This window comes from Mesorhizobium sp. B2-8-1, from assembly GCF_006440955.1.
Taxonomy (GTDB): domain Bacteria; phylum Pseudomonadota; class Alphaproteobacteria; order Rhizobiales; family Rhizobiaceae; genus Mesorhizobium.
Map to the genome: position 1 here is coordinate 1 of NZ_VFTX01000016.1, position 56,630 is coordinate 56,630.

At 63.8% G+C, this 56,630-nt stretch carries 52 protein-coding genes and 1 riboswitch (1 of these 53 running past the window's edge); of the genes, 22 read left to right on the plus strand and 30 right to left on the minus strand.

Features of this window, described 5'->3' with window-relative positions; genetic code table 11:
* Nucleotides 1–1,012 (plus strand): autotransporter outer membrane beta-barrel domain-containing protein (locus FJ428_RS28980; RefSeq protein ID WP_140880680.1); only part of this gene is annotated, 1,012 nt, incomplete at its 5' end.
* A 99-nt stretch (nucleotides 1,013–1,111) separates the two neighbouring features.
* Here FJ428_RS28980 and FJ428_RS28985 read toward each other — a convergent pair.
* Entirely contained in the window at nucleotides 1,112–1,735 is a 624-nt protein-coding gene (locus FJ428_RS28985; protein ID WP_140517779.1) for a LysE family translocator, read from the minus strand.
* A 389-nt stretch (nucleotides 1,736–2,124) separates the two neighbouring features.
* On the opposite strand from FJ428_RS28985, the gene FJ428_RS28990 reads away from it, so the two are divergent.
* The 6 genes from FJ428_RS28990 to FJ428_RS29015 all read left to right on the plus strand — a co-directional run bounded on the left by FJ428_RS28990 (nucleotide 2,125) and on the right by FJ428_RS29015 (nucleotide 7,491).
* Entirely contained in the window at nucleotides 2,125–2,892 is a 768-nt protein-coding gene (locus FJ428_RS28990; protein ID WP_140517780.1) for a L,D-transpeptidase, read from the plus strand.
* 110 nt (nucleotides 2,893–3,002) lie between these two features.
* The gene (locus FJ428_RS28995; protein ID WP_140558908.1) at nucleotides 3,003–4,169 is read left to right on the plus strand and encodes a diphosphate--fructose-6-phosphate 1-phosphotransferase; all 1,167 of its coding nucleotides are present in this window, start codon (nucleotides 3,003–3,005) and stop codon (nucleotides 4,167–4,169) included.
* Nucleotides 4,170–4,257: 88 nt separating this feature from the next.
* Nucleotides 4,258–4,977, plus strand: coding sequence for an MBL fold metallo-hydrolase (locus tag FJ428_RS29000; RefSeq protein ID WP_140501235.1), 720 nt, complete (start codon nucleotides 4,258–4,260; stop codon nucleotides 4,975–4,977).
* A gap of 197 nt (nucleotides 4,978–5,174) precedes the next feature.
* Complete coding sequence (locus FJ428_RS29005; RefSeq protein WP_140558907.1) at nucleotides 5,175–6,719, plus strand: DegQ family serine endoprotease; 1,545 nt, start codon at nucleotides 5,175–5,177, stop codon at nucleotides 6,717–6,719.
* A gap of 143 nt (nucleotides 6,720–6,862) precedes the next feature.
* Nucleotides 6,863–7,096 (plus strand): AbrB/MazE/SpoVT family DNA-binding domain-containing protein, encoded by a 234-nt coding sequence (locus FJ428_RS29010; protein WP_140517783.1) that lies wholly within the window; start codon nucleotides 6,863–6,865, stop codon nucleotides 7,094–7,096.
* On the plus strand, nucleotides 7,093–7,491 hold the full coding sequence (locus tag FJ428_RS29015) for a type II toxin-antitoxin system VapC family toxin (protein ID WP_140567877.1): 399 nt from the start codon (nucleotides 7,093–7,095) through the stop codon (nucleotides 7,489–7,491). The genes FJ428_RS29010 and FJ428_RS29015 overlap by 4 nt, the downstream gene beginning before the upstream one ends.
* A gap of 95 nt (nucleotides 7,492–7,586) precedes the next feature.
* Here FJ428_RS29015 and FJ428_RS29020 read toward each other — a convergent pair whose 3' ends face one another.
* The gene (locus FJ428_RS29020) at nucleotides 7,587–8,687 is read right to left on the minus strand and encodes a hybrid-cluster NAD(P)-dependent oxidoreductase (protein ID WP_140567874.1); all 1,101 of its coding nucleotides are present in this window, start codon (nucleotides 8,685–8,687) and stop codon (nucleotides 7,587–7,589) included.
* A gap of 19 nt (nucleotides 8,688–8,706) precedes the next feature.
* Nucleotides 8,707–9,954 carry an aromatic ring-hydroxylating dioxygenase subunit alpha gene (locus FJ428_RS29025; RefSeq protein ID WP_140880717.1) on the minus strand — a complete coding sequence of 416 codons (1,248 nt, stop codon included), beginning with the start codon at nucleotides 9,952–9,954 and terminating at the stop codon, nucleotides 8,707–8,709.
* Nucleotides 9,955–10,084: 130 nt separating this feature from the next.
* A riboswitch (cobalamin riboswitch) is annotated at nucleotides 10,085–10,287 on the minus strand.
* A gap of 479 nt (nucleotides 10,288–10,766) precedes the next feature.
* Between FJ428_RS29025 and FJ428_RS29030 the strand changes: the two genes are divergently transcribed.
* The 4 genes from FJ428_RS29030 to FJ428_RS29045 all read left to right on the plus strand — a co-directional run bounded on the left by FJ428_RS29030 (nucleotide 10,767) and on the right by FJ428_RS29045 (nucleotide 11,824).
* On the plus strand, nucleotides 10,767–10,964 hold the full coding sequence (locus tag FJ428_RS29030) for a DUF680 domain-containing protein (protein ID WP_140501224.1): 198 nt from the start codon (nucleotides 10,767–10,769) through the stop codon (nucleotides 10,962–10,964).
* Nucleotides 10,965–11,033: 69 nt separating this feature from the next.
* Nucleotides 11,034–11,240, plus strand: coding sequence for a DUF680 domain-containing protein (locus FJ428_RS29035; protein ID WP_140525616.1), 207 nt, complete (start codon nucleotides 11,034–11,036; stop codon nucleotides 11,238–11,240).
* Between the two features lie 69 nt (nucleotides 11,241–11,309).
* Complete coding sequence (locus FJ428_RS29040) at nucleotides 11,310–11,516, plus strand: DUF680 domain-containing protein (RefSeq protein WP_140880682.1); 207 nt, start codon at nucleotides 11,310–11,312, stop codon at nucleotides 11,514–11,516.
* A gap of 71 nt (nucleotides 11,517–11,587) precedes the next feature.
* Entirely contained in the window at nucleotides 11,588–11,824 is a 237-nt protein-coding gene (locus FJ428_RS29045; RefSeq protein WP_140501218.1) for a DUF680 domain-containing protein, read from the plus strand.
* An 87-nt stretch (nucleotides 11,825–11,911) separates the two neighbouring features.
* On the opposite strand, the gene ugpC is transcribed toward FJ428_RS29045, so the two are convergent.
* From ugpC to FJ428_RS29070, 5 genes are all read right to left on the minus strand, one after another.
* Nucleotides 11,912–13,024, minus strand: a complete 1,113-nt coding sequence (gene ugpC, locus FJ428_RS29050; protein ID WP_140501216.1) for a sn-glycerol-3-phosphate ABC transporter ATP-binding protein UgpC — start codon at nucleotides 13,022–13,024, stop codon at nucleotides 11,912–11,914.
* 25 nt (nucleotides 13,025–13,049) lie between these two features.
* Nucleotides 13,050–14,714, minus strand: coding sequence for an alpha-glucosidase (locus FJ428_RS29055; RefSeq protein WP_140880684.1), 1,665 nt, complete (start codon nucleotides 14,712–14,714; stop codon nucleotides 13,050–13,052).
* A 4-nt stretch (nucleotides 14,715–14,718) separates the two neighbouring features.
* A complete protein-coding gene (locus FJ428_RS29060) occupies nucleotides 14,719–15,873 on the minus strand; it encodes a carbohydrate ABC transporter permease (RefSeq protein ID WP_140501212.1) in 1,155 nt (384 codons plus the stop codon).
* Between the two features lies 1 nt (nucleotide 15,874).
* Nucleotides 15,875–16,888, minus strand: coding sequence for a sugar ABC transporter permease (locus FJ428_RS29065; RefSeq protein WP_140880686.1), 1,014 nt, complete (start codon nucleotides 16,886–16,888; stop codon nucleotides 15,875–15,877).
* Nucleotides 16,889–17,151: 263 nt separating this feature from the next.
* A complete protein-coding gene (locus tag FJ428_RS29070; RefSeq protein ID WP_140880688.1) occupies nucleotides 17,152–18,507 on the minus strand; it encodes an ABC transporter substrate-binding protein in 1,356 nt (451 codons plus the stop codon).
* Between the two features lie 143 nt (nucleotides 18,508–18,650).
* Between FJ428_RS29070 and FJ428_RS29075 the strand changes: the two genes are divergently transcribed.
* The 3 genes from FJ428_RS29075 (at nucleotide 18,651) to FJ428_RS29085 (ending at nucleotide 21,408) form a co-directional block, all read left to right on the plus strand.
* Nucleotides 18,651–18,854, plus strand: a complete 204-nt coding sequence (locus FJ428_RS29075) for a hypothetical protein (RefSeq protein WP_210242258.1) — start codon at nucleotides 18,651–18,653, stop codon at nucleotides 18,852–18,854.
* Between the two features lie 16 nt (nucleotides 18,855–18,870).
* Nucleotides 18,871–19,893, plus strand: a complete 1,023-nt coding sequence (locus FJ428_RS29080; protein ID WP_140880690.1) for a substrate-binding domain-containing protein — start codon at nucleotides 18,871–18,873, stop codon at nucleotides 19,891–19,893.
* A gap of 168 nt (nucleotides 19,894–20,061) precedes the next feature.
* A complete protein-coding gene (locus FJ428_RS29085; protein WP_140880692.1) occupies nucleotides 20,062–21,408 on the plus strand; it encodes an FAD-binding oxidoreductase in 1,347 nt (448 codons plus the stop codon).
* Between the two features lie 74 nt (nucleotides 21,409–21,482).
* Here FJ428_RS29085 and FJ428_RS29090 read toward each other — a convergent pair whose 3' ends face one another.
* The 14 genes from FJ428_RS29090 to puuE form a co-directional block, all read right to left on the minus strand.
* The gene (locus FJ428_RS29090; RefSeq protein ID WP_140880694.1) at nucleotides 21,483–22,910 is read right to left on the minus strand and encodes a S8 family serine peptidase; all 1,428 of its coding nucleotides are present in this window, start codon (nucleotides 22,908–22,910) and stop codon (nucleotides 21,483–21,485) included.
* Nucleotides 22,900–23,568: an anti-sigma factor gene (locus tag FJ428_RS29095; RefSeq protein ID WP_140880696.1), complete on the minus strand. Its 669-nt coding sequence runs from the start codon at nucleotides 23,566–23,568 to the stop codon at nucleotides 22,900–22,902. Before FJ428_RS29095 ends, FJ428_RS29090 begins: the two co-directional genes overlap by 11 nt.
* The gene (locus tag FJ428_RS29100; protein WP_140512795.1) at nucleotides 23,565–24,131 is read right to left on the minus strand and encodes a sigma-70 family RNA polymerase sigma factor; all 567 of its coding nucleotides are present in this window, start codon (nucleotides 24,129–24,131) and stop codon (nucleotides 23,565–23,567) included. The genes FJ428_RS29095 and FJ428_RS29100 overlap by 4 nt, the downstream gene beginning before the upstream one ends.
* Nucleotides 24,132–24,257: 126 nt before the next feature.
* Nucleotides 24,258–25,097 carry an alkaline phosphatase family protein gene (locus tag FJ428_RS29105; RefSeq protein ID WP_140567860.1) on the minus strand — a complete coding sequence of 280 codons (840 nt, stop codon included), beginning with the start codon at nucleotides 25,095–25,097 and terminating at the stop codon, nucleotides 24,258–24,260.
* A gap of 81 nt (nucleotides 25,098–25,178) precedes the next feature.
* On the minus strand, nucleotides 25,179–26,762 hold the full coding sequence (locus FJ428_RS29110) for an ABC transporter substrate-binding protein (RefSeq protein WP_140501192.1): 1,584 nt from the start codon (nucleotides 26,760–26,762) through the stop codon (nucleotides 25,179–25,181).
* A 114-nt stretch (nucleotides 26,763–26,876) separates the two neighbouring features.
* Nucleotides 26,877–28,532, minus strand: coding sequence for an ABC transporter ATP-binding protein (locus FJ428_RS29115; protein ID WP_140880719.1), 1,656 nt, complete (start codon nucleotides 28,530–28,532; stop codon nucleotides 26,877–26,879).
* Nucleotides 28,532–29,356, minus strand: coding sequence for an ABC transporter permease (locus FJ428_RS29120; protein ID WP_140501190.1), 825 nt, complete (start codon nucleotides 29,354–29,356; stop codon nucleotides 28,532–28,534). Before FJ428_RS29120 ends, FJ428_RS29115 begins: the two co-directional genes overlap by 1 nt.
* Nucleotides 29,357–29,367: 11 nt before the next feature.
* Nucleotides 29,368–30,327 carry an ABC transporter permease gene (locus tag FJ428_RS29125; protein ID WP_140512803.1) on the minus strand — a complete coding sequence of 320 codons (960 nt, stop codon included), beginning with the start codon at nucleotides 30,325–30,327 and terminating at the stop codon, nucleotides 29,368–29,370.
* 15 nt (nucleotides 30,328–30,342) lie between these two features.
* Nucleotides 30,343–31,929 carry an ABC transporter substrate-binding protein gene (locus tag FJ428_RS29130; RefSeq protein WP_140512805.1) on the minus strand — a complete coding sequence of 529 codons (1,587 nt, stop codon included), beginning with the start codon at nucleotides 31,927–31,929 and terminating at the stop codon, nucleotides 30,343–30,345.
* A gap of 153 nt (nucleotides 31,930–32,082) precedes the next feature.
* Nucleotides 32,083–34,068, minus strand: a complete 1,986-nt coding sequence (locus FJ428_RS29135; RefSeq protein WP_140650880.1) for a CocE/NonD family hydrolase — start codon at nucleotides 34,066–34,068, stop codon at nucleotides 32,083–32,085.
* Nucleotides 34,069–34,160: 92 nt separating this feature from the next.
* A complete protein-coding gene (locus tag FJ428_RS29140; RefSeq protein ID WP_140501182.1) occupies nucleotides 34,161–34,754 on the minus strand; it encodes a nucleoside deaminase in 594 nt (197 codons plus the stop codon).
* Nucleotides 34,754–35,257, minus strand: coding sequence for an ureidoglycolate lyase (locus tag FJ428_RS29145; RefSeq protein ID WP_140501180.1), 504 nt, complete (start codon nucleotides 35,255–35,257; stop codon nucleotides 34,754–34,756). Before FJ428_RS29145 ends, FJ428_RS29140 begins: the two co-directional genes overlap by 1 nt.
* Complete coding sequence (locus tag FJ428_RS29150; protein WP_140501178.1) at nucleotides 35,254–36,117, minus strand: bifunctional allantoicase/(S)-ureidoglycine aminohydrolase; 864 nt, start codon at nucleotides 36,115–36,117, stop codon at nucleotides 35,254–35,256. Before FJ428_RS29150 ends, FJ428_RS29145 begins: the two co-directional genes overlap by 4 nt.
* 10 nt (nucleotides 36,118–36,127) lie before the next feature.
* A complete protein-coding gene (puuE, locus tag FJ428_RS29155; protein ID WP_140512811.1) occupies nucleotides 36,128–37,552 on the minus strand; it encodes an allantoinase PuuE in 1,425 nt (474 codons plus the stop codon).
* 201 nt (nucleotides 37,553–37,753) lie between these two features.
* Between puuE and uraH the strand changes: the two genes are divergently transcribed.
* The 4 genes from uraH to xdhC all read left to right on the plus strand — a co-directional run bounded on the left by uraH (nucleotide 37,754) and on the right by xdhC (nucleotide 43,028).
* On the plus strand, nucleotides 37,754–38,128 hold the full coding sequence (gene uraH / locus FJ428_RS29160) for a hydroxyisourate hydrolase (protein WP_140501174.1): 375 nt from the start codon (nucleotides 37,754–37,756) through the stop codon (nucleotides 38,126–38,128).
* Between the two features lie 3 nt (nucleotides 38,129–38,131).
* On the plus strand, nucleotides 38,132–39,613 hold the full coding sequence (gene xdhA / locus FJ428_RS29165) for a xanthine dehydrogenase small subunit (RefSeq protein ID WP_140880698.1): 1,482 nt from the start codon (nucleotides 38,132–38,134) through the stop codon (nucleotides 39,611–39,613).
* Nucleotides 39,613–41,958, plus strand: a complete 2,346-nt coding sequence (gene xdhB, locus FJ428_RS29170) for a xanthine dehydrogenase molybdopterin binding subunit (RefSeq protein WP_140658494.1) — start codon at nucleotides 39,613–39,615, stop codon at nucleotides 41,956–41,958. Before xdhA ends, xdhB begins: the two co-directional genes overlap by 1 nt.
* Before the next feature lie 62 nt (nucleotides 41,959–42,020).
* A complete protein-coding gene (xdhC, locus tag FJ428_RS29175; protein WP_140664222.1) occupies nucleotides 42,021–43,028 on the plus strand; it encodes a xanthine dehydrogenase accessory protein XdhC in 1,008 nt (335 codons plus the stop codon).
* Between the two features lie 13 nt (nucleotides 43,029–43,041).
* Here xdhC and FJ428_RS29180 read toward each other — a convergent pair whose 3' ends face one another.
* The 3 genes from FJ428_RS29180 to FJ428_RS29190 form a co-directional block, all read right to left on the minus strand.
* Complete coding sequence (locus FJ428_RS29180) at nucleotides 43,042–44,298, minus strand: LLM class flavin-dependent oxidoreductase (protein ID WP_140880700.1); 1,257 nt, start codon at nucleotides 44,296–44,298, stop codon at nucleotides 43,042–43,044.
* On the minus strand, nucleotides 44,295–45,278 hold the full coding sequence (locus FJ428_RS29185) for an LLM class flavin-dependent oxidoreductase (RefSeq protein ID WP_140558762.1): 984 nt from the start codon (nucleotides 45,276–45,278) through the stop codon (nucleotides 44,295–44,297). Before FJ428_RS29185 ends, FJ428_RS29180 begins: the two co-directional genes overlap by 4 nt.
* A 108-nt stretch (nucleotides 45,279–45,386) precedes the next feature.
* On the minus strand, nucleotides 45,387–46,307 hold the full coding sequence (locus FJ428_RS29190) for a LysR family transcriptional regulator (protein WP_140558761.1): 921 nt from the start codon (nucleotides 46,305–46,307) through the stop codon (nucleotides 45,387–45,389).
* Between the two features lie 138 nt (nucleotides 46,308–46,445).
* Between FJ428_RS29190 and FJ428_RS29195 the strand changes: the two genes are divergently transcribed.
* The 4 genes from FJ428_RS29195 to FJ428_RS29210 all read left to right on the plus strand — a co-directional run bounded on the left by FJ428_RS29195 (nucleotide 46,446) and on the right by FJ428_RS29210 (nucleotide 51,025).
* Nucleotides 46,446–47,663: a urate hydroxylase PuuD gene (locus tag FJ428_RS29195; protein WP_140501161.1), complete on the plus strand. Its 1,218-nt coding sequence runs from the start codon at nucleotides 46,446–46,448 to the stop codon at nucleotides 47,661–47,663.
* Nucleotides 47,664–47,665: 2 nt separating this feature from the next.
* Nucleotides 47,666–48,979 (plus strand): guanine deaminase, encoded by a 1,314-nt coding sequence (guaD, locus tag FJ428_RS29200; RefSeq protein WP_140525601.1) that lies wholly within the window; start codon nucleotides 47,666–47,668, stop codon nucleotides 48,977–48,979.
* An 89-nt stretch (nucleotides 48,980–49,068) separates the two neighbouring features.
* Nucleotides 49,069–49,575 (plus strand): heme-degrading domain-containing protein, encoded by a 507-nt coding sequence (locus FJ428_RS29205; protein WP_140580611.1) that lies wholly within the window; start codon nucleotides 49,069–49,071, stop codon nucleotides 49,573–49,575.
* A gap of 184 nt (nucleotides 49,576–49,759) precedes the next feature.
* Nucleotides 49,760–51,025 carry a glycerate kinase gene (locus FJ428_RS29210; RefSeq protein WP_140525599.1) on the plus strand — a complete coding sequence of 422 codons (1,266 nt, stop codon included), beginning with the start codon at nucleotides 49,760–49,762 and terminating at the stop codon, nucleotides 51,023–51,025.
* A 9-nt stretch (nucleotides 51,026–51,034) separates the two neighbouring features.
* On the opposite strand, the gene FJ428_RS29215 is transcribed toward FJ428_RS29210, so the two are convergent.
* From FJ428_RS29215 to FJ428_RS29235, 5 genes are all read right to left on the minus strand, one after another.
* Nucleotides 51,035–51,622 (minus strand): UdgX family uracil-DNA binding protein, encoded by a 588-nt coding sequence (locus FJ428_RS29215; RefSeq protein WP_181167430.1) that lies wholly within the window; start codon nucleotides 51,620–51,622, stop codon nucleotides 51,035–51,037.
* 86 nt (nucleotides 51,623–51,708) lie between these two features.
* Entirely contained in the window at nucleotides 51,709–53,094 is a 1,386-nt protein-coding gene (locus FJ428_RS29220; RefSeq protein WP_140558777.1) for a glutamine synthetase family protein, read from the minus strand.
* Between the two features lie 47 nt (nucleotides 53,095–53,141).
* Nucleotides 53,142–54,515: an aspartate aminotransferase family protein gene (locus FJ428_RS29225; RefSeq protein WP_140819085.1), complete on the minus strand. Its 1,374-nt coding sequence runs from the start codon at nucleotides 54,513–54,515 to the stop codon at nucleotides 53,142–53,144.
* A 98-nt stretch (nucleotides 54,516–54,613) separates the two neighbouring features.
* Entirely contained in the window at nucleotides 54,614–55,588 is a 975-nt protein-coding gene (locus FJ428_RS29230) for a WD40 repeat domain-containing protein (protein ID WP_140525596.1), read from the minus strand.
* A gap of 128 nt (nucleotides 55,589–55,716) precedes the next feature.
* On the minus strand, nucleotides 55,717–56,630 hold the 3' portion of the coding sequence (locus tag FJ428_RS29235) for a GTP-binding protein (RefSeq protein ID WP_140501147.1). Its footprint extends 166 nt past the window's final position; the window shows 914 of its 1,080 coding nt (coding positions 167–1,080); its start codon lies off the right edge, out of view; the stop codon is at nucleotides 55,717–55,719.

A 56,630-nucleotide genomic window follows, 5' to 3' on the forward strand; every position in this document is an offset into this window, starting at 1 on the left:
GCCCCCGCCCGTCCCGACTGCGGTGCCCGATCTTCCGACGCCCGCGGCAGGGGAGGAGATCCTGCTCTACCGTGTCGAGGTCCCGGTCTATTCGGCGATTCCGCCGGTGGCCGAGCATCTGGCGATGACGACACTTGGCACTTTCCATGAACGGCGAGGCGAACAGAGCCTCTTGTCAAACACCGAACTCTCTCCGGTCTGGGGCCGTATCTTCGGCCAGGACGCGAAGATGGGCTGGTCGGGAACGGTTTCGCCGTCGTTCAACGGCACCTTGTTCGGGTTCCAGGGCGGCTTCGACGTGTTTGGCCAGGAAACCGCTTCAGGTGGCGTCGATCGTGCCGGCCTGTTCATCGCCTATGCCAGCATGAACGGCGATGTGCGCGGCCAGGCGCTGGGGCAGAACGATCTGGGCGTCGGCGACATCGATCTCGGCGGCACCAGCGTCGGCGGCTACTGGACCCGTATCGGTCCCGGGGGCTGGTACCTGGACGGGGTCGTCATGGCCACTTTTTTCAGCGGCGATGCGACCTCGACCCGCGACATCGGCATCGATGTCAAAGGAACCGGCGTCACCGCTTCGCTGGAAGGGGGCTACCCGATCGCGCTGGCGCAAGGCTGGACGCTCGAACCGCAGGCGCAACTGATTTGGCAGCATCTATCGCTCGACGATGCCGAGGATCGCTTCGCGTCGGTTTCCTTCGATCTCGACGACAACGTCACCGGGCGCCTCGGCCTGCGCCTGCAGGGCGAGACGACATTGAACGGCACCGCGCTGCAACCTTACCTCAAGGCCAATCTCTGGCACGGTTTCGGTGGCACGGATCACGTCAACTTCGACACCACCGACATCTCGACCGAAAGCCGCTCGACCTCGTTCGAATTCGGCGCCGGCGTCACCGCCAAGGTGACGGACAAGGTCAGCCTCTTCGCCACCGGCGACTACACCACCAATCTCGGCGGCGACAAGCGGCGCATCCTCGAGGGCAATCTCGGCGTCAGCATCAAGTGGTGAGACGCGCTGTTTTCGTGCGCAAAGTCGGCGCTGCCCCTCATCCGCCGGCAGGCAGGTGAGGGCAGCACTAACGCTGTGCGTTGAGCGAATCCGCCTTGTTCAATTCCCTGAACGCATCGCCACTGTGGCGATGCCGGCGCCGACCAGCAGCGTGCCGCCGGTGCGGTTGAAGACGCGGATCGCCCTGGGGTTGCGCACAAGGTTGCGCGCTCGCGACGCGATCAGCGCGTAGCCGAAGGCATTGGCGAAGGCGAGCGCCAGGAAGGTCGTCTCGAAGATCAGCATCTGCGTCCAGAAATCGGCGTGCCGGTCCAGAAACTGCGGCAGGAAAGCGACGAAGAAGGTGATGCTTTTCGGGTTGAGCGCGGTGACCAGCCAGGCATGCCCCATCATCCTGGCGGAGGACACGGCATCGGTGCGCGGCTCGGCCTTGAGCGCGCCGCCGGCCCGGAACAGTTTTACGCCGAGATAGACCAGATAGGCAGCGCCGATCAGCTTCAGGATCGTGAAGACGGTGGCCGAAGCTGCCAGCAGGGCGCCGATGCCCAGCATGGACAAGGTCATCGCCGTGAAGTCGCCCAGCGCCACGCCGACAGCCATCGGCAGTGCGGTGCGCCAGCCCTGGCCGAGGGCATAGGACACGACCAGAAGGATGGTCGGTCCCGGAATGACTAGAAGGATGGTCGACGCGGCAGCGAAGGCGGCCCAGTTTTCGAAGGACATGCTCGTCTCCTTTGAGCTCAAAGAAGAGGATAAATCCTTCGGTCCAGGAGAATGTAAAGCGGTTTGTTTCTACCCCCGCCAACGGCAGTTCGGCGTCAGTCGAGCCGCCCGACAGGTTCACGATCTCGGCGAGAAGCTCGAGGTTGATCTTTCAGGTCTTGCACATGGAGGCCCCCGCTTTTGACACGCTGGCGCCGGGATCATGACCCGCCCGAGGTGATTTCGTGCAGGGCACGCTGGTTGGCGATACCGGAGAGGGCGCAATGGCGCCCAGCCTGTTCGCAAATGCAGGCAGCGCAAGGCCTTCACGCTTTATCAACCATGAATGATGAAAATGCTCGTCATCCGGCCGGACCGTGCTTCCCGCCGACAGCGTAGGGTTTGGGTACATGCGTGAGTTGCCGCAAGGTCTGAGGCCGCCGCGAAACGGCGACGCAATCGAAACCGATAGTCTTGTCTCCCGCCGCGCCGTTTTATCCGGGGCAGGGGCGTTGGCCTTGCTTGGCGCCGCCGGCTGCTCGACTTCGGGCGGCGGCCTGCCGGCGCTTGAGCTCGACGACACGGTCACCGGCTCTGTGCGGCCGATCCGGCCGAGCATCAGCGTCGACAAGAACGTCACCAGCCCCGACCTGATGTACGCGTCCCTGAGCGACGGCGGCTTCAACGTGCCCGAGGTGCCCTACCTCAAGATCAAGCCGGAATTCCGCCGCCAGATCGTCGTCGACCAGACGGGCGAAGCGCCCGGCACCATCGTCGTTCATCTCAATGAGCGCATGCTCTACCTCGTCCAGCCGGGGGGCGACGCCATCCGCTACGGGGTCGGCATCGGCAAGGACGGCTTCCGCTGGTCCGGCCGCGCCAACATCCAGTACGGACGGGAATGGCCGACCTGGACCCCGCCGCCGGAAATGATCGCCCGCAAGCCGGAATTGGTAAAATGGCAGGGCGGCCAGCCCGGCGGCCTCACCAACCCGCTCGGGGCGCGCGCTCTCTACATCTATCAGGACGGCAAGGACACCGGCTACCGCATCCATGGCTCGCCCGAATGGTGGAGCATCGGCCAGGCCATGTCGTCGGGCTGTGTGCGCCTGATCAACCAGGACATCATCGACCTCTACAGCCGCGTTTCCAAGAAGAACCCGGTCGTCGTCGTCTAGCTCAAGCCTCACCTCGCGGCCGCTGGCGCGGCCGGTCGTTTCTGCCGTTGCGCGATGGCCAAAGACAGGCGAAGGTGCCTGAAATCCAATCGCCCGGGAGAATTTCACCAATGGCCGGAACTTTCGTCATCGCGCAGGGCGGCGGCCCGACGGCCGTCATCAACCAGACCGTGGTCGGGGCGACGCTGGAGATCCGCAAGCGGCATCCCGGCGCCAAGGTCCTGGGCTCCATCCACGGCGTGCGCGGTATCCGCGACGGCAATTATATCGACCTCTCCGCCGTCCCGGAAGACCGCCTGCGGCTGATCGCCGGAACGCCGAGCGCGGCCCTTGGCTCGACGCGCGACAAACCGGATGCAGCCTATTGCGAGGTCGTCCTCGACGGCCTGAAGAAGGCCGGCGCGGATGCCTTCATCTACATCGGCGGCAATGACACGTCGGGCACGCAGCAGATCCTGACCGATGCCGCCGGGGGCAAGATCGCGTTCGTGCATGCGCCCAAAACCATCGACAATGATCTCGAGGAGAACGACCACACGCCGGGTTTCATCTCGGCGGCCGAGTTCGTCGCCGGCGCTTTCCTGTCCGTCGATCTCGATTTCCGCGCTCTGCCCGGCATCTATGTCGGCATCGTCATGGGCCGGCACGCCGGCTTCCTCACGGCCGCGGCCGCGGCTTGGCAGCTCGATCCCGACAGTGGTCCGCATCTCGTCTACGTGCCGGAGCGGCCGTTCTCGGCCACAGCCTTCATCGAGGACGTGCGCGCCACGCTCGACCGCCACAAGCGCTGCATCGTCGCCGTTTCGGAAGGGGTGAGCACCGCCGACGGCAAGGCGCTGGTTGAAAGCCTGGTCCCGCCCGAGAAGCTGGAGCGCGACCAGCATGGCAATGTCAAGCTATCGGGCAGCGACCTGCCGGCGGCACTCGAGCGGGCGCTCGCCGAAGGGCTGCCGGGCAAGCGCGCCCGCGTCGATGCGCTGGGCTACATGCCGCGCGGCTATGTCGGCGCCATCAGCGCCGTCGACGCGCAGGAGGCGTTCGACGCGGGAGCGTTCGCGGTCACCGTGGCCGAACAGGGCGGCGGCTCCGTGGCGCTGCAATATGACGGCACCAAAACCGTGCTGAAGAAGGTGCCGCTGAAGAACGTGGCCGGCAAGACCCGTCACATGCCCGAGAACTTCATGAAGCCGGACGCCAACCATCTGTCCGACGCCGGCATGGCTTACCTGAAGCGGCTGGTGCCGGAAAAATACAAGGTCGGAAAGCCCTTCGTCTGATGTCGGGACCATACTTGATTCCAGGATCACACCTGATGCGAGGCTCACACCTGATGCCGGGCTCACGCTTGATGCCGGGCCGCTTCTGATGGAGAACTGGTTCAGCAGGAGCATCGTCGACGAGAAGACGACGATGCTGACCGAGCCGTTCGTGCATGACTATGTGCGCGCCAACATCTGGCATCTCACCGGCCGCGACGCCGACCTTTTGGTCGATACCGGCATGGGCATCTGCCCGCTGGCGCCGGAGATCGAAACCCGGGCCGGCAAACCGCTCATCGTCGTCGCCACCCACATCCATCTCGATCATGTCGGCTCGCTGCATGAATTCGCGCTGCGCGCGGGACCCAGGGTGAGTGCCGCGCAGTTCGAGAACATGGATGAGGCGGCGACCTACGCCTACATGTTCCACGACCTCGACGGCGCCGTCTCGCGACTGCCGGCACCGGGCTGGAAGGCTGCGGATTACAAGATCCCGCCAGCGCCGCTGACGCGCACCCTCGACGAGGGTGATGTCGTCGATCTCGGCGACCGCCGCTTCCGCGTGCTGCATCTGCCCGGGCATTCGCCGGATTCGATCGCGCTGTTCGACGAAGCAGACGGCCTGTTCTTCAGCGGCGACGCCATCTATGACGACCGGCTGATCGACGACCTGCCAGACTCCGACAAGTCGGCCTATTGCCTCACCATGCGGCGTCTGCTCGACCTGCCGATCCGCATCGGCCATGGCGGTCACGGCCCGAGTTTCGACGGCGAGCGCATGCGCGAGATCGCCTCGGCCTATCTCAGCCGAGCGGCTGGTCCATAAGCCGGCTCTAAAATTAAATCTTCGTAAGGTCGCCCGAAAACCCTAAATCGGGCCAATCCGCGCCCTAGATGCTGGTTTGTCGATCCGGCCGGCTGCCATGCGCGGCGAGACAGGCAATCCGGCTGTCGACAGCCGACGGGTGTTTTCCCCCGAACCATCCGCGGCCCAGGTTCAACTCTCGCCCGGACAGAACGACCATGTCACCCATAAGCATTCTTCGTAGACATCGCGTCGCGGCCCTGCTGGGCGCTGCGCTGATCATCTCTCCCATCGTGGCCTCCTTCGCCGAAAGCCCGAACGAGGTCCACAACGCCGTCGGTACGACACAGACCCCCGTAGCCGGCGTAGCGGCCCCGAACGGCTCCTTTGCCCCCATCGTGGCAGCCGACAAGCCGGCCGTGGTGACGGTTACGACCGTCATGAAGGGGCAACCGGACGCCATGAGCGATGCCTCGCCCCTGGACGGCGGCGGCTCGCCTTTCGACGATTATTTCCGCCAGTTCTTCGGCGACCAGGGCATGCCCGGGCCGAAAGCGCCGCCGCAGCAGTCGCAGCGCGCCGAAGCGCTCGGATCCGGCTTTATCGTCGGCGCCGACGGCACCATCGTCACCAACAACCATGTCATCGACGGCGCGAGCTCGATCAAGGTGACGCTTGACGACGGTTCAGAGCTTCCCGCCAAGCTGGTCGGCCGCGACGCCAAGAACGACCTTGCGGTGATCAAGATCAAGGCCGACAAGCCCCTGCCGACGGTAAAATGGGGAGATTCTGATAAGTTGATGCCGGGCGATCAAGTGCTGGCCTTCGGCAATCCGTTCGGCATCGGCACCACGGTCACCTCAGGTATCGTCTCGGCGCGCGGCCGCGATCTCCACAGCGGGCCGTTCGACGATTTCATCCAGATCGATGCGCCGATCAACCACGGCAACTCTGGCGGTCCGCTGGTCGATGTGAGCGGCAACGTCGTGGGCATCAACACCGCGATCTATTCGCCGAATGGCGGCAGCGTCGGCGTTGGCTTCGCCATTCCGTCCGACCAGGCGCAAAAGGTGGTCGCCAAGCTGATGAAGGGCGGCGAAATCGAATACGGCTATCTTGGCGTCCAGATCCAGCCGGTGACCCCGGACGTTGCCAGTGCCATAGGTCTCGATCACCCCGGCGGCGCATTGGTCTCCTCGGTCACCGAGGGCTCGCCGGCGGCCGCGGCCGGCATCCAGACGGGGGACCTCATCACCGGCTTCGCCGGCCAGGAGATAAAGGACCCCAAGGACCTGTCGCGTGCCGTCGCCGATGTCTCGCCCGGCAAGAAGGAAACGCTCGACGTCTGGCGCAATGGCAAAACCATGCAGCTTTCCGTCGACGTCGGCCGCAATGGCGACGATGCGCAGACCGCGTCGGTATCTGGTGATTCCGGCGCGCCGGGAAACGGGCAGGGCGCCCGCCTGCCGGCGATCGGGCTCGGCCTGATGGACATCACGCCCGATATTCGCCAGCAGATGAACCTCCCCGACAACCAGCGTGGCGCGGTGGTCGCCGCGGTCAATCCCAACAAGGCGGCGGCGGCTTCCGGCGTCCAGCCCGGCGACATCATTATCGCCGTCAACCAGATGCCGGTGAAGAGCGCCAGGCAGGCCACGCAGGCGATCGCGCAGGCCGGCAAGTCAGGCCGCAAATCGGTGCTGCTGCTGGTGGAACGAGGCGATGCCCAGATCTATGTCGCCGTGCCCTTCGCCAATGGCTGAGACATCGCGTTGACATGAATGCAGGGATGGCGGGCTTGTCGGTCGACGAGCCCGCCTCCCGGCCGGGGATTGACGCTTCAGGCCTTGAAATTCGAACCGCAAGGTAATACCTTCGGGAGACATGGTATTACCGAGGAACGAAGATGGCGACGACCGTTACAGCGAAGGGACAAGTGACCATCCCCAAACCGGTTCGCGATCTCCTGGAGATCGTCCCGGGAAGCAAGGTCGATTTCCGGCGCGCTGCCGATGGCAGCGTGGTGCTGACCCGTGCTGACAAAAAGCAGCCGGCGAGCCGCTTCGCCAAGTTGCGAGGTCATGCCGGCGAGGGGCTCACGACGGACGCGATCATGGCGCTGACGCGTTCCGAACGGTGACGCTCGTCGACACCAACGTTCTGCTCGACGTTGTTACGGACGATCCGAGCTGGGCGGATTGGTCGGTCGCCCATCTCGAGGCAGCGAGCCTCGATGGGCCGTTGTTGATCAATGATGCGGTCTATGCCGAGCTTGCCGTCCGCTACGCACGCATCGAGGATCTGGAGGCGTTTGTCGAGGCGGCCGGTCTAGAAATGGTTCCGATGCCAAGAGCAGCCCTCTTCCTTGCCGGAAAAGCATTTACACAATATCGCAGATCGGGAGGATCCAGGACCGGCGTACTGCCTGACTTTTTCATCGGCGCCCACGCAGCCGTCGGACGCCTTCCGCTGCTGACGCGTGATATCGGCCGCTACCGGACTTATTTCCCTTCTGTGAAGCTGATCACTCCCTGAATGGCCGTCGGATTTCGCTCCAAAAGCGTGTCGCAGCGAAACGGACTCAGGCGACGCTCACTAAGCGGCGTCGGAGGCTCGCAGCCAGCCGCCGGTCACGCCTCGATCTCAAGCGCCGAAAGCGGCTTGGAGCAGCAGGCGAGAATGAAGCCATCCTCGATCTCGTGATCGAGGATGCCGCCATTGTGGCTCATCTCGACCTCGCCCGAGAGCTTCTTGACCTTGCAGGTTCCGCACAGGCCGAATTCGCACGCGGCGGGGATTCTGACTCCCGAGGCGCGCGCCGTCTGCAGCACCGTCTGGCCGGCGACGCATGCGGCATCGACATCCGAAATCGAGAACCGGATCGGCGTCGCGGCTTCGACAGGAATGGCTGCGCCGTCTCCAGTCGGCGAGGCGAACGGCGCCGGGATTTCCTCCACCAGCGGCGCTGCAAAGCTCTCCTGATGGTATCTCGCCATGTCGAAGCCGGCGGCTTCGAGCATGCCGCGCACGGCACGCATGAAGGGGTCGGGGCCGCAGCAGAAGATTTCGCGCTCTCGGAAATCGGGCGCCAGAAGCGGCAGCCGGATGGCGTCGATGCGGCCCATATGGCCGAACCAGCCTTCCCGGCTCGACCGCTCCTCGATCATGAAACCGAGCGACAGGCCGGGCATGCGGCTGCCGAGCAATTCCAGCTCCTTGCGGAAGATGATCTCTTCGGGGCGGCGTGCGCAGTTGACGAAGCCGACATCGGTCCATGGCGCGCAGTCATTCAGCCAGCGCAGCATCGACATCATCGGCGTCACGCCGGAGCCGGCCGAGATGAACAGATATTTGGCCGCCGGGTGGCTGTGCAGCGAAAAGTCTCCGGCCGGCCCATACGCCTTGACGTGCGAACCAGGCCTCAAATGGTCGAACATCCAGCGTGTGCCGGTGCTGCCGGCCTGCGCCTTCACCGTCACCGCGATCGAGAATGGCCGTGAAGGCGAAGACGACAGCGTGTAGGTGCGCATCAGCAACCGATCCGCTGTCGGCAGTTCCAGCGTCACGAACTGGCCCGGCTTGTAGCGGAACCAGGTCTGGTTGTCGGAGCGGAAGGTGAAAGTCTTTACATCAGGCGCCTCGTCGCTCACGCCGATCACTTCCAGCACCTGGAGCCTGTCGTTCCAGGGCGCCATCTGATCGAGATGGCGATAGAGGCCGAGATCCGTCATCGCATTCATCCCTCACCTCTCAAGCAACGCTGCGCAGGGCCGGCCGGCCGTCTTCGGCGAGGCGCGGACCGATGAAACGCGCGTACCAGTCGACGAACTGGATGACGCCGCCTTCGTGCAGTTCGGAATAGGGGCCGGGTTCATAGGCCGGCGACAGGATGCCGAAGGCGTTTTCCTCGACGATGCGACGATCCTGGCCGTTGGTCTCGGTCCAGACATGGGTGAGTTCGGCGAGGTCGTAGTCGACGCCCTCGACCGCGTCCTTGTGAACCAGCCATTTGGTCGTCACCGCAGTCTCGGTGGCGCTGATCGGCAGCACGCGGAACGTGACGGCGTGGTCGCCGAGGATGTGGTTCCAGGTCGTCGGATAGTGATAGAGCAGCAAGGAGCCGATGCGGTCGGTGCCAACGCCGTCGGACAGGTTCTTCTTGACCGCGCGTTTTCCCGTCATCGTATAACTGACGGCATCGCGCAGCAGCGGCGCGCGGGTGGCACGGTACTGTCCGGCCGGGTCGATGCGGAACCTGCTCGGCAGGCCTGCCGCCTCGCACTTGGCCCAGTGCACCAGCATCTCCGGGTCGCTGTCGGCGTCTTGCACGCCAGTCACGGTCGGCGCCTCCGGGAAGGTCTTGCAGAGCTCCGGATGGTTGCCGGCGCAATGATAGCATTCGCGGTTGTTTTCCCAGACCAGCTTCCAATTGCCCTTCTCGACGATGGTGCTCTCGAAGGCGACCTTTGCTTCGCGCAGCCGGTGCGGCGCCAAATAGGGTTCGATCATCGTCCGCATCGGCGCAAAATCCGCCGGCTCGTCGGCGAGGCAAATGAAGATGTAGCCGCCGATGCTTTCGCAGGCGACCGGCTTCAGGCCGAACTGGCTCTTGTCGAAACCCTCGGCCATCTGCCTGGCGAACAGCAGCCTGCCGTCCAGTTCATAGGTCCACTGATGGTAGGGGCAGACGAGCTTCGCCGCCGTGCCCTTGTCTGTGTTGCAGACGCGGCTGCCGCGATGGCGGCAAGAATTGTGGAAGGCGTTGATGTTGCCCTTCTGGTCACGCACCAGCACCACAGGATAGTCGCCGATCTGCACGGTGATGAAGCTGCCGGGCCGGGGCAGTTCGCAATCATGGCCGATGAACAGCCAGTCGCGGTACCAGATCAGCTCCATGTCGAGCTTGAAGTAGTCGGCATCGGTATAGAAGGGCTGCTCGAGCGAGAAGCCGTCCCTGCGGCCTTGCAGCCGTTTCAGCATGTCGTTGCGCGCATCCATGTTCTGTCCTCGCATTGAAGTCCTGTCCTCGCATCGAAGGACTGAACGGAGGGGAGAGAGGAAGGATCAAGCCGCGCGCCGGCTTGCGCCGGACATGCACCATCCGCCTCTTGACCGCCCGCCGCGATCAGTCGAGTCAAACATCTCGGGCTGGTTTCCGGGCTCTGGAGCTGCCCTTGCGGACTGTCGCGACACCTTCCCAGGCCTCCGCCCAGTGGTCTCCCGTTGCGACCTGAACTCCACCACCGTTGCGGGGGCAGCGCCGGATTCTGACCGGCTTCCCAATTCTCCGCCTCGTCGTCACGCGGCGGCACCTGAGATGGCAGGATCTAACCATGATCGCCGGCTTGTCGTCGGCATGAAAACGACATCGCATCCATGCCGCGCGACACGCATTGGAAACGGCGCGGCCGCCGTTGCAGGGCAGAAAGCCTCAGGTCGCCGCCTCGGATTCCGTCTCGTGGCGGAGGCAAAAAAGGTTAACGGTTTCGAAAAGTGACTGTTAGCGCCCTCTAAAATCGAACCGAACGGTTCGTTTCTGTTGACGATGCGTGCAGGACGGTGTGAACACTGGGCCTTCGACACAGTTGGTGATCGCGCGACGCGTTTGCATAACCAACTGATAGTAAACAGAAAAAAACGAATGTTGAAGGCTCTGGCACAATTTCAAGTGGTGGAAACTTGGTCCACACGGAAAAACTTCGTGATTGGAAATGGCGGTATGGCTTTCCCACATCGGGGCTGTCCGAACGACGCGATTTCCTCCCAAGACACGCCGCTAGACGGACGGAAAAATACTGGAGTATCAAAAAATGAAAAAGATCATTCTCACTGCCGCCGCCCTTCTGGCTGTTTCCGGCAGCGCCTTCGCTAGTAGCGACCATTATGGTTCGAATGCCCCTGCGGCCACCGCCGTCGACAGCTCGTACACCGCTTCGACCAAGAAGTCGGAACCGGCTGCCCAGACGCCTGTCCAGGGTGCCGATCGCAACCTCTTCGGCAACAACTAACAGCCGCTCTCCAGTTGACGGCGGGCCTTCCGCCGTTCTGGCGAAATTTGAGAATTCAGGAGACTTGAAATGAAGAAGATCGTTCTTGCTGCCGCCGCCGTCCTGGCCGTGTCGGGCAGCGCTTTCGCCGGCAGCGACAACTATGGCTCCAATGGCGCCAACCAACCTGCTGTCACCTCGGTCGACAACGCGCACACGGCTTCGGTCCAGAAGTCGGCGCCGTCTGCCCAAGCGCCTGTTCAGGGTGCCGATCGCAACCTCTTCGGCAACAACTAACAGCTGATCTCCAGTTGACGGCGGGCCTTCCGCCGTCCTGGCGAAATTCGAAAATTCAGGAGACTTGAAATGAAGAAGATCATCCTTGCTGCCGCCGCCGTTCTGGCGGTTTCGGGCAGCGCTTTTGCTGGCAGCGACAACTATGGCTCCAATGGCGCCAACCAGCCCGCGGCCACTTCGACCGACAGCTCATACACCGCTTCGACCAAGACGTCGGCTCCGGCTGCCCAGGCACCTGTTCAGGGTGCCGACCATAACCTCTTCGGCAACAACTAACAGCCGATCCTGCAGCAGATGGCGGGCAAGCCCGCCTTTGCGGTGGAATTTGAGAATTCAGGAGACTTGAAATGAAAAAGATCATCCTTGCTGCCGCCGCCGTCCTGGCCGTTTCGGGCAGCGCTTTCGCCAGCAGCGACAACTATGGCTCCAATGGCGCCAATCAGCCTGCCGTCACCTCGGTCGACAATGCGCACACGGCTTCGATCCGCGACAGCGGCTCGCCCGTCTACAAGCTGCTCAATTCGTCGGGCGATGTACACAAGTCCGCCCCTCAGGGCAGTGACCGGAATCTCTTCGGCCACTAACAGCCGAAGCTGACACCAAACAGGAGTGGCGGGCTTTGCCCGCCGCTCCTGTTCTTGCGTGACCGGCAATTAATTCATGGCCTGCTCTCAGGCCGCTTTCGCTTCCGTCTCGTGCAGCGCGAAGGATCGTCCATCCGCGTCGAAGATATGAAGGTCTCCGGCGTCGGCGCTCAGCCGCAGTGTCGCCCCGCGCTTGACCTCGACATTGCCCGGCAGCTTGGTCACCAGCGGCAGGTCGGCGCGGCCGATGTCGACATAGACGAGTTGCACCTCGCCGAGCTGCTCGACATAATCCACCGTTCCTTCGAACAGATAGTCCGTGCCGCCGGCGATCGTCAGGTCCTCCGGCCGCACGCCGAAGCTCACCGACGCGCCCTTGGCCGAGGCCGGCGTCGCGATCGGCACCGTAGCCTTGCGGCCGCCGACATGACTGATGACGGTCGGATTGCCCGATTTGTCGATGGTCGCCGGCAGGATGTTCATGGCCGGCGAGCCGATGAACTGGGCAACGAACAGATTGCCGGGTTTCTTGTAGAGTTCCATCGGCGTGCCGACCTGCTCGATATGGCCCTCCTTCAGCACCACGATGCGGTCGGCCAGCGTCATCGCCTCGACCTGGTCGTGGGTGACATAGATCATGGTGGTGTTGGGCATCGATTCCTTGAGCTTGGCGATCTCGATGCGGGTGGCGACGCGCAGCGCGGCGTCGAGGTTCGACAGCGGTTCGTCGAACAGGAACACCTTCGGGTTGCGCACGATGGCGCGGCCGATGGCCACGCGCTGGCGCTGGCCGCCCGACATCGCCTTGGGGAGGCGGTCGAGATAGTTGGTCAGCTGCAGGATCTCTGCCGCCTGGCGCACGCGCTTGTCTATCTCGGCCTTGCTTTCCTTGCCGATCTTCATCGAAAACGCCATGTTGTCGTAGACCGTCATATGCGGATAGAGCGCGTAGGACTGGAACACCATGGCGATGCCGCGTTTCGACGGCGGCACGTCGTTGACCACCTCGCCGGCTATTCTGAGCTCGCCCGAGGTGATCTCCTCGAGCCCTGCGATCGAGCGCAGCAATGTCGACTTGCCGCAACCCGACGGCCCGACGAAGACGATGAACTCGCCCGATTTGATGTCGAGGTCGATGCCGTGCAGAATGTTGAGATTGCCGTATGATTTCTTCACTTGCCTCAGCGTGACATCGGCCATGTTTCCCTCCAGTGGTCGCTAGAATTCAGTCGATGCGCCCGAACCAGGCGCCGTAGCCGCCGAGGCGGATGGAGCCGGAGCTCTGCTGTCCCGAAAATCCGTGTCCGGGCAAAGGTTGCAGCGATCGACCGCCAAGGTCAACCTCCGCTGGCCCGGATCCCAGGTTGAAGACGCAGACGATCTGCTCGTTGCCCGCGCGGCGCGTGAAGGCGACAGTGTCGCCCTGGCTTTCGATGAAATTGATATCGCCCTTGGCCAACGCCGGATGGGCACGGCGGAAGCCGAGAAAGCGTCGGTAGTGTTCGAGCAGCGAATGCTCGTCGCCTTGCTGGACATTGACGGCTTGCGACAGGTGCTTGGCCGGCACCGGCAACCACGGCTTTGCCTGGGAGAAGCCGCCATTCCTGGCGCTGCCGTCCCACACCATCGGCGTGCGGCAGCCGTCGCGGCCCTTGAATTCCGGCCAGAAGCGGATGCCGTAGGGATCTTGCAGATCCTCGAACCGCAATTCGGCTTCGCCGAGCCCCAGTTCCTCGCCCTGATAGATACAGACCGAGCCGCGCAAGGACATCAGCAATGCCGAGATAACCTTGAGATAGGCGGTCGGGTCGGCTTCGTTGGCGGCCCAGCGCGAGGCCGGGCGCATCACGTCATGGTTTGAGAAGGCCCAACACGACCAGCCGTCGCTGGCAACCTTGCCGAAGGTTTCCAGCACCGAACGGACCTTGGCGGCGCTGATCTTTTCCGGCGCCAGGAAATCGAAGGAATAGCACATGTGCACGCGCTTGCCGCCGACTGTATAGGCCGCGACGACGTCCAGTCCGCGCTGTGAATCGCCGACCTCGCCGACCGCGGCCGTTGCCGGATATTCGTCGAGCAGGGCGCGGAAGCGTTCGAGGAAGCCGAGGTTCTCCGGACGGCTCTTGTCGTAGATGTGGTCTTGGTAGTTGTAGGGATTGACCGCGGGTGCGGTCTGGTCGTTGCGCTGCTCCGGCGGCAGCGGCGGGTTGTTTTCCAGCCCCTGGCTGTGGAAGTAGAAATTGATGGTGTCGAGGCGGAACCCGTCGACACCGCGCTCCAGCCAGAAGCGGGTCACGTCGAGCAGCGCGTCCTGGACTTCGCCGTTGTGGAAATTGAGGTCCGGCTGTTCCGCGAGAAAGTTGTGCAGGTAATATTGCTGGCGGCTGGTGTCCCATTGCCAGGCCGATCCGCCGAAGATCGACAGCCAGTTGTTGGGCGGCGTGCCGTCCGGCCTGGGATCGGCCCAGACGTACCAGTCGGCTTTCGGATTACTGCGGTTCGATCGGCTTTCCCTGAACCAGGGATGGATGTCGGCGGTGTGCGACAGCACCTCGTCGATCATCACCTTCAGCCCCAGCCTGTGCGCCTCCGCCGTCAGCGCGTCGAAATCGGCCAGCGTGCCGAACATCGGGTCGACGTCGCAGTAATCCGAGACGTCGTAGCCGAAATCCTTCATCGGCGATTTGAAGAAGGGCGAGATCCAGATGGCGTCCGCGCCGAGCGCGGCGATATAGGGCAGCCGCCCGATGATTCCCTTGAGGTCGCCGATGCCGTCGCCATTCGAGTCCTGGTAGCTGCGCGGATAGATCTGGTAGATCACGGCACCTCGCCACCAGTCGCTATCGACGGCGAGATCGGGCCTCGAACTGGCTTTCAAAGCGGATTGCATGGTTTCAGCCTCCTTTCACCGAGCCTGCGAGCAGCCCGCGGACGAAATAGCGCTGCAAAGAGAAGAACACGATCAGCGGCACGATGATGGTCACGAAAGCCGACGTCGTCAGGATCTCCCAGTCGCCGCCACGCGAGCCGAGCAAGGCATTGAGCTTGGCGGTCAGCACGATCTGATCCGCCTCCGTGCCAAGGAAAACCATCGCCACCAGGAGATCGTTCCATACCCACAGGAACTGGAAGATGGCGAAGGACGCCAGCACGGGAAATGACAGCGGCAGCACGATCTTGACGAATATCTCGAAATCGCTGGCGCCGTCGATGCGCGCCGATTCCATGATCTCGCGCGGCAGGCCGGCAATGTAGCTCCGCAAGAGGTAGATGGCGAAGGGCAGTCCGAAGCCGGTATGCGCCAGCCAGATGCCGAGATAGGTCTTGGAGGGCACGCCGAAGAAGGCGCCGACGCCGTTATAGAGCTTCAACAGCGGGATCAGCGACATCTGCAGCGGCACCACCAGCAGGCCGATGATGACCGCGATCAGAAGCGCGCGCCCGGGAAAGCGCATCCAGGCCAGAGCGTAAGCCGCAAAGGCGGCGATCAGGATCGGGATGACGGTCGCCGGGATAGTGACGGTCAGCGAGTTCATGAAGGAGCGGCCGATGCCTTCCGAAAACAGCACGGTCCTGTAATTGTCGGTGGTGAATTTCGGCGGCGCCGAGGAGGCATAGTAGACGCGCTGGCCGCGGTCGCCCTCGAACGCCTTGGGCGAGGTCATGACGAAGCTGCCGTCGGCATTGAGCTGCAAGGTAACGCCGTCGCCGAGATCGGCCGATGTGCCGGCCGGATATTGCGTCGGTGCCGCCGACTTGACGCCGAAGGCGCTGATCTCGCGCTTGGCGCCATCGCCGAAAATGTTGCCCTGGAGGACGAACTTGCCGTCCTTCTCGACCTGCGCCGAGGCGGGCGGCAGGCGTCCAGCTTCGGTCTGGGTCGAACTGGCGAACGAGTTCCACCAGCCCGAGGCGATGATCTGGTCCTTGTCGCGCAGCGACGATACCAGGATGCCGAGCGTCGGCATGGTCCAGATCGCAACGAAGACCAGGACGGCGATGTGAACGCCGAAGCGGCTGGCGAAGGAGTTTCCGGTCGCGACGGTCATCTCAATGTCCTCCCGTCTCTTTGTTGGCCTGGCGTATGTTCCAGACCATGATCGGAATGACCGCGATCATGATGATGATGGCGATTGTCGCGCCGCGGCCGAAATCACCGCCGCCACGGAACATCCAGTCGAACATCAGATTGGCCAGCACTTGGCTGTTCCATTGGCCGTTGGTCATGGTCAGGACGATGTCGAATACCTTGAGCACCAGGATGGTGATTGTGGTCCAGACCACGGCGATGGTGCCCCAGATCTGCGGCACCATGATTTTCCAGAAGATCTGGAACGGATTGGCACCGTCGATGACGGCGGCTTCCAGCGTCTCTTCCGGAATGCCGCGCAGCGCCGAAGACAGGATGACCATGGCAAAGCCGGTCTGGATCCAGATCAGGATCACCATCAGGAAGAAATTGTTCCAGAACGGCAGCGATATCCAGACCTGCGGCTGGCCGCCGAAATGCTGGATGATGGCGTTCAGGATGCCGATCTGCGTCTGGCCTTCGCCGCGATACTCATAGATGAATTTCCAGATGACGCTGGCGCCGACGAAGGAGATCGCCAGCGGCAGGAAGATCAGGCTCTTGGCGATCGTGCCCCACCAGATCTTGTCGGTAAGCACGGCGATGATCAGGCCAAGGAAGGTACAGGCGGCGGGCACTACGGCCAGCCAGAGCACATTGTTGAGGATCGAATTGCGAAACTCGCGGTCGCCGAAAGCCCATTGATAATTGGCCAGGCCGACGAAATTGGCGCCGCCGCGATCGAGGAAGGACAGCCGCAGCGTCTCGACCACCGGATAGATGAGGTAGATGGTCAGGATGATCATCGCCGGGCCGACGAACAGCCAGGGCCGGATCAGCCCTTGCCGGCGCAGATTGTCGACGGCGGCGGCGCCCGAGACGCCGCGCGAGGGGAAGGTGCCGTCGAGCAGTTTGTTGGCGCCCCAGAAATAGGCGACGCAGCCGCCGACGCCGATGATGATGACGAATATGGCCGAGAAAATCTGAGCCGCCATGGGTCCCTCTCCCTGCACGACCCGCCAGGATGGAAACGATCCTTGCGATTGCGCCGCGCGCCGATCTCGTTGTTGAGCGCGAGCAGGCAGGGAAGCGTGTGGCTCCGTGCCCGCCGCATGCCGGAATGTCTACGCTGTCAAGACTGGATCTGACCCGTCCCGGTTGGCCGGGCTGGGATGTTGCGATGGGGCCGGTCGGATCCGGGCCAACTGGCCCGGATCCGCTCGGGAGGTGGAAGCCTAGGCCTCCGCGGGTGCGGCTCTTACTTGATCGCGTCCCAGCTCTTCTGAATGTCGGTGGCGACGTCCTGCGCCGACTTGCCGCCGACCAGGTCGATCATGCCGGTCCAGAAGGCGCCGGCGCCGATCTTGCCCGGCATCAGGTCCGACCCGTCGAAACGGAAAGTCGAGGCATTGGCCAGGATCTCGCCCTGCTTGCGCAGCGCATCGCTGGCATAGGCATCCTTGTTGACCGCCTTGAACGGCGTCACGAAACCGCCTTCGGCCATCCAGATCTCATGGGCCAGCGGCATTTTAAGGAATTCGATGAACGCGCGGGCGGCCTTCGAGTCCTTGGTGATCATCGCCAGCGTTCCGGCGCCGAGCACGGGGGTGCCGAGTTCGGGCTTGGACGCATAAGGCGGGAAGTAGAAGAAGTCCGCGTCCTGGCCGATTTTCGTGCCTTCGGGGAAGAAGGTCGGGATGAACGACGCCTGATGGTGCAGGTAGCATTTCGGCGGCACCGCGAATAGGCCCTTGGGGCTGTCGCGGAAATCGGTCGCCGCGACCGCCTTGGCGCCGCCATCGACCATCTTGTCGTCGGTCGCGATCTTGCCGAAGATGTCGATTGCATTGACCACGGCCGGGTCGTTGAACGGGATCTCGTTCTTCACCCATTTGTCGTAGGTTTCCGGAGACTGCGTGCGCAGCATCAGGTCTTCCACCCAGTCCGTCGCCGGCCAGCCGGTGGCGCCGCCCGAGCCGAGCCCGATGCACCATGGCGTGCCGCCGTCGGCGATAATCTTCTTCTCGAGGTCGGCGAGTTCTTCCTGCGTCTTCGGTACCTTGTAGCCGGCTTCCTCGAAATTGTCCGGCGAGTACCAGACCAGCGACTTCACGTCGGCCTTGTAGGGGAAGGCGAAGAAGCCCGGCTTGCCGTCCTTGTCCTTGAAGGTGCCGAGGTCGACCCATGACTGGCCGGCGCCGTAATTGTCCTTGACCCATTTGGCGGTGTCGTCGCCGAGCGGCGTCAAGAGACCCTTGGAAGCAAGGTCCTGGATCAGGCCGGGTTGCGGCAGAACGGCGATGTTGGGCGGGCTGCCGGCCTGCGTGTCGATGACGATCTGCTGCTCGTAATTTTCCGAGGAGGAATATTTGATCTCGGCGCCGGTGGCTTCCGAGAAATAATCGAGTACGCCGCGCACCAGGGTCTCGTCCTCGCCGCGCCATGGCCCGAAGATCGACAGGGTCTCGCCCTTGAGGTCGACTTTCTTGAGCTCTTCGTAGTTTGCCCAGTTGAAACGCTTGTCCTCGCCCGGCTTGAACTTCAGTTCGGCCTGCGCGGGCGCGCCGAGGGCGAGCACGGCAAGCGCGGCGCCCAGCAAAAGCATTTTCTTCATCGGTATTCCCTCCCAGTGGGTCACAAACACCGGACGGAACCTCCATTCCGCCCGCCGACGCCGCAGGACTGTGACTCAGTCGGAAAGGAACCGCAACCTTTCGAAGAGTCTTCCAAAGCGCTTTGGCTATTTCGATCTCGCCATTGAATCGTCCAGAAGTCAAGAGGCGTGGTAACTTAATCGATTTAATTCCGGAGTCTGGCGCCTGGAAAATCGCGCTGCAGCATGCTTTTTTGGCAGTGCAGCAGCAATTTATGTTTCAAACCTGCACCAAGCCTGCCTATGGTCGCCATGACATGCCGGGCCTGCCGCAGGGCTTGGGTCGATTCAATTTAAAAGCGCTTTGAGGCATGGAGGCCTCTCATGAACCTGAAGCAACTCGCGCACATGCTGGCGCTTTCGCAGACCACGGTAAGCCGGGCGCTGAACGGCTATCCCGAGGTCAACGAAGAGACGCGCCGGCGCGTCATGGACGCCGCCAAGCGCCATGGCTATCGCCCCAATCCGAGCGCACGCCGGCTTGCGACCGGCAAGTCCGGAATGATCGGCTATATCTTGCCGACGGGTGCTGCCGTAGACATCGACCCGCACTTCGTCGAATTCCTGTCCGGCCTTGGCGATTATGCGCGCTCGCACGAGCTCGACCTGGTGCTGTCTCCCGCCGACGCCGACGACCAGGAGACGACTTACCGGCGCATCGTCGCCAACCGCCAGGTCGACGCCGTCTACATCTCCTCGCCGACGCCGGCCGACCGGCGTGTGGCGCTGGTCAACACGCTCGGTATACCCTTCATCATCCATGGCCGCAGCGAAGGTTTCGATTTCGACTATCCCTATCTCGACATCGACAATGAGGGCGCCTTTTACGAGGCGGCACGGCTGCTCGTCCAGCTCGGCCACCGGCGGCTGGCGCTGATCAATGGCGATGACCGCGAAACCTTCGCCGTGCATCGCGAGCGAGGCGTGCGCCGGGCGCTCGCCGCGAGCGGCCTGACCTTGGGCGACCGCCATGTCTGCTCCGTTGCCATGACCGAGGAGAACGGCTATCGCGCCGCCCGGCGCCTGCTCGAACAGGACGGCGCGCCGACCGCGATCGCCTGCTCCAGCCTGATCATGGCGCTCGGCGTCGTGCGCGCCGTGCGCGACCTCGGCCTGAGCATCCCCGGCGACATCTCATTAATTGCACATGACGACGTCTTCCCATGGCTGAAGCCGGAGAATTTCTCCGTACCGCTGTCGACGACGCGCTCCTCGATCCGGCTCGCCGGCGCCCGCATCGCCGAGCGTCTGGCCGCACGGATATCGGGCCTGGAGGAGGGCCCGCGCGGCGAGGTCTGGCCGGTCGACCTGGTGATCAGGGGGTCGGTTGCCGGAGCGCCTGCCTAGGGTTAGAGCCAATCGCTCCGAGGGGCCGAGTTCGACCGCTTGCGGGCGTTGCCGGAAGATCGATTGCAGTGTCATGGATAGTGGTCTGCCTGCACCGCGCTTGCTTTGGCTTTTAGAGGGTGGCAACCAGTAAGCCGAAGCCATCAACCAGCCCTCCTGGATGCCCACTTGCCCATATTCCCGTTCTCCGAAATGGATCCAATCCAACATCCTGGCCCACCGCCGAAGCGTTCGGAGGTGGTCATCATTGGTGGCGGCATTATCGGCGTAACGACGGCTCTTTTCCTGGCGGAGCGGAACATTCCGGTCACGCTGCTGGAAAAAGGCCGCGTTGCGGCCGAACAATCGTCCCGAAATTGGGGCTGGATTCGAAAGCAGGGGCGCGACGCAGATGAACTGCCAATTGTCATCGAGGCTTTTCGCCTATGGCGGCAACTGGCTGAGGAATGCGGCGAAGACATCGGGCTGGACCAGACAGGTGTGACCTATCTGGCGAACTCCGACAAGGACATGGCCGGTTTCGAAGAATTCATGAAGATCGCCGCGATCCATGGGCTCGACACTCGCCTCCTGGACGCGGACGAAACCGCGAAACTCATCAAGGGCATGTCGCGCAAGTTCAAGGGCGCGATGACGACGCCCTCCGACATGCGCGCGGAGCCTTGGTTGGCGGTACCTGCGCTTGCTCGTCTTGCCGTCCGAAAAGGCGCCAAGATCATAGAGAATTGCGCAGCGCGAACCCTCGAAATCTCAGCCGGCAGGATCAGAGGAGTGTGGACCGAGGCGGGATACATTGAAAGCTCCAGCGTACTGGTCGCGGGCGGCGCCTGGTCGTCCCTGTTCCTGAGAAGACACGGCGTCTCCATTCCCCAACTCAGCGTCAGGGTAACCGTAGCCGCAACGGAGCCTATGCCTGAAATCTATGCAGGTGCGGCAGCGGACGAACACATCGCTTTCAGGCGCCGACAGGATGGCGGATACACGCTCGCCCCGGGAGGCAGTAATTTGCTTTACCTGGGGCCTGACGCATTCCGGCACGCCACCAAGTATCTTTCCGCCCTCATGGCCAATCCGCTCGGAACCCGCTACTTTCCGTGCGCTCCATCGGGTTACCCTGATAGCTGGTCGACCCCGCGCGATTGGACCCCGGATTCCCAGAGTCCTTTCGAAAGAATGCGGGTGCTCAACCCGGCCGCTGAACGCTCCGGCCTCCGTTCTGTAGAGCGCAATTTCAGACGCCTTTTTCCACAGTTCGAAACAGTTCGCTTGAAGGCAGGCTGGGGAGGCATGATTGACGCCATGCCCGATGTCGTCCCCGTCGTGGATCACGCCCGGGCAGTCGTCGGTCTTTTCGTGGCCACGGGAATGAGTGGTCACGGCTTCGGTATCGGACCTGGAATCGGTCGCGTCGTTTCCGACCTGATTCAGGGTAACGCGAGTGGGCATGATCTCAGCCGCTTTCGGCTGTCACGCTTCTATGATGGAAGCGCCGTTCGGTTGGGTCCGGCCCTCTAGATGTTTAGTCCAGCATTCGTCCCGTCTCGGCCATCGCAAATAGCCGACTGAATTTAGGAGCATGTTGCCAAGGATCATTCCTTCGCCGTCTCGGCGGCCTTGATGTCCAGCAGCCCGTAGCCGAAATCATCGTCCCGCCCTTTCGAACCGAGATCCCGGGCCGTTGCGGCAAGCGCCTTTTCGATGGCGTCGGCCGAGCGGTCCGGCGCGGCGTGGATGAGATTGGCGATGGCGCCCGAGACGATCGCGGCGGCGAACGATGTGCCGGTGACGACATCCGAGCCCGCTCCGCTCGGCGCCACCATCTCGACGCCCGGCGCCGAGATGAAGACATAGGCGCCGCGATTGGCCTGCGGCATCAGCCCATCCCTGGCGTCGGTGGCGGTCACCGCGATGACGCCGTCGAAGGCGGCCGGGTAGCCATAGGGCGCCTTGGGCCCGTTGTTGCCGGCGGCGGCGACCAGAACCATGCCGAGCGCGCGTGCATTGCGGCAGGCGATGCCGAGCAGGTCGTTCTTCGGACCGACGAAACTCATATTGATGATGCGCACGTCCTGCTCGGCCGCCCAGTCGAGCGCAGCGAGGATGACGTCCATTGTCGACTTGCCGCCTTCGAAGGCACGTGCGTGATAGATCCTGGCGCCGGGCGCCATGCCCTTGAGCGCGCCGACGCCGGCGATCAGCCCGTCGATTGAGGTGCCGTGGTCGCGCTTTTCGACCGGCACGTCGGGCATGGCGTCGAACTGGCCGGCGATGACCCCGGCCAGCGTCGGATTGGTGTCGTCGACGCCGGTATCGATTACCGCGACGCGGACGTTCTCGCCGCTCGCCTGGTTGGCGTCGAGCGCGATGCGCTCGAACGCATAGTTGACGATGCCCGCCGCCTGCTGAAGCGAATAGATATGGTTGGGCTCACGCCGCTGCGTGCGGCTGTCGGCGGCAAGCTGCGCCAGCACCACGCCGACGGGGCGACCGTCGGGAATGCCGAAGCGCACAAGCGTGGTGCCGAGCAAAAATGATTGCCGCTGCGAGCGCACATCGAGGCCGAAGGAAGCGGCGATCTGCTGCACGGCGCCCGCATCGCCATCGACGGTCACCAGCACCTCGTCGGGCACGAAATCGCCGGCCACGGCGCGTGGCGGCTGAACGGCGATGAGATCGCTCGGCGAGACGATCGGCCCGCCCGAAGGCAGTCCGGCCTGCGTGCCGGCGGGCGGCGCCGCCGGGTCCGGCCGTGGCGTCGGCACCGGTGCCGCGGGAGCGGCCGGATTGGGGAACAGGTCGACGATCAGGGCGGGAAGAAACACGGCACCGGCCGCGCCGTCACTGATGCTCTTGCCGTCCTTGCCACAGTCGGCGCCCGCCGCATCGGTGCCGTCGCGGCAGTCGATCTTTCCCCGGTTGGCATTGGCGTCGTTGCCCTGCGCCGACGCAGGCCCGGTGGCGATCGTCATCGCTGCCGCAAGAATTGCCGCAAATCGGATGACCGCCTCAGCCGCCATCGGCCGGTTTCCTTCCCTCGATCACGGTGTCGGTGAAAGGCTGGGCGGCAACAAGGCCGAGTTGCCTGGTGTAGTCGGCCGCGTTGGCGGCCGGAATGCCGAGCCGGAACACGCCCTCGGCGGTCGGTCCGTCCAGGATCTTCAGTCCGCTGCTGCCGAGAAAGGCGGCGATGTCAGACATTTTCGCGTCGGGCTTGAACTTGACCAGGGCGAACGGCATCTTCGCCATCTCGTCCTGCGCGCCCGCGATCTCGAAATTGCCGCCCTTGCCGCCGGGCTGCACGACCGACTGCACCATGACCAGCGCCAGCAGAGCCGCGGCCGCCGCCCAGGCGACGCCGACCGGCAGCGCCATGAAGCGGCTCCAGGCCTGCGCCAACCAGGACGAACCGGCGGGAGCGCGCGCCGGGCCAGCCTCGGCATCGAGCGCCCTGGAAAAGCGGCTCAGCGCGTCGGCCGGCGGACGGATCGCCTCATTGGCGGCCGCGGTGCTGGAGAATTCAGCCTCCGCCTCGCCAAGGGCGGCCATCGCCGTCGGATCGCTGGCCAGCCATTCCTCGACGGCCTCCAGTTCCGAGCCTTCCAGCGAACCGTTCAGGTAGAACGGCAGCAACGTTTCCATTTCGTCGCGGCGCGACATCTTTTCAGCGGCGCTCATGGCCACCCCCTGTCGTAACCGGCGGCCTTGAGGGCTTCGCCGAGTTTCTTGCGGGCATAAAACATGCGGGTCTTGACGGTCGCGACCGGGATGTCGAGCACCTCGCCGATCTCGGTCACCGATTGCCCCTGATAATAGGCGAGATCGATGACCACGCGATGCTCGCGCGGCAAGGCATCGATGAAGCGGCGCAAGGCAGTGCTCTTGTCCTCCTTCATGGCAACGATCTCGGGCGTATCGGCGCCGTCGGGCACCGCGGCTGCGGCCTCGTCGTCGATCCAGTCTTCCTTTTTCTTGCGCAACAGGGACAGCGCCTTGAAGCGGGCGATGCCGAGCAGCCATGTCGAGACTTCGGAACGTCCCTCGAAACCCGGCGCCTGGCGCCACAGTTCGAGGAACACCTCGTTCGCGATGTCGTCAGCCATCATTTCCGATCCCGTCTGGCGCGCCACGAAGCGGTATATCCGCGCGTGGTGGCGCATGAACAGGAGCCGCACGGCGGCCCGGTCGCCCTTCGCGACCCGCTCGACAAGCGCGCGATCGGTCTCCATCGCGCCGGTCATGACCGATCGAGCCGCCTGGCTCCTGCCTGCTCTGTCGCTGATCGGCTCAAAAAGGTTCATCCTCCGCCAAGGAATTTGCGGAGGCTAACCGAAGAAGATGAGCCTTGCCAGTGGGTGAAGGGGAAGCTAGCTCAGGAAGGGCTTCGCCTTCATCGTCTCGGGTATCGCCACCCCAAGCCGGCTCAGAACCGTCGGTGCCAGCTGCAATTGGTCGAGCAGCGTGTCGGCATCTGGTCCGTTGCCGCCGCCGAAATAATACAGCGCGAAATCCTGCATCTCCTCATCATGGCCGCCATGGTGGCCGCGGTCGGTCTGGCCGTGATCGGCGGTGACGATCACTTCATAGCCGGCGTCGCGCCAGCGCGGCAGGAAAGCGGCCAGCATGCCGTCCATCGCGTAGCAGGCATGGTCCATCTCGTGACAGTCATGGCCGAAACGGTGGCCCATCGAGTCCAGCGTGCAAGTGTGCAGGATGCCGTAGTCGATGCCGTGGCGGCTGCTCAGCATGGTCAGCGTGGCGAACAGGTCGACGTCGCTCGGCGTCATCTGGTTGCGCGCGTTGTAGCCGGTCATGGTGTGGAAGCGGCCATGCGTGATCGGCCCGCCCGGCTCGTCATACTCCATGTCCTCGACGAGGTCGAACGGGTAGGAACGAAAGAACTCCGACCAGTAGGAGTGGGTGACCGCGCCGGTTATTCCCCCGGCCCTGGTGACCTCCGAGAAGATGTCGGGCCGGCTGACGCGGAAGCGGTTCTCGTTGGAAAGAATGCCATGCGCCTGCGGCGGCACCCCGGTGTGGATCGAAGCATAACAGCAGGCCGAGGTCGACGGCAGCACCGAGCGCATCCTCCATACCCGCGCTTCGCCCGACTGCACCCAGCCTTCGAGGTTGCCCATCAGCCGGCGCCAGTTCCGGTAAGGCACGCCGTCGAGGATGATCAGCAACAGTTTGGTCTTGAGCGCCACGAGCTGCTCCATGCGATTGTCGGGGGAACGAGCACGCCGCGTGTCGCACGGACACGCGGCGCTTTCGGCGGGAACTTGATGTCAGGCGTTCAGCCAGCATTCGGCGAGCGCGTAGCCGTCCATCATCTCGCCGATCGGGCTCTTGGCGAAGCCGCCGATCTTGTTGGTGGCGGCGTCGATGAACTGGTTGAAGAAAGGCACGATCAATCCGCCTTCGTCGCGCATCAGCACGGCCATGTCGTGATAGATCGCCTTGCGCTTGTCCTGGTCGAGCTCGCCGCGCGCTGCAAACAGCATCTTGTCGAACTCGGGCCGCTTGAAACGCGTGTCGTTCCAGTCGGCGTTCGACACATAGCCGGTGGAATACATCTGGTCCTGCGTGGCACGCCCGCCCCAGTAAGACAGCGAGAAAGGCTGCTTGTTCCAGACCTCCGACCAATAGCCGTCGCCAGGCTCGCGCTTGATCTCGATCTTGATGCCTGCCTTGGCGGCGCTCTGCTGATAGAGCTGTGCCGCATCGACGGCCCCGGGGAAGGCGACGTCGGAGGTGCGCAGCAGGATCGAGCCGCTGTGGCCCGACTTCTTGTAGAGCGCCGCAGCCTTTTCCGGGTCGAATTTGCGCTGTTCGATGGCCGAAAACAGCGGATAGGCCTCGTTGATCGGGAAGTCATTGCCGACCGAACCGTAGCCGCGCAGGATCTTTTCCAGCATCTCGTCGCGGTCCATGGCGAGCTTGAGCGCCATCCTGAGATCGCCGTTGTCGAAGGGCGCGGTGTCGCAGAACATGTTGAACGGGTAATAGCCCTTGCCCGAAACGTTCTCGATGCTGACGCCGGGGATGCGCTTGACGAGATCGACCACCTTCGGCTCGACGCGATTGATCATGTGCACCTGGCCGCCTTGCAGGGCCGCCAGCCGCGCCGTCGCATCGTTGATGACGACGATCTCGACCTGGTCGGCATGGCCCGCCTTGTCGCCCTGCCAGTAATTGGCGAAGCGCTCGCCGCCGTGGCGCACGCCGGGCTGGTTGACGGTCACCTTATAGGGGCCGGCGCTGATGCCCGCGTTCGGATTGTCCTTGCCGCCATTGGGCTGGATGACGAGATGATAGTCGGCCATCAGATAGGGGAAGTCGGCATCGGCGTCGGCAAGCGTGACGACGACCTCCTTGCCCTTGGCCTTGATGCCCTTGATGTTTTTGAGAATGCCGAGTGCGCCCGACTTCGACTTCTCGTCGGCGTGGCGCTCGATGGTGGCCGCGACATCCTCCGCGCCGACCGTCTTGCCATTGTGGAACTCGATGCCGTCGCGGATCTTGATCGTCCAGGTCTTGGCATCCGGGGAAGCGCCGATGTCCTCGGCGATCAGGTTGACCAACCTGTTGTCGGGGGTGAGGCGAACCAGATATTCGCCCCACTGCTTGCCGAAGCTGAAGGTGACCTGGCTGAGGTTCAGCGCCGGATCGAGGCTGTTGGTCGATTCGCCGCCCTGCAGGCCGGCCTTGAGAATGCCGCCCTTGACGGGCGTCTGCGCGAAGGCTTTCCCGGCCAGCGTCGTTGCCAGCGCCGCCGACATGCCCAGCGCCGCGGTGCGCCCGAGAAAGTCACGCCGCGATATCCGGCCTTGGCCGGCGAGTTCAGCGAGATGGTCGAGTTCAGTCTTCATGTCCTACCCCTTTTTGAAACAACCGCACACAGGCGATGCCGTCCGAAGGACGTCTGGCCCTCCAGTGTTGCATCCGGATGACGTTCGTCATCTCCTTGACTGGCGAACCGCTGGCTAGTTCCCGGCGCTCGCCATGCGTCGCCCCTTGATCGCCTTTTCCAGCCAGCCGATCTCCATTTCCGGAACCGAGGACAGCAGGAGGTCGGTATAGGCATCGAAAGGCGGTGTGAGCACCTTGCTTTTGGAACCGTAACGGACCACCTCGCCGCGATACATCACCGCGATCGAATCGGCGATCGACCTTACCGTCGCAAGGTCGTGGGTAATGAAGAGATATGCGACCTTCTCGTGCTGCTGCAGGTTCAATAAAAGCTTGAGAATGCCGTTGGCCACCAGCGGGTCGAGCGCCGAGGTCACCTCGTCGCAGATGATCAGCTTCGGTTTGGCGGCGAGCGAGCGGGCGATGCAGACGCGCTGCTTCTGGCCGCCCGACAGCTCCGCCGGATAGCGGTCGAGGAAGCCTTTGCCCATCTCGATCTCGTCGAGCAATTCGGCGACGCGCCGGTCGCGCTCACGTCCCCGCATGCCGAAATAGAACTCCAGCGGCCGGCCGATGATGGTGCCGACGGTCTGGCGCGGGTTCATGGCCACGTCGGCCATCTGGTAGATCATCTGCAGCTGCCGCAGATCCTCCTTCGGCCGGTCGGCAAGTCGGTTGGCAAGCGGGCGCCCGTCGAAGGTCACCGTGCCCTGTTCGGGCGGCAGGAGCCCTGTGATGGCGCGCGCCAGCGTCGACTTGCCGGAGCCGGACTCGCCGACCACCGCCAGCGTCTGGCCGGGATAGATATCGACGGAGACGTTCTTCAGCACCTTGACATGACCGCCGCCATACGCGGCGGTGACGTTCTTCACGGACAGGAATGGCGAGACGCCGGGTTTCTGCTCGGCGTGTTCGATCTCGTGCACTGACACCAGAGCGTTGGTGTACTCCTGGCGCGGCTCCTTGATGATCTGGCGGGTGCCGCCCCATTCGACCAGCCGGCCGTGGCGCAGCACCATGATCTCGTCCGACACCTGGGCGACGACGGCGAGGTCGTGGGTGATGTAGAGCGCGGCCACATGCGTGTCGCGGATGGCGTCCTTGATCGCCGACAGCACGTCGATCTGCGTCGTCACGTCGAGCGCCGTCGTCGGCTCGTCGAAGACGATCAGGTCCGGTTCCGAGCACAGCGCCATCGCCGTCATCACACGCTGCAGCTGGCCTCCGGAGACCTGGTGCGGGAAACGCTCGCCGATGGTTTCGGGATTGGGCAGGCTCAGCTTCTTGAACAGCGCGACGGCGCGTTTCTCGGCCTCCGCGCGCGTCGCCCTGCCGTGCAGGAGGGTGGCTTCGACAACCTGGTCCATCAGCCTGTGCGCCGGGTTGAACGCCGCTGCCGCCGACTGCGCGACATAGCAGACCTCGCGGCCGCGCAGCCTGCGGAAACCTTCCTTGCCGCCCTTGAGGATGTCGCGGCCGTTGAGGAGCACCTCGCCGCCGGTGATGCGCACGCCGCCGCGCCCATAACCCATCGAAGACAGGCCGATGGTCGACTTGCCGGCACCGGATTCGCCGATCAGGCCGAGCACCTTGCCCTTTTCCAGGGTCAGCGAGACGTCGTGGACGAGCGTGATGGTCTTTGGCGCTTCGCCCGGTGGGTAGACCATGGCTTCGATGCGCAGGTTGCGGATATCGAGGAACGGGCTGGATTTCGCTTTGCTGTCGGCCATCATCCGCGTCCTCCTTTCAGGCTTGTCGTGCGGTTGAGCACCCAGTCGGCGACGAGATTGACCGAGATCGCAAGCGCCGCGATCGCGGCCGCCGGTATGAGCGCCGCGGCAATGCCGAAGACGATGCCGTCCTTGTTTTCCTTGACCATGCCGCCCCAGTCGGCATCCGGCGGCTGTACGCCGAGGCCAAGAAAGGAGAGCGTCGACAGGAACAGCACGGCATAGATGAAGCGCAGGCCGAGTTCCGAGACCAGCGGCGACAGCGCATTGGGCAGGATCTCGCGGAAGATGATCCAGGTGCTGCCTTCGCCGCGCAGCTTGGCGGCTTCGACATAGTCCATGACGTTGATGTCGACGGCCACCGCGCGCGACAGGCGGTAGACGCGGGTCGAGTCGAGAATGCCCATCACCAGGATCAGCGTCACCAGGTTTGTCGGCAGCACCGAGAGCACGACAAGGCCCATGATCAGCGTCGGGATCGACATCAGAAGATCGACGAGGCGCGACAGCAGCGTGTCGAACCAGCCGCCGAACACCGCCGCCGAAAAGCCGAGAATGGCGCCAAGCGAGAAGGACAACGCCGTGGCGAGCACTGCGATGAAAAGGGTGATGCGCGCACCATAGATCATGCGCGACAGCAGATCGCGGCCAAGGTTGTCGGTGCCCAGCCAGTGCGCCGCCGACATGGGCTCCCAGACGTCGCCGACGATCTCGCCATTGCCGTGCGGCGCAAGCCACGGCGCGAAGATGGCCGCCAGCACGAACAGGGCCGTCAGCACCAGGCCGACCAGCGCGGGCACGGGGATGCGTTTGATGTCGAGCATGCCCGCCCTCTTCATTTGGGATGCCTCAGGCGCGGATTGGCGACGATTGCCGCTATGTCAGCGATGATGTTGAGGCCGATATAGACGGCGGCGAAGATCAGTCCGACCGCCTGCACCACCGGCACGTCGCGCTTGGTGACGTGATCGACCAGATACTGCCCCATGCCGGGATAGACGAAGATCACTTCGACCACGACCACGCCGACGATCAGATAGGCGAGGTTGAGCATGACGACGTTGATGATCGGCGCGATGGCGTTCGGGAAGGCATGTTTGCGGATGACCGCGAAAGCCGAGAGCCCCTTGAGCTCGGCGGTCTCCACATAGGCCGATTGCATGACGTTTAGGATCGCAGCGCGCGTCATGCGCATCATATGGGCAAGCACCACCAGCGTCAGCGCCGCCGCCGGCAGCGCGATCGCCTGCATGCGTTCACCGAAAGGCATGCCGTCATAGACGGTCGAGATGGCGGGGAACCACTGATGCTGAACCGCGAAGTAGAAGACCAGCAAGTAGCCGATGAAGAATTCCGGGAAGGAGGTCGAGGCGAGCGCCAGTCCCGAGATCAGCTTGTCGACCCAGCCATTGCGGTAGCGCACCGCGATCAGGCCAAGCGTTATGGCCAGTGGAATGGCCACGATCGCCGCCCAGAAGGCGAGGAAAAGCGTGTTCCACAGCCGGCCCTTGATCGATGTTGCGATATCCTGTCCGCTCGACATGGCGGTCCCGAGATCGCCGGTCAAAACGCCGCCGAGCCAGCGGAAATACCTGATATAGGCCGGATCGTTGAGCCCAAGCTGCTCACGCAGATTGGCGAGCGATTCCGGTGTCGCCGACTGCCCTAGGATGGCTTGCGCGACGTCGCCGGGCAGGATCTGTGTGCCGGCGAAGATCAGGACCGAGACGGCCAACAAAAGGAGGATGCCCAGCGCGACGCGCTGGGCCACCAGTTTCACGATGGGTGAGGACATCTGGGCAAGGCCGGCTCAGGCTTCGAGCCAGCACTTTGCCAGGGCATAGCCATTCATCAACTCCTGGTGCGGATCGTCCACCCAGCCGCCCACCTTGGCGCCGGTGGCGTCGATGAACTGGTTGAACATCGGCAGGATCAGGCCGCCTTCGTCGCGCACCATGACGGCCATGTCGTGATACATCGCCTTGCGCTTGGCCTCGTCCAGCTCGGCGCGCGCCGCCAGCACCATCTTGTCGAAATCCGGGCGCTTGAAACGCGTGTCGTTCCAGTCGGCGGTCGACAGGTAGGCGGTCGAGTACATCTGGTCCTGGGTCGAGCGTCCGCCCCAATAGGAGGCGCAGAAGGGCTGCTTGTTCCAGACCTCGTTCCAGTAGCCGTCGCCCGGCTCGCGCTTGAGCTCGATCTGGATGCCGGCCTTGGCCGCGCTCTGCTGGAAAAGCTGGGACGCGTCGACGGCGCCGGGAAAGGCGACGTCGGAGGTCCTGAGCAGCACCGCGCCGTCATGCCCCGACTTCTTGTAGTGGAACTTGGCCTTGTCCGGATCGTATGTGCGCTGCTCGATCTCGGTGAACAGCGGGTAGGCGGCATTGATCGGGAAATCATTGCCGAGCGAACCGTAACCGCGCAGCACCTTCTTCAGCATTTCTTCGCGGTCGATCGCCAGCTTCAGCGCCATCCTGAGGTCGTTGTTGTCGAACGGCGCCGTATTGCAGTGCATGATGAAGACGTAGTGGCCCGGTCCCGCATGGTTGCGGATGGTGACGCCCGGCACGCGTTTGATCAGGTCGACGATCTTCGGCTCGACGCGGTTGACCATGTTGACCTGGCCGCCCTGCAGGGCGGCCGTACGGGCCGTAGCGTCGTTGATGACGATGATCTCGATCTGGTCGGCATGGCCCATCTTGTCGCCCTGCCAGTAATTGGCGAAGCGCTCGCCGCCATGGCGCACGCCGGGCTCGTTGGTGGTGACCTTGTAAGGGCCCGCCGAGATGCCGGCATCGGCCTTGTCCTTGCCGCCATTGGGCTGGACGATCAGGTGGTAGTCGCTGAGCAGGTAGGGCAGATCGGCATTGGCCTCCTTCAGCGTCAGCACCACTTCCTTGCCGCTGGCCTTGATGCTTTCGATGCCTTTCATGTAGCCGAGCGCGCCGGACTTCGACTTCTCGTCCGAATGACGCTCGAGCGTGGCGGCGACGTCTTCGGCGGTCACCGTCTTGCCATTGTGGAATTCGACGCCGTCGCGGATCTTCAGTGTCCAGACCTTGGCATCGTCGGACGAGCCGATCTCCTCGGCGATGCGGTTCTCGAGCTTGCCCTCTGGGGAAAGCTCGACGATCAGTTCGCCCCACATCTTGCCGAAGGCGAACGGCACCTGCGTCATGAACAGGGCTGGATCCAGGCTGTTGGTGGACTCGCCGCCAACCAGGCCTGCCTTGAGCGTGCCGCCCTTGACCGGGCCGGCTGCGCGCGCCGCGCTCGAAAGCAGTGAGTTGGCGAAGGTCGCGGTGACGCCGAGCGCTGCCGCCCGGCCGAGAAAATCCCGACGGCTGAGCTTGCCTGAGGCGACGCGTCGGCTAAGGAATTCCAGTTCGTTTGACATTTTGAGTTCCTCACTCTGTTGGTTCGACCTTAGTGGTCGTTTTCTTGTTTCTTGTGAGGGGAATAATGACCGCAAGGGAAAGCGGTAAGCAAGACCGAATGCGACATGCCGTGGCGTAAATGGCACGTCGCAATTGGACCAATGCCTTGCCGCTCAAACAAGCGAGCGCGGAACCGCCTGTTCAAAATCGCGTTCGAAGACGAGTTTTTCGCCTTCGTAAGCTTCAATTCGGGCGCTTACGATGAAGTTTTTGGCGTCCGAGCGTATTTCGGCCGATGTTTCGGTGCGCACCGACCATCCGCTTCGCGACAGGGTTTGCGTCCAATGCGTCCGTCCCCCAGCCGACAACGGATCGTCCGGATGGATCGTCCAGGTCTCGCGGGCGATGCTGCCGTTCGCCAGGCCATGTGCAAGATCGCGCACCTCGCCGAAATCGTCTTCTATGGAAAGCGTGACGATGCCGGTCTTCTCGTCGCGGTCGACGCGGCGTTCCGAATTGGCCGGGCGGATCGTCTCGGTTGCCCAGGGGGAAGCAGCCTCCGGCGCGGCGAACGTGACCTCGTCGCCCGTCGCCAGCGGGCGCAGCGGCAGCTTCAGCGTCGCCGCCGACAGGCTCAGGCGGACCGGCTCCGGCGAGGGCCAGATCATGGGCCAATAGGCGTTCGAGACGGCTATGCGCAAATGGTGGCCGGCCGGCACGCGATAGGCGCACTGGTCGAGCACGACGCGTGCCGAAACGCTCTCGCCGGGGACAAGCGCTTGCGGGAATTCGTGCGAGAGGCGATGCGTCAGGTTGAGCACGCCATAGGAGATCAATTCGGAGGCGCCATCGGGATGCACGTCGCAAAGCCGCACCGCGATGTTGGCCTGCGGGCGGTCGCAGGATAACCGGACGTCGACTTCCGGTGCGCCGACGACGTCGATCGCCTCGGCGAGTTCCGGCTGGTCGAAACACACCGACAGCGCGTCGTCGGGACGCTGGTCGCCCGGCAATTCCGGGCCGAAGGTGAACGGGAAATACTCACCGCCGGCCAGCCCACAGCTTTGCGGCGAAGCGATGGTGACGGATTTACCGCCCGCCGGGATCAATTCGATCGTTTGCGTCTTGATGTCGGGCGAAGGCCACTGCCGCTCCGCCACCCAGCGGCCCGGCCGTTCCGGATGCCAGCGCGCCGGCCGCACGCTGTCCATCACATAGGCGCGGTAGGCCGGGTCGGCCTCGACGCCGGTCTCGACGCCCTTTAGCCAGCGGTCCCACCAGCGTAGCGCTTCCTGCAGGAAGCCGATTGCCGGCTGGGGCCCGGCATAATGCGGGTATTTGTGGATCCAGGGGCCGACGATGCCTTTGACCGGCGCCTCGATGTTGGCGACGAGATGCGAGATGGTGTTGCGGTAGCCGTCATGCCAGCCGCCGATCGACAGCACCGCGGCCTTGACGGCGGAGAAATCCTCGCAGATCGAGCCGCGTTTCCAGTAGGCGTCGCGGTGCTGGTGGCCAAGCCAGAGCGGCAAAAGGAACGACTGGTTCTCCAGTCGGCTGAGCCACAGGTCGCGCCATCTGTTGTCGCCCGCCAGCAGCGGGTCCGGCGGCCGTGACGAATAGGACAGCATTGTCGAGGCCCAGCCGAAATTTTCCAGCAGCAGGCAGCCGCCCTTGTAGTGGATGTCGTCGGCATAGCGATCAACGGTCGAGCACAGGCTGATGACCGCCTTGAGCGCCGGCGGCTGCATGGCTGCCACCTGCAGGCAGTTGAAGCCGCCCCAGGAAATACCCATCATGCCGACATTGCCGTTGCACCAGGGTTGAGCCGCCGCCCAGGCGATGACGTCGCAGGCGTCCTGCAACTCCTGCTCGGAATATTCGTCGTCCATCAGCCCTTCGGAATCGCCATTGCCGCGCATGTCGACACGGATCGAGGCATAGCCGTGGCCGGCGAAATAGGGATGCGTCAGCTGGTCGCGAAAGATGGTGCCGTCGCGCTTGCGGTAGGGCAGGTGCTCGAGGATGACAGGCACCGGATCGTCGCCGGCATCTTCCGGCATCCACACCCGCGCCGACAGCCGGCAGCCATCCGGCATAACGATGCCCATATCAGGGAATTCGACGACCTTGCGGGGAAACTCGGTGACGGTTTTCATGGCGCGCATAACGCCTCGCGGCGCGGCAAGTTTCAATCGCCATTCGCGACTGGAGCAGTGGAATATGCGACCTGTGCCGCTGCTTGGTGCCCTCAGTTCAGCGGAATGTCGTTCTCGGCCTTGTTGGCCTGGTAGTCGCCAGAGAGCGCTTCATAAAGTGCTGCAATCTTGCCGATGCGCGCCTCCAGCCGCCCGCGTTCCGCCTCGGGCAGCGCCCGCACCAGCCTGCGGATCGAAAAGCTCTTCCAATAGGCGTTCTCGGCATTGTAACCGCCGGGATCGAGGGTGAAGACCTCTTTCAGGATTTTCAGATCGTGCGGGATGGCAAAACTGTCGCGCGAATCCTCGTGGCTGAACAGATAGTAGAAATTGTCGAAACCGGTCCAGGTGATCGCCGACAGGCAGAGCGAACAGGGCTCGTGCGTGGCCAGGAAGATGGCCTCCTTGGTGTCGACACGTTCGGCTTTGGGCATTTCGTAGAAGCGTTTCAGGCAGTGCACTTCGCCATGCCAGAGCGGGTTTTCGATCTCGTTGTTGGTTTCGGCCAGCACCAGCGAGCGGTCGCCTTTCTTCAGGATCGCCGCGCCGAACAGCTTGTTGCCATGGGCGACGCCTTCCTGCGTCTTCGGCACGATGTCGTGCTCGATGACGTCGAGCAGGCGGTCGATCAGCGAAATGTCGGTCATCAAAGGATCTCGTCGGGGAGATGAATCTCGTAGGCGTGCGAAAAATGGAATTCTTCGAGATTGGAGCCGTCGCCGCCACGGTCGACGATCAGGAAATCCTGGGGCTCACCCAATGGCGTCAGTACGCCGTGCCATAGATTGCGTGAATAATTGATGCCTTGCCCTGGCTTGGTGATGAAGGCATGCGGCTCGGCCGGACCGTCCTTGCCGTCATGACAGACGACGACCAGGAACGGTCGTGGCGACAGCGGGACAAAGGCCTGGCTGCCGAGCGGGTGACGCTCGACCATGGTCAGCGCCAGCGGCAATTCGTAAGGCGTGCCGCGCACCATCGAGATCAGCACGCGCGCATTCGGCCCCACGGCCTCGGCGGTCGCCAGATCATGGTAGCGCTCGGCCTTGCCGCCATTGATCGGGTAGTGGTTGTCGCCGCCCATGTCGATGACATCGCCGAACGGGGCAAAGCCCTCGCGGGTCAGCGGCCGCGCGACGATGCGGGTCACGGCGCACGCCCTGCGATCCCGGCACTGCCGAGCTTGGCGTGCCGGTTGACGTCCTTGTAGAGCAGATAGCGGAATTTTCCCGGTCCGCCGGCATAGCAGGCCTGCGGACAGAAGGCGCGCAGCCACATATAGTCGCCGGCCTCCACCTCGACCCAGTCCTGGTTGAGCCGGTAGACGGCCTTGCCTTCCAGGACATAGAGCCCGTGCTCCATGACATGGGTCTCGGCAAAGGGAATGACCGCGCCCGGTTCGAGGGTGACGATGGTCATGTGCATGTCATGGCGCATGTCGGCCGGATCGACGAAGCGCGTCGTCGCCCAACGGCCGTCGGTACCGGGCATCGGCGTCGGCCCGATGTCCTGCTCGTTGGTGAAGAAGGCTTGCGGGACCTCGAGGCCGCTGACGGACTCATAAGCCTTGCGTATCCAGTGAAAGCGGACAGCCGCATTGCTTTCGTTGCGAACAGTCCAGCCGCTCGACGGCGGCAGGAAGGCGAAGCCGCCCGGCCGCAAGACATGTCTTTCGCCGGCAAGCAGGACGGTCAGTTCGCCTTCGACCACGAACAAGGCGCCCTCGGCGCCGGCATCGGGTTCCGGCCGGTCGCTGCCACCGCCGGGCGCGATCTCTACGATGTACTGCGAAAACGTCTCGGCAAAGCCCGACAGCGGCCTCGACAATATCCAGACGCGGGTCTTGTCCCAGAATGGCAGGGCGCTGGTGACGATGTCCTGCATCACGCCCTTGGGGATGACGGCATAGGCCTCGGTGAAGACGGCGCGGCCGGTCAGAAGCTCACTCTGGCCGGAATGGCCGCCATGTGGAGCATAATAGGTTCGCTCGGGCATCCTGATCGTATCCATGGGTTCAAACCTATTGCGGAAGCATGTCCTTGAGGCGGAAGAGCGCGATGCGCTCGACCTGTTTGCAGGCGGTCTCGAATTCGACGCCGCGGCTGTTGCCGATGCGCCTTTCGAACTCCGCCAGGATTTCTTGCCTGGTCTTGCCCTTCACCGCGACGATGAACGGGAAACCGAAGGTGGTGACGTAGGCGGCGTTAAGCTTGGAAAACAGCTCGCGCTCCTTGTCGGTCAGCTCATCGAGGCCGGCCGAAGCCTGTTCCCTGGCTGATTCCGCCGTCAGCCGCCTGGCCCTTGCCAGCTTGCCGGCAAGGTCTGGATGGGCGTTGAGCACGCCCAGCCGCTCCGTTTCGCTTGCGGCGCGGAAAACGCGGCAGAGCGCATTGTGCAGGCCGCCGGCGCTGTCGTGCGCCGGGCCAAGTTCCAGCTCGTAGGCGCGCTCGGCTATCCACGGCGAATGTTCGAAAACGCCGCCGAAAGCATGCACGAAGGCCTCGAATTCCATCCTCGAAGGGCGCAGCACCGGCTGCTTGTATGGATGGGTCTCGCGCCAATGCCTGGCGATGTCGATACGCCGCGCCAGCCAGACCTTGTCGTGCGACTTCACATAGTCGACGAAGCGCTTCAGCGCCGCCACCCGCCCCGGCCGCCCGACGAGGCGACAGTGCAGGCCGATATTCATCATGCGCGGCCGCCCAGCCTTGCCTTCGGCATAGAGCGTGTCGAAACTGTCCTTCAGATAGGCGAAGAACTGGTCGCCCGAGTTGAAGCCCTGCGGCGTGGCGAAGCGCATGTCGTTGGCATCGAGCGTGTAGGGGATGATGAGCTGTGGCCTGTCGGTCCCGTCATCCGCGAACCAGTAGGGCAGTTCGTCGTCATAAGTGTCGGAGACGTAGTCGAAGCCGCCTTCCTCCGCCACCAGCCGCACGGTGTTGACCGACGTCCGGCCGGTGTACCAGCCCGTCGGGCGCGTGCCTGTCACTTCGTAGTGCAGCCGGATCGCCTCCTTGAGGTCGCGGCGCTCGTCCTCGGCGCTGTGGTCGCGGTAGTCGATCCATTTCAGCCCGTGCGAGGCGATCTCCCAGCCGGCATCCTGCATCGCCGTCACCTGATCGGGCGAGCGGGCGAGTGCCGTGGCGACGCCGTAACAGGTCACTGGCACCTCGGCCTCGGTGAACAGGCGAAGCAGCCGCCAGAAGCCTGCCCGCGCCCCATATTCGTAGATCGATTCCATGTTCCAATGGCGTTGGCCCGCCCAGGGAGCCGCGCCGACGATTTCCGACAGGAAGGCTTCCGAAGCCTTGTCGCCATGCAGGACGCAGTTCTCGCCGCCTTCTTCGTAATTGACGACGAATTGCACGGCCACATGCGCGCCACCGGGCCATTTGGGATCCGGCGGATTGGCTCCGTAGCCGCGCATGTCTCTGGTGTAACGCATCGTCCCTCCCACGGGGCATCGCCCGAAGTATGATCAGGATATCGAAAGGGTGCTTCTCGCATTCCCCCGAAAATTTTTGAAAGTGTTTTTGTCGCACTCCGCTCGACCGGGACTTATGCATCGCCTTTAATTGGCGCACAATTCATCAGCAATGTTTGGCTGTACCGGCCGGTTTGTTCGTGTTGGAATGGGAGGCGGACAATGGCAGAAACGTCGAAAATCGATGGCGGGCGTCTGACGACCCATGTCCTGGATACGGCAACCGGCAAGCCCGCGGCGGGATTGTCGATCGCGCTCTACCGGATCGATGGCCCGGCCAGGACGCATCTGAAGACGGTCGCCACCAACGCCGATGGCCGTTGCGACGCACCGCTTTTGGCCGACGCGGATTTCCAGACCGGCGAATACGAGCTGGTTTTCGCCGCTGGCGACTATCTGCGGCGCCAGGGAACGAAACTGCCCGAGCCGGCCTTCCTCGACACCGTGCCGATCCGCTTCGGCATGGCGGATGCCGTGCACTATCATGTGCCGCTGCTCGTCTCGCCCTACGGCTATTCGACTTACAGGGGGAGCTGAGACGTGGCCGAGGTCAAGATCCGTAACGATATTCGTTTTATCCTCAACGGCAGGGATGTCGTGCTGTCATCCGTGGCGCCTGACGCGACCTTGCTCGACTGGCTGCGGCTCGACCGATCGCTGCGCGGCACCAAGGAAGGCTGCGCAGAGGGCGATTGCGGCGCCTGTACCGTGCTGGTCGGCAGGCTTTCCGCCGGCGAACTGGTCTATGAAAGTGTCAACGCCTGCATCCGCTTTCTGGGTTCGTTGGACGGCACCCATGTCGTGACGGTCGAGCATCTCCGTGGAACGCCGGGCCAGTTGCACCCGGTGCAGCAGGCGATGGTGGATTTCCACGGTTCGCAATGCGGCTTCTGCACGCCAGGTTTCGTCATGTCGCTTTACGGCTTGTGGATGAAATCACCGGAACCGTCGGACGCGGCCATCGAAAAGGCCTTGCAGGGCAATCTCTGCCGCTGCACCGGCTATGAGGCGATCATGCGCGCGGCTCGCGCCATCTCCAGCTACGGCAAAGCACAGAAGGATCCGCTGGCGCTGGAGCGTCAGTCGATCATGGCCAGACTCGAGGCGATGGGCGACGGCGCACGGATCGAGATCGGCGCCGGCAAGGCGCGGCTCGTCGTGCCGGCTGACGTTGACGATTTCGCCTCCGTGCTCGACAAGGAACCGGGCGCCACCATCGTCGCCGGCTCGACCGATGTCGGTCTCTGGGTGACCAAGCACATGCGCGATATTTCGCCTGTCATCTTCATCGGCAATCTCGACGGGCTGTGCGCCATTGCCGAGGACAAGGACGTGATCTCGATCGGCGCCGGCGTCACCTATTCCGATGCCTTCGCGATGCTGTCGAAACGCATCCCGGCGCTCGGGCCATTGTTCGATCGCATCGGCGGCGAACAGGTGCGCAACATGGGCACGATCGGCGGCAACATCGCCAATGGCTCGCCGATCGGCGACACACCGCCGCCATTCATCGCGCTCGGCGCGCGGCTGACGCTGCGCCGTGGAAGCAAGCGGCGCACGATCCCGCTCGAGGATTTCTTCATCGCCTATGGCAAGCAGGACCGGCAGGCCGGCGAGTTCGTCGAGGCCGTGCATGTGCCGGTTCCGGCAAACGAAACGAAGTTCGGCGTCTACAAGATCACCAAGCGCCGCGACGAGGATATCACCGCCGCCCTCGGCGCGTTTTTTCTGACCTTGGCCAGGGACGGCACCGTGGCCGATATCCGCATCGCCTATGGCGGCATGGCGGCGACGCCGAAGCGGGCTGCGGCGGTCGAGAAAGCTCTGCTCGGCAAACCCTGGACCGAAGAAACAGTCGAGGCGGCGATGACCGAATACCCAACGGATTTCACGCCGCTCACCGACATGCGGGCAAGCGCTGAATATCGGGCTTTGGCGGCGAAAAACTTGTTGCTGCGTTTCTTTGTCGAAACCACCGGCACCAGGGCACCGTTCCAGGTGTCGCGCAACGAGGCGGCATGATGAACAAGCACGCCAGCGCCAATTTAAAGGCCGAAAAGATCGTCGGCGGCGTCGCCACAGACCAGCGCCATGATTCCGCGCACAAGCATGTCAGCGGCAGCGCCGTTTACATCGATGATATGCCCGAACCGGCGGGCACGCTGCATGGCTGCCTCGGCTTGGCCACGGCCACGCATGCCGCCATCGCCAAAATGGACCTGTCGGCGGTGCGCGCCGCCCCCGGCGTGATCGACGTGCTCACGGCAAAGGATGTGCCGGGCGAGAACGACATTTCGCCGACCGGGCGCCATGACGAGCCGGTACTCGCCGACGGCAAGGTACAGTTTTTCGGCCAGCCGATCTTTTGCGTGATTGCCGAGACGCGCGAGCAGGCGCGGCGCGCCACGAGGCTGGCAAGGGTCGAATACGAGGAATTGCCTTTCGTCACCGACATCGGCGCGCTTGATCCGAGCAAGGACAAACTCGTCACGCCGCCTCTGACGCTGAAGCGCGGCGACGCGGCTGCTGCGATCCGTCAGGCCCCCCGCCGGCTGAAAGGAAAAATGCGCGTCGGCGGCCAGGAGCATTTCTACCTCGAAGGGCATATCGCGATGGCGGTTCCCGGCGAGGATCAGGACGTCACCATCTATTCCTCGACGCAGCATCCGAGCGAAGTCCAGCACATGGTTGGTCATGCACTCGGCGTGCCGAGCAACGCCATTACCGTGGAAATGCGTCGCATGGGGGGTGGCTTCGGCGGCAAGGAAACGCAGGGCAACCAGTTTGCAGCGCTGGCCGCGATCGCAGCCAAGAAGCATCATCGGGCAGTGAAAATCCGGCCCGATCGCGATGACGACATGATCGCCACCGGCAAGCGGCACGATTTCCTCATCGACTACGAAGCCGGCTTCGACGATGAGGGCAATATTCTCGGCGTCGACTTCATGTTCGCGGCGCGCTGCGGCTTTTCTGCGGACCTTTCAGGCCCGGTCACCGACCGCGCGCTGTTCCACTGCGACAACACCTATTTCTGGCCGGCTGTGCATGCACAGTCGGCGCCGCTCTACACCAACACGGTCTCGAACACCGCCTTTCGCGGCTTCGGCGGCCCTCAAGGCATGGTCGGCGCCGAGCGTATCATCGACGAGGTGGCGTTTGCCGTCGGCAAGGACCCGCTTGAGATCCGCAAGCGGAATTTCTATGGAACCGCCGACCGCAACGTCACGCCCTACCACCAGGCGGTCGAGGACAACATCATCCACCGCATCGTCGCGGAACTGGAAGAAAGCGCCAGCTATGCAAGGCGCCGGCGCGAAATCTCGGCCTTCAACAACAACAGCCGCTTCATCAAGCGAGGCCTCGCACTGACGCCGGTCAAATTCGGCATCTCGTTTACCGCCACGCATTACAACCAGGCCGGCGCGCTGGTGCATGTCTACACCGACGGTTCGGTGCATCTGAACCATGGCGGCACCGAGATGGGGCAGGGCCTCAACGTCAAGGTGGCGCAAGTGGTGGCGCAAGAGTTCCAGATCGATCTCGACCAGGTGAAGATCACCGCGACGACCACCGGCAAGGTGCCGAACACCTCGGCCACCGCCGCGTCGTCCGGCACCGACCTCAATGGAATGGCGGCGCAGAATGGCGCCCGCCAGATCAAGGACCGGCTGACCGATTTCGCCGCCGAGAAATACCAGGTGCCACGCGACCAGGTGCTGTTCCTGCCCAACAGGGTGCGAATCGGCAACCAGGAGATACCTTTCGCCGACCTCGTCAAGCAGGCCTATATGGCCCGCATCCAGCTTTCGGCGGCCGGCTTTTACAAGACGCCGAAGATCCACTGGGACCGCGACAAGGGCGAGGGCCGTCCTTTCTATTATTTCGCCTATGGCGCCTCCTGCTCGGAAGTCTCGGTCGACACGCTGACCGGCGAATACATGGTCGAACGCACCGACATCCTGCACGAGACGGGCCGCTCGCTGAACCGCGCCATCGACCTCGGCCAGGTCGAGGGCGGCTTTATCCAGGGCATGGGCTGGCTGACGACCGAGGAACTGTGGTGGGATGACAAGGGCCGGCTGCGCACGCATGCGCCCTCGACCTATAAGATCCCGCTGGCGTCGGACCGGCCTAAGATCTTCAACGTGACACTGGCCGATTGGCCGGAGGCCGGTGAGCCGACGATCCATCGCTCCAAGGCGGTCGGCGAGCCGCCCTTCCCGCTCGGCATGTCGGTGCTGCATGCCCTGTCCGACGCGGTGGCAAGCGTCGCCGACCACAGGATCTGTCCACGTCTCGATGCGCCTGCGACACCGGAACGCGTGCTGATGGCGATCGAGCGGCTGAAGAAAGAGGCGAAGACCTGACTCCGGCAAAACGTGCAAAACAGGCCGAAAAGGCCTATATTTCCCGACAGGGAATGTAAAAAATGAACACGACTGTGCAAAGCCTGAAAGCCTTTCTTGGCCAAACCGGCCGGGTCGCGCTCGTCGAGGTCGCGGCGACGAAGGGCTCGACGCCGCGCGAGAAGGGCGCCTTCATGCTCGTCTCGCAAGCAGCGACATCGGGCACGATCGGCGGCGGCCAACTGGAATATATGGCCATCGACAAGGCACGGCAGATGCTGGGCTCTTTACCCTCCTCCTTGCGGGGAGGGTCGGCGAGCGGACGCCGCGAAGCGGCGTCAGCGAAACGGGGCGGGGGAGCGGCGTTCACAGATCCCTCGACGACGACGTCGTCCAACCCTATCCACAAGGGGGAGGGTGAAGAGACCCGCCCCGACGCCCACGTGATCCTCGACGTGGCGCTCGGTCCGGAGATCGGCCAATGCTGCGGCGGGCGCGTCGAGGTGTCGATCCGCCTCGTCGATGCGACGTTGGCGCAGGAGCTGATTTCGGCCGCGGAAATCGAGCAGGCTGAACTGCCTTATGTCTACATCTTCGGCGGCGGCCACGTCGGGCAGGCGCTGGCCTCCGCGGTAGCGCTTCTCCCTGTGCGTGCCGTTGTCATCGAAACACGGGCCGACGCGCTAGACGGAATGCCGGAAGCCGTCGAGACGCGGCTGACCCCGATGCCTGAAGCCGAGGTGCGCAACGCGCCTGCAGGCAGCGCCTTCGCCATCCTCACCCATGATCATGCGCTGGACTTCCTGATTGTCGCCGAAGCCCTGAAGCGTGGCGACACCGCCTATGTCGGCATGATCGGCTCGAAGACCAAGAAAGCGACGTTCAGGAACTGGTTGCTGAAATCGGCGGAGGGTACGGAAGCGCAGTTTGCCCGCCTCGTTTCCCCAATTGGCGGTGACGCCGTGAAAGACAAGCGCCCATCCGTCATTGCCGCGCTAGCGGCCGCCGAGATCATGACGGCGCTGGTCAATCACGGCGCCGCGTCAAATGCCGGACGTCAGATGCCGCATGATAGGACGTTGGCCGGGTAAGGTCACGTCGCGGCTATACCGGTTGCTTCAAGCCCAGATGATCGCGCAGTGTGCGGCCCTCATACTCCCTGCGAAACAGGCCGCGCCGCTGCAGCTCCGGCACAACTAGGGTGGCGAAGGCATCGAGTTCGCCGGGGAAATATGACGGCATGACGTTGAAGCCGTCCGCCGCACCGCCCTCGAACCGGGCCTGGAGTTCGTCTGCGATCTGCACCACGGTCCCGACGATGCGCCAATGGCCGCGTGCGCCGGCGAAATGGCGGGCAAGCTGGCGGATGGAAAGGCCGTCGCGGCGCGATTGCTCGATGACCAGGGCCTGCCGGCTTTTCATGCCTTCGCTCTCCGGCAATTCGGGCAGCGGCCCGTCGAGCGGATAGCGCCGAAGATCGGAGATGCTGAGATAGCTGGACAGCAGCGCTACGCCGACGTCATCGGGGATCAGCTCCTGCAGCTCCTCGTATTTCGCCCGCGCTTCCGCTTCGGTTTCCGCCACCACCGGGGCGACGCCGGGCATGATCTTGATGTCGTCCGGTTCGCGTCCATAGGCCGCCAGACGGCCCTTGAGATCGTCGTAGAAAGCCTTCGCTTCCGCGAAAGTCTGCGCGGCGGTGAACACCACATCGGCGGTGCGAGCGGCGAGATCGCGGCCGACATCCGAGGCGCCGGCCTGAACCATGACCGGGGCGCCCTGCGGCGAACGCGGCAAATCGAGTGGATCGCACACCGAAAAGCTCTGGCCGTCATGGCCGGAGGCGCCGAGCTTGCCGTGCCAAAGCCTGGTGACGACTTCGGCGAATTCTCGTGCCCGTTCATAACGATCGGCGTGGGGTCTGAGACCCGTTGCGCCGAAGTTGGCGGCCTCGATCGGGCTGGCCGACGTGACCAGGTTCCAGCCGGCGCGCCCGCCGCTCAGCTGGTCGAGCGAAAGGAAGGTTCGTGCCAGCCCGTAAGGCTCGTTGTAGCTGGTCGAAGCCGTGGAGACGAGGCCGATGCGGCTGGTCTGGACAGCGAGTGCGGAAAGCAGGCTGATCGGCTCGAAGCCGATCGAACGCGAGGTCTGGCTGGCGATGCTGACATCGGCTTCGCGCAGGCCGGCCGCATCCTCGCAGAACAACAGGTCGAATTTCGCCGCTTCCGCCGTGCGCGCCAGCGCGACGTAATGATCGATGTCGATCCCGGCCTTCACATGGGCCTGGGGATGCCGCCAGGCGGCGATATGGTGGCCCGTCGCCCACAGAAAGACGCCGAGCTTCATCTGGCGCGCGGTCATCGGTCGCCTCCGCCGCTGAGTCCCAGATGCGAGCGCAGCGTTGTGCCCCCATGGCTCTGTCGAATCACGCCGCGCCGCCGCAGCTCCGGCAGAACGCGATTGGTGAAATCGTCGAGCGCTGAAATGTGCGCGGACAGCCGGATGTTGAATCCGTCGCAATTGTTCGCCCGGAATTCTTCCTCCATCCTGTCGGCCAGCCCGGCGACGCCGTTGGCGGCGAGGGATATGTCAGCCAATATTCTCACGGCATCCGGTTCGCGCCCGGACGCGGAAACGCGGCGCCTGAATTCGTCATGGCGTGCCCTGCGCCGCGCTGCCTGCCTTTCGTCCAGCAGGATGACATCGGCTGTGCGCGCGGCAATGTCGAGGTCGCCTGCCGCCAGGCCGGACAGGACCAGAACCGGCGTATCCTGCGGCGAGCGCGCCACGTTCAGCGGTCCGCGCACGGCGAAGAATTCGCCCTTGTGGTCGAGTTGGTGCATTTTTCCGGGATCGTGAAAGCGGCCGCTGTCTTTGTCGAACAACAGCGCGTCCGCCTCCCAGCCATTCCACAAGCCCTGGACGATGCCGATGTATTCCTCGGAGCGGCGGCGAAACTCGTCGCTGGAAAATCCATCCGGCCGGCTGAAATTGGCCGCCTCGCTCGGCGCCTGCGCCATCGTTGCGTTCCATCCGGCGCGACCGTGGCTGATGATATCGAGCGAGGCGAACCGGCGCGCCAGATTGTAGGGCTGGTGGGCAACCATCGACGCGGTGGCGACCAGCCCGATCCTGCTCGTCACGGTCGCCAGTGCGGCAAGCAGGGTCGTCGCTTCGAACGGGTTGCCCGACCCGGCCCTGCCCGGCGGCGCATCGTCGAGAACAATCATGTCCAGCCCGGCCGCTTCCGCCCGCTGCGCGAAGCCGGCCAAGTCGCTGAAGGTGAGCGCGCCGGCCTGCCCGGCCGTGGAGGCAATGTTGAGCGAAACGGTGAGATGCATTGTGGCTAGCTCGTCAGTCGGCGCAAAGCCCATCGGCCATGAGGCGGCATCCGCGAACCTAAGTTCGCCTTCGCGCAAGGCAACCCTTGCGACTGGGCCAGGAGCCGCTCACTTGCCGACCAGTATGTCCTTGATCAGCCGCTGGCAGCGCTCGGCCATGAAATCCAGCAGCAGGCGCACCTTCGGGTCCTGCAGCTTCTTGTGCGGATAGACGGCGGCGAACTGCACCGGCGTCGGCGGCGTGCCGGCCAGGATGATCCTCAGCCGCCGGTCGCGGATGAACGGCTCGACCTCGAAGCGCGGCTTGTTGATGATGCCGCGCCCCGACAGCGCCCAGCCGGTCAGCACGTCGCCATCGTCCGTATCATAGGGCCCGTGCACCTCGAATTTCTGCGGTCCGTTCGGCGTCTGCAAGGTCCAGACATATTCGCGCGCGCCGGAATAGCGCAGCATCAGGCAATCGTGCTTCCTGCTGATCAGTTCCTGCGGCTCGGCCGGCTCTCCGCGCGCCTCCAGATATTTGGGTGCCGCCACCAGCACCCGCTCGCATTCCATGATGCCGCGCATCCTGAGGCTGGAATCTTCGATGATACCGAGTCGGAAGGCGACGTCGATGCCCTCTTTCATGATATCGACATTGTGATCCGAGAGCCTCAGCCGCACTTCGATATCAGGATATTTGTCGTGGAAATCGGGAATACCCGAGGCGACCAGGCGGCGGCCGAGGCCGAGCGGCGCGGTCACGCGGATGGTGCCGCGCGGCTGACCGGAAAGGGCCGAAACCGCGGCCTCCGCCTCGGTGATCGCTTCCAGCACCTGCTTGGCGCCGGTGTAGAACACCGTGCCATGCTCGGTCGGCATCAATTGTCGTGTCGTGCGGTTGAACAGCCGCACACCAAGGTGCTTCTCCAGCTCCTTGATTCGGTTGGAAGCAACCGCCGGCGAAATGCGCATGTCGCGCCCGGCCGCCGACAGATTGCCGAGCTCGACCACGCGGACGAAGACGGCGATGTTGTCGAGATAGGCCATGCGGTTCAGGGGCTTTCAATCAAGCTGTGTGCGAGCAACCTAGTATTTTCCAATTTTTTTTGAAAGTCATCGCACACCTCGCCTCTTTCCGTTTGCGCGCCACACCGTAAAGTCGCTTCATCGGCAGGGACGACTTCAATGATGGATTTCGCTATTTTCTGGGACTGGCTGAGCTTTGCCGTGCGCTGGCTGCACGTCATCACCGGCATCGCCTGGATCGGCTCGTCCTTCTATTTCGTCGCGCTTGATCTCGGTTTGCGCCAGCGACCGGGCATGCCTGTCGGCGCCTTCGGCGAGGAGTGGCAGGTGCATGGCGGCGGCTTCTATCACATCCAGAAATACCTGGTCGCGCCGGCCGAGATGCCGGAACACCTCACCTGGTTCAAATGGGAATCCTACGCCACCTGGCTGTCCGGCTTCGCCATGCTGTGCGTGGTCTACTATGCCGGGGCCGACCTGTTCCTGATCGATCCCAACGTGCTGCCGATGTCTGTGCCGGTCGGGATCGTCCTGTCGATGGCGACGATCGGCGTCGGCTGGGTGGTTTATGACCTGCTCTGCCGTTCGCCGCTGGGCAAAAGCGATACAGGCCTGATGCTGGTGCTCTACTGCGTGCTGGTGTTCATCGCCTGGGGACTGACCCATCTGTTCACCGGCCGCGCCGCTTTCCTGCATCTGGGCGCCATCACCGCCACGATCATGTCGGCCAATGTCTTCATGGTCATCATCCCCAACCAGAAGATCGTCGTTGCCGACCTCATCGCCGGCCGCAAGCCGGATCCGAAATACGGCAAGATCGCCAAGCAGCGCTCGCTCCACAACAATTACCTGACGCTGCCGGTGCTGTTTCTGATGCTGTCGAACCATTACCCGCTGGCGTTCGGCACTGAGTTCAACTGGATCATCGCCTCCCTGGTGTTCATCATCGGCGTGTTGATCCGCCACTACTTCAACACCGTGCACAAGCGCGCCGGCAACCCGCACTGGACCTGGCTGGGCGCCCTTGTCCTGTTCCTCATCATCGTCTGGTTGTCCACCGTGCCGAAGGTGTTGACCGGCGAACCGAAGGCGTCCGCCTCGGCGCAAGTCTATATCGCTTCGGCCCATTTCCCGGCCGTGCGCGACACCGTGCTCGGCCGCTGCTCGATGTGCCATTCACAGGAGCCGGTCTACGAGGGCATCTACCATGCGCCCAAGGGCGTGATGCTGGATACAGACGCCGGCATCGCCGAGCATGCCCGCGAGATCTATCTGCAGGCCGGCCGCAGCCATGCCATGCCGCCCGCCAATGTCAGCCAGATCACCGACAAGGAGCGGGCGCTGCTGGTGGCCTGGTTCGAAGGCGCGGGGAAATAAGCATGACATCGACACTTCTGCGTGGCCGCACGCTGTCCTTCGTGCGCTGGCCTGAAAGCATCGATGATCATTCCGCCTGGCGCTACGAGGAGGATGGCGGCCTGCTGATCCACGACGGCGGGATCGTCGCTGCGGGCGCTTACGTCGATGTTGAAAGGAAGGCAGGCGAGACAACGAGAAGGATTGATCACCGGCCGCATCTGCTGCTTCCGGGCTTCATCGATGCCCATGTGCATTTCCCGCAGATGCAGATCATCGCCTCCTACGGCGCGGAACTGCTCGATTGGCTGAACGCCTACACTTTCCCGGAGGAGACGAAGTTCGCCAATGCGCAGCATGGCCGGCGCGTCGCGCGGCTATTCCTCGACGAGATGGTGCGCCACGGCACCACGACGGTTGCCGCCTACTGTTCCGTGCACAAGGCCTCCGCAGAAGCTTTCTTCGCCGAGTCGCATGACCGCAACATGCTCAACATCGCCGGCAAGGTGATGATGGACCGCAACGCGCCCGATGGCGTGCTCGACACGCCGCAATCGGGCTATGACGACAGCAAGGCGCTGATCAAGGAGTGGCACGGCAAGGGCCGGCAGCTTTATGCCATCACCCCTCGCTTCGCGATCACCTCGTCGCCGGAGCAGATGGAGATGGCCGGCGCGCTATGCCGCGAATACCCCGACCTGCACATCCAGACGCATCTGTCGGAAAACCATGCCGAGATCGCCTTCACGCAGGAGCTTTATCCGTGGTCGCGCGATTACACCGACGTCTATGAGCATTACGGGCTGTTGGGTAGAAAGAGCCTGCTCGGCCATTGCATCCATCTGTCGGAGCGGGAAGCGGACGCGCTTTCGGACAGCGGCTCCGTAGCCGTGTTCTGCCCGACCTCGAACCTTTTCCTCGGCTCCGGCCTGTTCGATTATCAGCGCTACCGCACCCGCGATAAAGCCCTCCGCATCGCCGCCGCCACCGATGTCGGTGGCGGCACCAACTATTCCATGCTGCGCACCATGGACGAGGGCTACAAGGTGATCGCGCTGAACGGCGAGAAGCTGAACCCGTTCCAGTCCTTCTGGCAGGTCACGCGCGGCAACGCCGAGGCGCTGTCGGTGGCGCAAAGGATCGGCACGCTGGAGGAAGGCACCGATGCCGATATCGTCGTGCTGGACGCCAGGGCGACGTCGTCGATGCGGCTCAGGATGGAGACCGTCGAGACGCTGGCGCAGGAACTCTTTCTCTTGCAGACGCTGGGCGATGATCGCGCCGTGCGCGAGGTCTATGTGGCGGGTCGGCCGGCAAAAACCGATTTGGCAATTTAGAACGTGACGGCGCGTTCCTTGCTTGACCCGGGCTTGACCCAGCGGCAACCATCCGTCAAAGCGTGCGGCGACGTTGAAAGGGGAACGACATGGCCGTTGCCGAAGACATCGCTCTGATCAAGAGACAGGAGGAAGTCCTTGTCTTTCCCGCCTTCGACGAGGCAGTCGCGTTCAGTGTCGGGTCCGCGATCCGCGACAGGGCGCTCACCGAGAATCTCCCGGTCATAGTCGACATCAGGACCTTCGACCGGCCGCTGTTCTACGCCGCCATGCCGGGCTCGAACGCTTCCAATCCCGACTGGGCGCGGCGCAAGATCAACGTCGTCAAGCGGTTCCTGAAAAGCACTTACCGCATGGTGCTGGAACAGCAGCGCCCCGACCGCACTTTCAAGATCGGCGAGGGCCTGGATATTGCTGACTACGTGCTGGCCGGCGGCGGCTTTCCCGTCACGGTCAAGGGTGTCGGGGTCATCGGCGTCATCGCCGTCTCCGGGTTGCCGGAGCGCGAGGATCACGGCGTGGTGGTCGATGCGCTGTGTAATCATTTGGGCCTCGACAAGCGCGAACTGGTATTGCCGCCGGAAGAAAAATCGTGACATCGGCGCCGCCCCTCATCCGCCTGCCCGTCCTTCGCAGCAGCTGCGCTGTAGCTGCTGCGGGTGGAAGTGAAACGCTCCACCGCTGGCTATCCCCCTATGCCCGTTCTTCACGGGGAGAGGGTCGGGGTGAGGCGCAACGTCAGCTCTGCAAGAATGCGCGAAACGCTGCTGGCTGCCGGATATGACCATTCTCGATCCCAAATCCTTCCTCACCTCCATCTTCAACGCCGCCGTCGCCGCCGCCGATCCGGAAAAGACCATCCGCTATCATTTGCCGGTCAGGCCCAAGGGCCGCACCATCGTGATCGGCGCCGGCAAAGGCTCGGCGCAGATGGCGGCGGCCTTCGAGAAAGCATGGGACGGCCCGCTCGAAGGACTGGTCGTCACCCGCTACGGCTATGACGCGAAATGTGAGCGCATTGAGATCATCGAGGCGGCGCATCCGGTGCCGGACGCCGCCGGGCTCGAGGCTTCGCGGCGGCTGCTCGGGAAGGTGCAAGGGCTGACCGCCGACGATCTGGTGGTGGCGCTGATTTCCGGCGGCGGTTCGGCGCTGCTGCCGTCACCGGCAACCGGCCTGACATTGGCCGACGAGATCGCCGTCAACGAGGCGCTGCTGGCGTCGGGCGCGCCGATCGCGGCGATGAACACCATCCGCAAGCATCTTTCCACCATCAAGGGAGGCCGGCTGGCCGCCGCCGCCTGGCCGGCCAAAATGGTGTCGCTGGTTGTCTCCGATATTCCCGGTGACAATCCGGCGCTGGTCGCATCCGGCCCGACCGTTCCCGACACCGGCAGCCGGGCGGATGCGCTGGCGTCGATATCAGCCTACGGCATGAACCTGCCGGCCTCGGTCATGGCGCATATCAATTCACCGGCCGCCGATGCACCAATTCCCGGGGATGAGCGCTTTTCGCGCAACGAGGTGCATCTGATCGCCTCCGCCGGCGTGTCGCTCGAAGCAGCCGCAGCGGAAGCGAGCCGACAGGGCATGGAAGCTGTCATTCTCTCGGATGCCATCGAAGGCGAAGCCCGCGAGGTGGGCGGGGTTCACGCGGCCATCGCGCGCGAAGTAGCGACACGCAATCGGCCTTTCTCAAAGCCGGTGCTGATCCTGTCCGGCGGCGAGACCACGGTGACGCTGCGTGCCAAGGGGAAAGGCGGCCGCAACTCCGAATTCCTGCTCGCCTTCGCCATCGGCATCAATGATGTGAAGGGCATTCACGCCCTGGCCGCCGACACCGACGGCATCGACGGCTCGGAGGACAATGCCGGCGCCTTCGCCGATGGTTCCACGGTCGCGCGCATGCGCGCGGCCGGCATCGACGCCAAGGCGATGCTGGCAGGCAACAATGCCTGGACGGCTTTCAACGCGGTCGGCGATCTGTTCGTGCCCGGTCCGACCGGCACCAATGTCAACGATCTCAGGGCCATCCTGATTCGCTAATCGTTTGGATCAGGCAGCCATCAGCCGCTTCACCTGCTTCATGTCGTCAAGGAACCGTTCTCGCTCGGCCTCCTTGTCCGCACGGTCACGGATGCGCAGGATGAAGGATGGATGGATGGTGATGAACACACGCATGCCATCTTCCCGCTCGATCGCCTGGCCGCGCATCTTCGTCACCGGAACCGCCTTGCCGAGCAGCGACAATGCCGCCGTTGCGCCAAGCGCCACGGCAAGGTTCGGTTTGATCAGTCCGAATTCCTGGTCGAGCCACCAGCGGCACGCCTGAATCTCGCCGGCGTTCGGCTTGGAATGAATGCGACGCTTGCCGCGCGGCTCGAACTTGAAGTGCTTGACCGCATTGGTGACGTAGACTTTCTGGCGGTCGACCCCGGCGTCGTCCAGTATGGCGTCGAACACCCTGCCGGCCGGGCCAACGAAGGGAGCGCCGGCGAGATCTTCCTGATCGCCGGGCTGCTCGCCGACGAAAATCACCTTGGCGCCGTCAGGCCCTTCGCCGAACACGGTCTGCGTCGCATCGCGCCACAGCGGGCAGCGGTGGCAAGCCTTCGCTACGCCTGGCCGGCCTCTTCGCTTCATGCGTTTGGCCTGTGGTCGCCATCATCCTGTCCTGTCGCGGTTCTGACACTGAAATGGACGGGAAGGGCGATGGTTCCTCCGAGGGCTCAGACCTCGTGCAGATAGAGGTGATAGTCCAGCTCGCTGACCGTGCGCGCCACGCGCAGGTATTCGGACTGCTTGATCGCCACGAAGGTGCGGTGCAGGTCTTCGCCAAGCGCGCCTTTGAGGAAGCTGGACGCTCTGGCCGCCTCGATCGCCGCGCGCCAGTCGACCGGCATGGTCGTGCGCGTCACCGCCGCCTCATAGCCGTTTCCGGTCGTCTCGGGGCCGGGGTCGAGGCCTTCGTCGAGCCCTTTGACGATGCCGGCAAGCACGGTTGCCGCGATCAGATAGGGGTTGGCGTCGACGCCCGACGGCCGATGCTCGATGCGCCGGTTCCTGGCGTCGCCCGCCGGCACGCGCAGCGCCACCGACCGGTTGTTGACGCCCCAGGTCGGCGCCACCGGTGCATAGGATTGGGAGACGAAGCGCCGCCAGGAATTGGCGTGCGGCGCAAACACCAGCATCGATTCCGCCATGGTCTGGATCAGGCCGCCCAGCCCGCGCAGCAGTGGCAGCGACCAACTCTCGCCACCGGCCTCCGAAAAAACGTTTCGGCTAGCCTTGTCCTGCAGCGAGACGTGGAAATGCATGCCGGAGCCGGCATATTTCTCGATCGGTTTGGCCATGAAGCAAGCGGTGACGCCATGGCGGCGCGCCTGCGCCCGAACCAGCCGTTTCAGCATGACGAGGTCGTCGGCCGCCCGCATCACATCCTTGCGGTAGTTCAGCGTCAATTCGTACTGGCCGGGCGCATATTCGGAAATCACGGTCTCGGCCGGAATGCCCTGTGCCTTGGCCGCGGCATAGATGTCGGTAAACAGCGGCTCCATGCCGTGCAGATGGTCGACCGAGTAGACCTCGGTCTTGCCCGAGACGCGGCCATCCAGCACGGCGTGCGCCGGCTGCACCTTGCCGTCGCTGTCGCGCTCATTGGCGAGGAGAAAAAATTCGAGCTCGAAGGCGCCGGCCGGGTACAGCCCCTTGGACGCCAATATGTCGACCTGCCTTGCCAGCGCCAGCCGCGGGTCCGATGACATCGGCGCGCCGTCGAGATGATACATCGCCATCAGCACCTGGCCGCGCGGCGGGTTGGTCCCGTGGAGCGGCACCAGCGTGCCAGGAATCGGCCAGGCGCGCAGATCGCCGTCGCCGGTGGTCCAGATCAGCCCGGTCTCGTGCACGTCCTCGCCGGTGATGTCGAGGCCGAGGATCGAGATCGGCATGTGCCGGCCGCCTTCGAAGATGGCTTTCAGCTCGTGCCGGCGCACGATCTTGCCACGGCCGACGCCGTTGGCATCGGTCAGCACGATATCGAAGGCTTCGATCTCAGGATGGGCGTCGAGAAAGGCCTGCGCCTCGGTGGGCGTCGAGCCCGAAGGTGAAGTCATGATGGAGCCCGGCCTGGCTTGCGCGCCTGTCTGTTGGGTGGCTTGTCTCATGCCGCAAGCTCCGCCGCAACTGCGCCGAAGGCGGTGATCAGCCGGTTGACCTGGGCGCCAGTGGTCGCCGGAGAGATCAGCATCATATTGTGGAAGGGCGCGATAAGCACGCCGCGATTGACCAGCGCGACATGGATGGCGGCTTCGAGTTCCGGCGCGTGCGCGGCCTCCGCCTCCGCCCCATTGCGCAGCGGGCCCGGCGCGCAGATGAATTCGACGCGGGCGCCGACGCGGGCGACATGCCATGGCAGGCGGTAGCGGTCGATGACCGTGGTCAGCCCGGCATCGAGCCGCCGCGCCAGATGATCCATGCGGTCGTAGTTCTCGGCCGTCATCACTTCTTCGAGCGCGGCGCGCATCGCGGCAAACTGCAGAGGATTGGCCGAGAGCGTCGTGCCCATGCCGGAATAACCCGGCTCTTTCGTCCTGTTGTAGTCGGCGTAGCGCGAGGCGACCTCTTCGCTCATGCCCCATACGCTTGCCGGTACACCACCGGCGATCGGCTTGCCTAGCACGAACAGGTCCGGCTCCAGCCCGTATTTCGCGGAATAGCCGCCCGGTCCGGTCGAGATCGTATGCGTCTCGTCGATCAGAAGCAGCGTGCCGGCCGCGCGGGTCAGCTTTCGCAGCGCCTCGTGGAAACCGGGATCGGCCAGCACCATGCAGGAATTGGTCAGCACCGGTTCGGCGATGGCGCAGGCGACATCCTTGTCCCTGAGCGCTGCCTCCAGCGCGGCAACGTCGTTGAACTCGATGACCTTGGCCGTGCGGGTCAGGTCGCGGAATTCTCCGGCCAATCCGGGCCGGTTGGCCGGCTTGCCGTCGATCAGCCGCACCATCGTCTCGTCGACAGAGCCGTGATAACAGCCGTTGAAAACCAATATCTTTTCTCGCCCGGTGACGGCGCGGGCAACGCGCAGCGCGAAGCGGTTGGCATCGGTCGCCGTCGTGGCGATCTGCCAGAACGGCAGGCCGAAGCGCTGTTGCAGCAGCGGTCCAATGGCGAGCGCATCTTCCGAAGGCAGCATGTATGTCAGGCCGCGTCCGGCCTGCCGGCGGATGGCGCGCGCTATCGCCGGCGGCGAATGGCCGAACATCGATCCGGTGTCGCCGAGGCAGAAATCGTCGAGCCTGTTGCCGTCGATGTCGGTGATCGTAGCGCCTTTGGCGCTCTCGACCAGGATCGGAAACGGCGTCGGCCAGTCGTTCATCCAGTGCATCGGCACGCCACCGAAGAAGCCGGGCAGGCCGTTGCCGGCCTTGGCCTGCGATTTCGGCCGCGCCTTGCGGAAGCTGGCGCCTTCGGTATCCCGCAATGCGGCAATGCGGTCGCGGCTGACGCCGCCAATGGACGTGTGGGCGCTGTGCATGAAACCCCTCTCTGGCGCAGTAGTGGAGTAGTGGGGTAGGCGCTCAACGGCCCGGATGCTCTAAACCCGCTCCCATATTGCCCTACTCCCCTACTCCCCTAACCCGTGATGTCGATAACGCCGCAGTCGCCGGCGGCACTGCCGAAGGCGATGCGGCGTTCTTCCCTGTCCCACATCATCGAGGTGATGGCGCCCTTGCCGGGGCGACGCAACAGCACTTCCTTGGCGTCGGAAAAACGCACCGCCATCACCATGCCGTCCTCATAGCCGATGGCGACGACATCCTGGCTCGGATGGCAGGCGACTGAGGTCACCATCGCATTGCCGCGCGTACCGAGTTCCAGCGGCGCCTTGCCCATTGGCCCGTCCTTGCCTGAAAACGGCCAGACGATCGCCGCCGGCGCGCCGGAACTCGCCAGCCACTTGCCTTTCACGCTCCATGACAGGCTTTTGACCTTGGCGGGATAGCCGCTCATGCGCATGTGCTTGCCGTCCGCCAGCTTCCAGCCGTGCAACGCGTTTTCCTGCATGGTGGTGACCAGGAAGGCGCCATCCGGCGAGAAGGTGATGCCGGTATGGGCGCCGGCCCATTCGAGCTCCACCGGCTTGCCCTCGGCGGCCGGGAAATGCAGCGTCGCGCCATTGTAGCGCGCGACGCCGAAGCGCATGCCCTTGGGCGAAAATGCCAGCCCCTCGACCGAACGCGGATGGGCGAACTCTTTTGTGTGGCCGTCGGCAAAGCGCACATAGGCGGTCTTGCCTGTAGCGTAGGCGATGGCGCCTTGCGGGCCAGCGGCGACGCTGGTGACCCACTTCTTGCCCGCGCTCGCCAATTCCTTGGCCTCGCCGCCCGCTTTCACCGCAAACACCTTGCCGTCTTCGCCGCCGGTGAGCAGCCGGTCATTGGCGGCATCGTGGAAGGCCGCGAGCAGCCCGTCATTGGCCTGCACCGTCTTGTGGCCATTGTCGAGCCGATGGACGGTGCCGTCGGCCAGCGCGAAATGCGGCACGTCGCGGAGGAAGGCGGCGGCAAGGCAATGGCCTTCGAGATCAAGCGGGGCGACGGTCGGCATGTAGGACAGGTCCATTCCAGATTGTTGCTGGTCGTCTCGGGAGCCGCCAGCGCGCCAGGCGCGGCCCCACCCTCTCCCGCAAGGGGAGAAGGAAGAGCGGGCAGCGCTACCGCCATAAAGTCCGGAAATCAAGCGGCCTGGCAGGCCTCGAAGCTCTTCCTCAGCCGTTCGGGGTCCAGTTCGCGACCGATGAACACCAGCCGGCTCTCATGCTTCTCGCCGTCTTTCCAGGCGCGCTGGTGGTCGCCCTCGATGATCATGTGCACGCCCTGGATGACGTAGCGCTCGTCGTCGCCCTTCAAGGCGATGATGCCTTTCAGGCGCAGGATGTTCGGCCCCTCCATCTGGGTGACCTTCTCGATCCAGGGGAAGAATTTCTTCGGATCCATCTCGCCTCCCCGCAGCGAAACCGACTGCACCGTCACGTCATGGATGTCGGATGGGTGCGCGTGATGGTCGTGTCCATCGTGGTCATGATCGTGCCCGTCATGATCGTGGTGGTGATGATCGTGGTCGTGGTCATGATCATGATCATGACCATGGTGGTCGTCATGCGCCTCGAGGAAATGCGGGTCGTTCTCCAGCGCCCTGGACAGGTCGAAGGCGCCGCGGTCGAGCACTTCCGACAGCGCCACGCCGGCGCGGGTGGTGCGATGGATCCTTGCGGCCGGGTTGATGGCGCGGATCGTCGCTTCCACCTTGGCCAGTTCTTCTGGTGTGACGAGGTCGGTCTTGTTGAGCACGACGACGTCGGCGAAGGCGATCTGGTCCTCGGCTTCCTTGGAATCCTTCAGCCTGAGCGGCAGGTGCTTGGCGTCGACCAGCGCCACCACGGCGTCGAGCTTCGTCTTGGAGCGCACGTCGTCGTCCATGAAGAAGGTCTGCGCCACCGGCACCGGATCGGCGAGACCCGTGGTCTCCACCACGATGGCGTCGAAGCGGCCGGGCCGGCGCATCAGGCCCTCAACGACGCGGATCAGGTCGCCGCGCACCGTGCAGCAAACGCAGCCATTGTTCATCTCGTAGATTTCCTCGTCGGACT

Coding starts and splice junctions, on each gene's coding strand:
- FJ428_RS29000 (WP_140501235.1), top strand. CDS start 4,258: ATGGAGAACTGGTTCAGCAGGAGCATCGTCGACGAGAAGACGACGATG.
- FJ428_RS29195 (WP_140501161.1), top strand. CDS start 46,446: ATGATGGATTTCGCTATTTTCTGGGACTGGCTGAGCTTTGCCGTGCGC.
- FJ428_RS29045 (WP_140501218.1), top strand. CDS start 11,588: ATGAAAAAGATCATCCTTGCTGCCGCCGCCGTCCTGGCCGTTTCGGGC.
- FJ428_RS29215 (WP_181167430.1), bottom strand. CDS start 51,622: ATGAAGCGAAGAGGCCGGCCAGGCGTAGCGAAGGCTTGCCACCGCTGC.
- FJ428_RS29220 (WP_140558777.1), bottom strand. CDS start 53,094: ATGACTTCACCTTCGGGCTCGACGCCCACCGAGGCGCAGGCCTTTCTC.
- FJ428_RS29020 (WP_140567874.1), bottom strand. CDS start 8,687: ATGACGGATCTCGGCCTCTATCGCCATCTCGATCAGATGGCGCCCTGG.
- FJ428_RS29100 (WP_140512795.1), bottom strand. CDS start 24,131: ATGACCGGCGCGATGGAGACCGATCGCGCGCTTGTCGAGCGGGTCGCG.
- FJ428_RS29120 (WP_140501190.1), bottom strand. CDS start 29,356: ATGCTCGACATCAAACGCATCCCCGTGCCCGCGCTGGTCGGCCTGGTG.
- FJ428_RS29040 (WP_140880682.1), top strand. CDS start 11,310: ATGAAGAAGATCATCCTTGCTGCCGCCGCCGTTCTGGCGGTTTCGGGC.
- xdhB (WP_140658494.1), top strand. CDS start 39,613: ATGAACAAGCACGCCAGCGCCAATTTAAAGGCCGAAAAGATCGTCGGC.
- FJ428_RS28995 (WP_140558908.1), top strand. CDS start 3,003: ATGGCCGGAACTTTCGTCATCGCGCAGGGCGGCGGCCCGACGGCCGTC.
- FJ428_RS29065 (WP_140880686.1), bottom strand. CDS start 16,888: ATGGCGGCTCAGATTTTCTCGGCCATATTCGTCATCATCATCGGCGTC.
- puuE (WP_140512811.1), bottom strand. CDS start 37,552: ATGCGTTACACCAGAGACATGCGCGGCTACGGAGCCAATCCGCCGGAT.
- FJ428_RS28990 (WP_140517780.1), top strand. CDS start 2,125: ATGCGTGAGTTGCCGCAAGGTCTGAGGCCGCCGCGAAACGGCGACGCA.
- uraH (WP_140501174.1), top strand. CDS start 37,754: ATGGCAGAAACGTCGAAAATCGATGGCGGGCGTCTGACGACCCATGTC.
- FJ428_RS29010 (WP_140517783.1), top strand. CDS start 6,863: ATGGCGACGACCGTTACAGCGAAGGGACAAGTGACCATCCCCAAACCG.
- FJ428_RS29025 (WP_140880717.1), bottom strand. CDS start 9,954: ATGGATGCGCGCAACGACATGCTGAAACGGCTGCAAGGCCGCAGGGAC.
- FJ428_RS29115 (WP_140880719.1), bottom strand. CDS start 28,532: ATGGCCGACAGCAAAGCGAAATCCAGCCCGTTCCTCGATATCCGCAAC.
- FJ428_RS29135 (WP_140650880.1), bottom strand. CDS start 34,068: ATGAAAACCGTCACCGAGTTTCCCCGCAAGGTCGTCGAATTCCCTGAT.
- FJ428_RS29150 (WP_140501178.1), bottom strand. CDS start 36,117: ATGGATACGATCAGGATGCCCGAGCGAACCTATTATGCTCCACATGGC.
- FJ428_RS29225 (WP_140819085.1), bottom strand. CDS start 54,515: ATGCACAGCGCCCACACGTCCATTGGCGGCGTCAGCCGCGACCGCATT.
- FJ428_RS29110 (WP_140501192.1), bottom strand. CDS start 26,762: ATGAAGACTGAACTCGACCATCTCGCTGAACTCGCCGGCCAAGGCCGG.
- guaD (WP_140525601.1), top strand. CDS start 47,666: ATGACATCGACACTTCTGCGTGGCCGCACGCTGTCCTTCGTGCGCTGG.
- FJ428_RS29070 (WP_140880688.1), bottom strand. CDS start 18,507: ATGAAGAAAATGCTTTTGCTGGGCGCCGCGCTTGCCGTGCTCGCCCTC.
- FJ428_RS28985 (WP_140517779.1), bottom strand. CDS start 1,735: ATGTCCTTCGAAAACTGGGCCGCCTTCGCTGCCGCGTCGACCATCCTT.
- FJ428_RS29035 (WP_140525616.1), top strand. CDS start 11,034: ATGAAGAAGATCGTTCTTGCTGCCGCCGCCGTCCTGGCCGTGTCGGGC.
- xdhC (WP_140664222.1), top strand. CDS start 42,021: ATGAACACGACTGTGCAAAGCCTGAAAGCCTTTCTTGGCCAAACCGGC.
- FJ428_RS29185 (WP_140558762.1), bottom strand. CDS start 45,278: ATGCATCTCACCGTTTCGCTCAACATTGCCTCCACGGCCGGGCAGGCC.
- FJ428_RS29080 (WP_140880690.1), top strand. CDS start 18,871: ATGAACCTGAAGCAACTCGCGCACATGCTGGCGCTTTCGCAGACCACG.
- FJ428_RS29060 (WP_140501212.1), bottom strand. CDS start 15,873: ATGACCGTCGCGACCGGAAACTCCTTCGCCAGCCGCTTCGGCGTTCAC.
- FJ428_RS29210 (WP_140525599.1), top strand. CDS start 49,760: ATGACCATTCTCGATCCCAAATCCTTCCTCACCTCCATCTTCAACGCC.
- FJ428_RS29125 (WP_140512803.1), bottom strand. CDS start 30,327: ATGTCCTCACCCATCGTGAAACTGGTGGCCCAGCGCGTCGCGCTGGGC.
- FJ428_RS29180 (WP_140880700.1), bottom strand. CDS start 44,298: ATGACCGCGCGCCAGATGAAGCTCGGCGTCTTTCTGTGGGCGACGGGC.
- FJ428_RS29090 (WP_140880694.1), bottom strand. CDS start 22,910: ATGGCGGCTGAGGCGGTCATCCGATTTGCGGCAATTCTTGCGGCAGCG.
- FJ428_RS29055 (WP_140880684.1), bottom strand. CDS start 14,714: ATGCAATCCGCTTTGAAAGCCAGTTCGAGGCCCGATCTCGCCGTCGAT.
- FJ428_RS29230 (WP_140525596.1), bottom strand. CDS start 55,588: ATGCCGACCGTCGCCCCGCTTGATCTCGAAGGCCATTGCCTTGCCGCC.
- FJ428_RS29140 (WP_140501182.1), bottom strand. CDS start 34,754: ATGACCGACATTTCGCTGATCGACCGCCTGCTCGACGTCATCGAGCAC.
- FJ428_RS29030 (WP_140501224.1), top strand. CDS start 10,767: ATGAAAAAGATCATTCTCACTGCCGCCGCCCTTCTGGCTGTTTCCGGC.
- FJ428_RS29130 (WP_140512805.1), bottom strand. CDS start 31,929: ATGTCAAACGAACTGGAATTCCTTAGCCGACGCGTCGCCTCAGGCAAG.
- FJ428_RS29005 (WP_140558907.1), top strand. CDS start 5,175: ATGTCACCCATAAGCATTCTTCGTAGACATCGCGTCGCGGCCCTGCTG.
- ugpC (WP_140501216.1), bottom strand. CDS start 13,024: ATGGCCGATGTCACGCTGAGGCAAGTGAAGAAATCATACGGCAATCTC.
- FJ428_RS29095 (WP_140880696.1), bottom strand. CDS start 23,568: ATGAGCGCCGCTGAAAAGATGTCGCGCCGCGACGAAATGGAAACGTTG.
- FJ428_RS29205 (WP_140580611.1), top strand. CDS start 49,069: ATGGCCGTTGCCGAAGACATCGCTCTGATCAAGAGACAGGAGGAAGTC.
- FJ428_RS29190 (WP_140558761.1), bottom strand. CDS start 46,307: ATGGCCTATCTCGACAACATCGCCGTCTTCGTCCGCGTGGTCGAGCTC.